This is a genomic window from Bradyrhizobium sp. MOS001, assembly GCF_004634465.1.
Taxonomy (GTDB): domain Bacteria; phylum Pseudomonadota; class Alphaproteobacteria; order Rhizobiales; family Xanthobacteraceae; genus Bradyrhizobium; species Bradyrhizobium barranii.
Genome location: NZ_SPVJ01000054.1, coordinates 1 through 45,881 on the forward strand (window position 1 = coordinate 1; position 45,881 = coordinate 45,881).

At 59.9% G+C, this 45,881-nt stretch carries 57 protein-coding genes and 7 pseudogenes; 33 read left to right on the forward strand and 31 right to left on the reverse strand.

The window, feature by feature from the left end:
• Positions 1–1,083: 1,083 nt before the first annotated feature.
• Positions 1,084–1,245, reverse strand: coding sequence for a hypothetical protein (locus CT676_RS44510; RefSeq protein WP_161495712.1), 162 nt, complete (start codon positions 1,243–1,245; stop codon positions 1,084–1,086).
• A gap of 984 nt (positions 1,246–2,229) precedes the next feature.
• On the opposite strand from CT676_RS44510, the gene CT676_RS37365 reads away from it, so the two are divergent.
• Together CT676_RS37365 and CT676_RS37370 are read left to right on the forward strand one after the other, a co-directional pair.
• Positions 2,230–2,664 carry a DUF4440 domain-containing protein gene (locus CT676_RS37365; protein WP_085398213.1) on the forward strand — a complete coding sequence of 145 codons (435 nt, stop codon included), beginning with the start codon at positions 2,230–2,232 and terminating at the stop codon, positions 2,662–2,664.
• A gap of 383 nt (positions 2,665–3,047) precedes the next feature.
• Positions 3,048–3,308: a hypothetical protein gene (locus tag CT676_RS37370; RefSeq protein ID WP_028154650.1), complete on the forward strand. Its 261-nt coding sequence runs from the start codon at positions 3,048–3,050 to the stop codon at positions 3,306–3,308.
• A 300-nt stretch (positions 3,309–3,608) separates the two neighbouring features.
• Here CT676_RS37370 and CT676_RS44795 read toward each other — a convergent pair whose 3' ends face one another.
• Entirely contained in the window at positions 3,609–3,824 is a 216-nt protein-coding gene (locus CT676_RS44795; protein ID WP_038945415.1) for a hypothetical protein, read from the reverse strand.
• Between the two features lie 122 nt (positions 3,825–3,946).
• On the opposite strand from CT676_RS44795, the gene CT676_RS37380 reads away from it, so the two are divergent.
• From CT676_RS37380 to CT676_RS37390, 3 genes are all read left to right on the forward strand, one after another.
• Entirely contained in the window at positions 3,947–4,273 is a 327-nt protein-coding gene (locus CT676_RS37380; RefSeq protein WP_028154397.1) for a hypothetical protein, read from the forward strand.
• 784 nt (positions 4,274–5,057) lie between these two features.
• Positions 5,058–5,327 carry a hypothetical protein gene (locus CT676_RS37385; protein WP_135216666.1) on the forward strand — a complete coding sequence of 90 codons (270 nt, stop codon included), beginning with the start codon at positions 5,058–5,060 and terminating at the stop codon, positions 5,325–5,327.
• Between the two features lie 243 nt (positions 5,328–5,570).
• Positions 5,571–7,016 carry a DUF1254 domain-containing protein gene (locus CT676_RS37390; protein WP_205124622.1) on the forward strand — a complete coding sequence of 482 codons (1,446 nt, stop codon included), beginning with the start codon at positions 5,571–5,573 and terminating at the stop codon, positions 7,014–7,016.
• Positions 7,017–7,060: 44 nt separating this feature from the next.
• Here CT676_RS37390 and CT676_RS45595 read toward each other — a convergent pair whose 3' ends face one another.
• Together CT676_RS45595 and CT676_RS37400 are read right to left on the reverse strand one after the other, a co-directional pair.
• A complete protein-coding gene (locus CT676_RS45595) occupies positions 7,061–8,077 on the reverse strand; it encodes an integrase core domain-containing protein (protein WP_135216667.1) in 1,017 nt (338 codons plus the stop codon).
• A gap of 113 nt (positions 8,078–8,190) precedes the next feature.
• Positions 8,191–8,412 carry a hypothetical protein gene (locus CT676_RS37400; RefSeq protein ID WP_244623404.1) on the reverse strand — a complete coding sequence of 74 codons (222 nt, stop codon included), beginning with the start codon at positions 8,410–8,412 and terminating at the stop codon, positions 8,191–8,193.
• Between the two features lie 290 nt (positions 8,413–8,702).
• On the opposite strand from CT676_RS37400, the gene CT676_RS37405 reads away from it, so the two are divergent.
• The 7 genes from CT676_RS37405 to CT676_RS37445 all read left to right on the forward strand — a co-directional run bounded on the left by CT676_RS37405 (position 8,703) and on the right by CT676_RS37445 (position 14,322).
• Positions 8,703–8,909 carry a hypothetical protein gene (locus tag CT676_RS37405; protein WP_135216668.1) on the forward strand — a complete coding sequence of 69 codons (207 nt, stop codon included), beginning with the start codon at positions 8,703–8,705 and terminating at the stop codon, positions 8,907–8,909.
• A gap of 39 nt (positions 8,910–8,948) precedes the next feature.
• Positions 8,949–9,311 (forward strand): hypothetical protein, encoded by a 363-nt coding sequence (locus CT676_RS37410; protein WP_135216669.1) that lies wholly within the window; start codon positions 8,949–8,951, stop codon positions 9,309–9,311.
• Between the two features lie 523 nt (positions 9,312–9,834).
• Positions 9,835–10,374, forward strand: a complete 540-nt coding sequence (locus CT676_RS37420) for a hypothetical protein (RefSeq protein ID WP_244623406.1) — start codon at positions 9,835–9,837, stop codon at positions 10,372–10,374.
• Between the two features lie 1,791 nt (positions 10,375–12,165).
• The gene (locus tag CT676_RS37430) at positions 12,166–12,711 is read left to right on the forward strand and encodes a sigma-70 family RNA polymerase sigma factor (RefSeq protein WP_135216704.1); all 546 of its coding nucleotides are present in this window, start codon (positions 12,166–12,168) and stop codon (positions 12,709–12,711) included.
• Entirely contained in the window at positions 12,708–13,355 is a 648-nt protein-coding gene (locus CT676_RS37435; protein ID WP_135216672.1) for a ChrR family anti-sigma-E factor, read from the forward strand. Before CT676_RS37430 ends, CT676_RS37435 begins: the two co-directional genes overlap by 4 nt.
• Before the next feature lie 78 nt (positions 13,356–13,433).
• Positions 13,434–14,006, forward strand: coding sequence for a sigma-70 family RNA polymerase sigma factor (locus tag CT676_RS37440; RefSeq protein WP_135216673.1), 573 nt, complete (start codon positions 13,434–13,436; stop codon positions 14,004–14,006).
• Positions 14,007–14,025: 19 nt separating this feature from the next.
• Positions 14,026–14,322 (forward strand): hypothetical protein, encoded by a 297-nt coding sequence (locus tag CT676_RS37445; RefSeq protein WP_135216674.1) that lies wholly within the window; start codon positions 14,026–14,028, stop codon positions 14,320–14,322.
• Positions 14,323–14,380: 58 nt separating this feature from the next.
• Here CT676_RS37445 and CT676_RS37450 read toward each other — a convergent pair whose 3' ends face one another.
• The 3 genes and pseudogenes from CT676_RS37450 to CT676_RS37460 form a co-directional block, all read right to left on the reverse strand.
• Positions 14,381–14,875, reverse strand: a complete 495-nt coding sequence (locus CT676_RS37450) for a TspO/MBR family protein (RefSeq protein WP_135216675.1) — start codon at positions 14,873–14,875, stop codon at positions 14,381–14,383.
• Positions 14,875–15,276: a DUF2177 family protein gene (locus tag CT676_RS37455; protein WP_135216676.1), complete on the reverse strand. Its 402-nt coding sequence runs from the start codon at positions 15,274–15,276 to the stop codon at positions 14,875–14,877. Before CT676_RS37455 ends, CT676_RS37450 begins: the two co-directional genes overlap by 1 nt.
• A gap of 157 nt (positions 15,277–15,433) precedes the next feature.
• A pseudogene (locus CT676_RS37460) lies at positions 15,434–16,239 on the reverse strand (DUF1295 domain-containing protein).
• A 236-nt stretch (positions 16,240–16,475) separates the two neighbouring features.
• On the opposite strand from CT676_RS37460, the gene CT676_RS37465 reads away from it, so the two are divergent.
• Positions 16,476–17,789, forward strand: coding sequence for an FAD-dependent oxidoreductase (locus CT676_RS37465; protein WP_135216677.1), 1,314 nt, complete (start codon positions 16,476–16,478; stop codon positions 17,787–17,789).
• A gap of 4 nt (positions 17,790–17,793) precedes the next feature.
• Positions 17,794–18,582 (forward strand): DUF1365 domain-containing protein, encoded by a 789-nt coding sequence (locus CT676_RS37470; protein ID WP_135216678.1) that lies wholly within the window; start codon positions 17,794–17,796, stop codon positions 18,580–18,582.
• A gap of 235 nt (positions 18,583–18,817) precedes the next feature.
• Here the strand turns inward: CT676_RS37470 and CT676_RS37475 are convergent, their stop codons facing one another.
• On the reverse strand, positions 18,818–19,057 hold the full coding sequence (locus CT676_RS37475; protein WP_135216679.1) for a hypothetical protein: 240 nt from the start codon (positions 19,055–19,057) through the stop codon (positions 18,818–18,820).
• Between the two features lie 92 nt (positions 19,058–19,149).
• Complete coding sequence (locus CT676_RS37480) at positions 19,150–19,500, reverse strand: hypothetical protein (RefSeq protein WP_135216680.1); 351 nt, start codon at positions 19,498–19,500, stop codon at positions 19,150–19,152.
• A gap of 277 nt (positions 19,501–19,777) precedes the next feature.
• On the opposite strand from CT676_RS37480, the pseudogene CT676_RS37485 reads away from it, so the two are divergent.
• Positions 19,778–20,092 (forward strand): annotated as a pseudogene (locus CT676_RS37485) (divalent metal cation transporter); the annotation flags it as partial.
• 57 nt (positions 20,093–20,149) lie between these two features.
• On the opposite strand, the gene CT676_RS46325 reads toward CT676_RS37485, so the two are convergent.
• From CT676_RS46325 to CT676_RS37505, 3 genes are all read right to left on the reverse strand, one after another.
• Positions 20,150–20,443, reverse strand: coding sequence for a hypothetical protein (locus CT676_RS46325; RefSeq protein ID WP_167768296.1), 294 nt, complete (start codon positions 20,441–20,443; stop codon positions 20,150–20,152).
• Between the two features lie 732 nt (positions 20,444–21,175).
• Positions 21,176–21,736: a DUF1003 domain-containing protein gene (locus CT676_RS37500; protein ID WP_167768297.1), complete on the reverse strand. Its 561-nt coding sequence runs from the start codon at positions 21,734–21,736 to the stop codon at positions 21,176–21,178.
• A 2-nt stretch (positions 21,737–21,738) separates the two neighbouring features.
• Positions 21,739–22,194: a low affinity iron permease family protein gene (locus CT676_RS37505; protein WP_135216705.1), complete on the reverse strand. Its 456-nt coding sequence runs from the start codon at positions 22,192–22,194 to the stop codon at positions 21,739–21,741.
• Positions 22,195–22,421: 227 nt separating this feature from the next.
• Between CT676_RS37505 and CT676_RS37510 the strand changes: the two genes are divergently transcribed.
• The 5 genes and pseudogenes from CT676_RS37510 to CT676_RS45610 all read left to right on the forward strand — a co-directional run.
• Positions 22,422–23,159 carry a hypothetical protein gene (locus CT676_RS37510; RefSeq protein ID WP_244623408.1) on the forward strand — a complete coding sequence of 246 codons (738 nt, stop codon included), beginning with the start codon at positions 22,422–22,424 and terminating at the stop codon, positions 23,157–23,159.
• A gap of 789 nt (positions 23,160–23,948) precedes the next feature.
• Positions 23,949–24,326: a cupin domain-containing protein gene (locus tag CT676_RS37515; RefSeq protein WP_135216683.1), complete on the forward strand. Its 378-nt coding sequence runs from the start codon at positions 23,949–23,951 to the stop codon at positions 24,324–24,326.
• A gap of 55 nt (positions 24,327–24,381) precedes the next feature.
• Positions 24,382–24,573 carry a hypothetical protein gene (locus tag CT676_RS46330; RefSeq protein ID WP_193560932.1) on the forward strand — a complete coding sequence of 64 codons (192 nt, stop codon included), beginning with the start codon at positions 24,382–24,384 and terminating at the stop codon, positions 24,571–24,573.
• Complete coding sequence (locus CT676_RS37520) at positions 24,570–24,941, forward strand: hypothetical protein (RefSeq protein ID WP_193560933.1); 372 nt, start codon at positions 24,570–24,572, stop codon at positions 24,939–24,941. Before CT676_RS46330 ends, CT676_RS37520 begins: the two co-directional genes overlap by 4 nt.
• 16 nt (positions 24,942–24,957) lie before the next feature.
• Positions 24,958–25,136: pseudogene (locus CT676_RS45610) on the forward strand (NUDIX domain-containing protein); the annotation flags it as partial.
• A 343-nt stretch (positions 25,137–25,479) separates the two neighbouring features.
• Here CT676_RS45610 and CT676_RS37530 read toward each other — a convergent pair.
• From CT676_RS37530 to CT676_RS37545, 3 genes are all read right to left on the reverse strand, one after another.
• Complete coding sequence (locus tag CT676_RS37530; protein ID WP_135216684.1) at positions 25,480–25,728, reverse strand: hypothetical protein; 249 nt, start codon at positions 25,726–25,728, stop codon at positions 25,480–25,482.
• A 1,277-nt stretch (positions 25,729–27,005) separates the two neighbouring features.
• Positions 27,006–27,296, reverse strand: a complete 291-nt coding sequence (locus CT676_RS37540; RefSeq protein ID WP_135216685.1) for a hypothetical protein — start codon at positions 27,294–27,296, stop codon at positions 27,006–27,008.
• 119 nt (positions 27,297–27,415) lie between these two features.
• Positions 27,416–27,607: a hypothetical protein gene (locus CT676_RS37545; protein ID WP_135216686.1), complete on the reverse strand. Its 192-nt coding sequence runs from the start codon at positions 27,605–27,607 to the stop codon at positions 27,416–27,418.
• Between the two features lie 171 nt (positions 27,608–27,778).
• Between CT676_RS37545 and CT676_RS37550 the strand changes: the two genes are divergently transcribed.
• The gene (locus CT676_RS37550) at positions 27,779–28,039 is read left to right on the forward strand and encodes a helix-turn-helix domain-containing protein (protein ID WP_135216687.1); all 261 of its coding nucleotides are present in this window, start codon (positions 27,779–27,781) and stop codon (positions 28,037–28,039) included.
• A gap of 507 nt (positions 28,040–28,546) precedes the next feature.
• On the opposite strand, the gene CT676_RS37555 is transcribed toward CT676_RS37550, so the two are convergent.
• A complete protein-coding gene (locus CT676_RS37555) occupies positions 28,547–28,735 on the reverse strand; it encodes a hypothetical protein (protein ID WP_244623410.1) in 189 nt (62 codons plus the stop codon).
• Between the two features lie 183 nt (positions 28,736–28,918).
• Here CT676_RS37555 and CT676_RS37560 point away from each other — a divergent pair, with 183 nt between their 5' ends.
• From CT676_RS37560 to CT676_RS37570, 3 genes are all read left to right on the forward strand, one after another.
• Positions 28,919–29,149 carry a hypothetical protein gene (locus CT676_RS37560; protein WP_135216688.1) on the forward strand — a complete coding sequence of 77 codons (231 nt, stop codon included), beginning with the start codon at positions 28,919–28,921 and terminating at the stop codon, positions 29,147–29,149.
• 40 nt (positions 29,150–29,189) lie between these two features.
• On the forward strand, positions 29,190–29,453 hold the full coding sequence (locus tag CT676_RS37565) for a hypothetical protein (protein ID WP_135216689.1): 264 nt from the start codon (positions 29,190–29,192) through the stop codon (positions 29,451–29,453).
• Positions 29,454–29,533: 80 nt separating this feature from the next.
• Positions 29,534–29,902, forward strand: a complete 369-nt coding sequence (locus CT676_RS37570) for a hypothetical protein (protein ID WP_135216690.1) — start codon at positions 29,534–29,536, stop codon at positions 29,900–29,902.
• A gap of 370 nt (positions 29,903–30,272) precedes the next feature.
• Here CT676_RS37570 and CT676_RS37575 read toward each other — a convergent pair whose 3' ends face one another.
• Positions 30,273–30,689 (reverse strand): hypothetical protein, encoded by a 417-nt coding sequence (locus tag CT676_RS37575; protein ID WP_167768295.1) that lies wholly within the window; start codon positions 30,687–30,689, stop codon positions 30,273–30,275.
• A 12-nt stretch (positions 30,690–30,701) separates the two neighbouring features.
• Between CT676_RS37575 and CT676_RS37580 the strand changes: the two genes are divergently transcribed.
• A complete protein-coding gene (locus tag CT676_RS37580; RefSeq protein WP_244623412.1) occupies positions 30,702–30,998 on the forward strand; it encodes an inorganic diphosphatase in 297 nt (98 codons plus the stop codon).
• 405 nt (positions 30,999–31,403) lie between these two features.
• Here the strand turns inward: CT676_RS37580 and CT676_RS37585 are convergent, their stop codons facing one another.
• Positions 31,404–31,721, reverse strand: a complete 318-nt coding sequence (locus CT676_RS37585) for a hypothetical protein (protein ID WP_135216692.1) — start codon at positions 31,719–31,721, stop codon at positions 31,404–31,406.
• A 24-nt stretch (positions 31,722–31,745) separates the two neighbouring features.
• Complete coding sequence (locus CT676_RS37590) at positions 31,746–32,849, reverse strand: DUF1236 domain-containing protein (RefSeq protein WP_135216693.1); 1,104 nt, start codon at positions 32,847–32,849, stop codon at positions 31,746–31,748.
• A gap of 230 nt (positions 32,850–33,079) precedes the next feature.
• On the opposite strand from CT676_RS37590, the gene CT676_RS37595 reads away from it, so the two are divergent.
• The gene (locus CT676_RS37595; protein WP_135216694.1) at positions 33,080–33,307 is read left to right on the forward strand and encodes a hypothetical protein; all 228 of its coding nucleotides are present in this window, start codon (positions 33,080–33,082) and stop codon (positions 33,305–33,307) included.
• 595 nt (positions 33,308–33,902) lie between these two features.
• Here the strand turns inward: CT676_RS37595 and CT676_RS37600 are convergent.
• From CT676_RS37600 to CT676_RS45615, 4 genes and pseudogenes are all read right to left on the reverse strand, one after another.
• Positions 33,903–34,886 (reverse strand): annotated as a pseudogene (locus tag CT676_RS37600) (glycosyltransferase family 4 protein).
• A 132-nt stretch (positions 34,887–35,018) separates the two neighbouring features.
• Positions 35,019–35,228: a hypothetical protein gene (locus CT676_RS37605; protein ID WP_135216695.1), complete on the reverse strand. Its 210-nt coding sequence runs from the start codon at positions 35,226–35,228 to the stop codon at positions 35,019–35,021.
• A 99-nt stretch (positions 35,229–35,327) separates the two neighbouring features.
• Positions 35,328–35,726, reverse strand: a pseudogene (locus CT676_RS37610) (hypothetical protein).
• Between the two features lie 15 nt (positions 35,727–35,741).
• Positions 35,742–35,940 (reverse strand): annotated as a pseudogene (locus tag CT676_RS45615) (hypothetical protein).
• Positions 35,941–36,223: 283 nt separating this feature from the next.
• Between CT676_RS45615 and CT676_RS37620 the strand changes: the two are divergent.
• Positions 36,224–36,649 (forward strand): hypothetical protein, encoded by a 426-nt coding sequence (locus CT676_RS37620; protein WP_343287563.1) that lies wholly within the window; start codon positions 36,224–36,226, stop codon positions 36,647–36,649.
• A 73-nt stretch (positions 36,650–36,722) separates the two neighbouring features.
• Here the strand turns inward: CT676_RS37620 and CT676_RS37625 are convergent, their stop codons facing one another.
• Positions 36,723–37,127 (reverse strand): hypothetical protein, encoded by a 405-nt coding sequence (locus CT676_RS37625; protein ID WP_135216696.1) that lies wholly within the window; start codon positions 37,125–37,127, stop codon positions 36,723–36,725.
• A gap of 93 nt (positions 37,128–37,220) precedes the next feature.
• Positions 37,221–37,562, reverse strand: coding sequence for a DUF1236 domain-containing protein (locus CT676_RS37630; protein ID WP_135216697.1), 342 nt, complete (start codon positions 37,560–37,562; stop codon positions 37,221–37,223).
• A 222-nt stretch (positions 37,563–37,784) separates the two neighbouring features.
• Here CT676_RS37630 and CT676_RS37640 point away from each other — a divergent pair, with 222 nt between their 5' ends.
• Together CT676_RS37640 and CT676_RS37645 are read left to right on the forward strand one after the other, a co-directional pair.
• Positions 37,785–39,188, forward strand: coding sequence for a TAXI family TRAP transporter solute-binding subunit (locus CT676_RS37640; RefSeq protein WP_135216699.1), 1,404 nt, complete (start codon positions 37,785–37,787; stop codon positions 39,186–39,188).
• Between the two features lie 72 nt (positions 39,189–39,260).
• Positions 39,261–39,776 carry a hypothetical protein gene (locus tag CT676_RS37645; protein ID WP_135216700.1) on the forward strand — a complete coding sequence of 172 codons (516 nt, stop codon included), beginning with the start codon at positions 39,261–39,263 and terminating at the stop codon, positions 39,774–39,776.
• A gap of 188 nt (positions 39,777–39,964) precedes the next feature.
• On the opposite strand, the gene CT676_RS37650 is transcribed toward CT676_RS37645, so the two are convergent.
• Together CT676_RS37650 and CT676_RS37655 are read right to left on the reverse strand one after the other, a co-directional pair.
• Positions 39,965–40,378 (reverse strand): response regulator, encoded by a 414-nt coding sequence (locus tag CT676_RS37650; RefSeq protein WP_343287565.1) that lies wholly within the window; start codon positions 40,376–40,378, stop codon positions 39,965–39,967.
• Between the two features lie 122 nt (positions 40,379–40,500).
• A pseudogene (locus CT676_RS37655) lies at positions 40,501–41,004 on the reverse strand (winged helix-turn-helix domain-containing protein); the annotation flags it as partial.
• 645 nt (positions 41,005–41,649) lie between these two features.
• Between CT676_RS37655 and CT676_RS37665 the strand changes: the two are divergent.
• Positions 41,650–41,844, forward strand: a complete 195-nt coding sequence (locus CT676_RS37665; RefSeq protein ID WP_085398240.1) for a hypothetical protein — start codon at positions 41,650–41,652, stop codon at positions 41,842–41,844.
• A 952-nt stretch (positions 41,845–42,796) separates the two neighbouring features.
• On the opposite strand, the gene CT676_RS44520 is transcribed toward CT676_RS37665, so the two are convergent.
• The 3 genes from CT676_RS44520 to CT676_RS37675 all read right to left on the reverse strand — a co-directional run bounded on the left by CT676_RS44520 (position 42,797) and on the right by CT676_RS37675 (position 43,441).
• Positions 42,797–42,955, reverse strand: coding sequence for a hypothetical protein (locus CT676_RS44520; protein ID WP_167768298.1), 159 nt, complete (start codon positions 42,953–42,955; stop codon positions 42,797–42,799).
• Positions 42,956–43,055: 100 nt separating this feature from the next.
• Positions 43,056–43,280: a hypothetical protein gene (locus CT676_RS37670; RefSeq protein ID WP_135216701.1), complete on the reverse strand. Its 225-nt coding sequence runs from the start codon at positions 43,278–43,280 to the stop codon at positions 43,056–43,058.
• Positions 43,259–43,441, reverse strand: coding sequence for a hypothetical protein (locus CT676_RS37675; RefSeq protein WP_085398237.1), 183 nt, complete (start codon positions 43,439–43,441; stop codon positions 43,259–43,261). The genes CT676_RS37670 and CT676_RS37675 overlap by 22 nt, the downstream gene beginning before the upstream one ends.
• 460 nt (positions 43,442–43,901) lie before the next feature.
• On the opposite strand from CT676_RS37675, the gene CT676_RS44900 reads away from it, so the two are divergent.
• Positions 43,902–44,048 carry a hypothetical protein gene (locus tag CT676_RS44900; RefSeq protein WP_161495715.1) on the forward strand — a complete coding sequence of 49 codons (147 nt, stop codon included), beginning with the start codon at positions 43,902–43,904 and terminating at the stop codon, positions 44,046–44,048.
• A gap of 210 nt (positions 44,049–44,258) precedes the next feature.
• Here CT676_RS44900 and CT676_RS37685 read toward each other — a convergent pair whose 3' ends face one another.
• Positions 44,259–44,420, reverse strand: coding sequence for a DUF2934 domain-containing protein (locus CT676_RS37685; protein WP_080586918.1), 162 nt, complete (start codon positions 44,418–44,420; stop codon positions 44,259–44,261).
• A gap of 320 nt (positions 44,421–44,740) precedes the next feature.
• On the opposite strand from CT676_RS37685, the gene CT676_RS37690 reads away from it, so the two are divergent.
• Together CT676_RS37690 and CT676_RS37695 are read left to right on the forward strand one after the other, a co-directional pair.
• Positions 44,741–44,968: a hypothetical protein gene (locus CT676_RS37690; RefSeq protein WP_244623413.1), complete on the forward strand. Its 228-nt coding sequence runs from the start codon at positions 44,741–44,743 to the stop codon at positions 44,966–44,968.
• A 2-nt stretch (positions 44,969–44,970) separates the two neighbouring features.
• Entirely contained in the window at positions 44,971–45,564 is a 594-nt protein-coding gene (locus tag CT676_RS37695; protein ID WP_343287564.1) for a DNA ligase, read from the forward strand.
• The last annotated feature ends 317 nt before the right edge of the window (positions 45,565–45,881 follow it).

The window sequence follows — 45,881 nt, forward strand, 5'->3', positions numbered from 1 at the left end:
GAGGCGGCTATGAACGTCGACCTCGTAGACAAGAGCGAGCCTCGCAGGCTGTCGGTAACGAGCTGAACCCTTGTGCCAGCAACCGCAATCAGACAAGAGGTTGCACATGCGGTTCGCGGGCTAACGCTTTTTAAAGTCCGTTAGCTTGCGCAGGTAGTAGCCTTGTCGCTGAACGGCGAGCTTAATGTTCTCACTGACGCTCGCTACTTTTTTCTTCTTATGCCATCTGCCTGACGCGTCGGGAAGCGGAATTGGCAAACCATTTCGCACAACCAACAGATCTCGCCTGGTGTTAAGATACACATCGAACATTCTAAGGCCCCCAGCCGATTGTCAGAGTATCGCGGGGAGCAGAAATAGCAAACAACTCCGCCCGGCCTACGATGGACAAGCACGCCGCTACAGATTGCGGTGGATGGCGTGCCGGCACGCCGGCACAACGGAGGCGACGTAGGACCTGTGTCGCGACTTGAGCGGCGGTCATCATGTGTCGTCATCCAGTGGCGGCTCACCTCACTTGTCGGCCATCTCCTGTTAGACCTTGGCAATCTCTGTGCGCACCTCGAACACACACGCTCGATGGCGCGCCGGGTCGCAAGATCGCTACGTCGCGCACCATGCAGGATAGATGCCATCAAAACGGTGCCAGCAATGCCGCTTTTGCCACACTTACCGGTGAGGACCTGATCTTGAAACGTAGGAGAGTACGTCATTCCGCTGACCGATCAGTCGCGAAATTATGTTGGCGAACTGAACGAGAGAAAAAATTGCGAGGAATTCCAAAATCATTTCGAAAAGCCTCCGGGTTCGAAAATTCGCTGTCGTAAAACACGCCCCAGCCCGGAGACCGCAAATCTAAAACTGTTTGTTGCGGCGTAAACGCAAAATGGAACAGTTCAACGAAGAAACAATAAATCAGTTGCCTTTCGGCAACAGCATGAGGAGATTGCAGCGTTCTCGAAAACACGCTGTCATTGCCGCGCCGTGCGCAGCATCGGCTTCACTGCGCGACGATTGCCGCCGCTCGCGCCGCAGGTATCGCAGATAAGCGACGCGGCTCTGATCGAGCGGGAAGCCGTCACCTTACCGCTGGATTACGCCTTCGGCTTCGAGCTTGCCGATGTAGGTCCGGCTGCAATCGAGGTGCTGCGCCAGCGCCGACGCGCTGACGGTCTCGGCGCTTCTGGATCGCGGTCGAGGAACAGGCTTGGCGACGGGCGCGACGGTTTCGGTCATCAGCGTCATTCCTGCTGCATCGCGGCGGGATAGCTCACTTTCGCTTCCGGCGGCAGAGCGGACCATATCCAGATTTGCTGCTGGTCGACCTTGGGCGCGATTGCGCCTAACCGGACCTTGCCATGCGGTCTTGAACTCATTCGTTGACGAGGGCGTGTATTGCCCCGTGACCCAAATCCCTTATGTTTATTCGTAGCAGTGATCGGAGCCGGCCCATGTTTCCGTTAATTGTTGCTGCAATCCTTTATCTCAGCCTCATCTCTGCGTGCGGGCACTATACTGCGAACTATGCCGAACAGAGGGGACGCTCTAGGGCCGCCTGGTTCATCTGGGGCGGATTGTTTTATCCACTCCCCTACATTGCGTTGGCACTCTTACCGCCAGTCCGCCGGGAGACGCCGGTCTAAGTCCGCCTCGCTTGGCGGCTTTTCTTGAGTGTCGCCTTTGGGCCCATCGCGTCATTTCGCTGCAAAGCGCTCGCTGCTCGCTATCGGCGCATAGCGAACGTTCCGGCGTCCCCTGCAACTGCAACCACGCATTTTCTCGCACCAGATATTCTCAATAGGTGCGGTGGCGCGGTCCCCGCGTTTCTTTTTGCCCTCTGAAGAACCCTGACGACCGATTGCGGAGGGACCGCCCATCCTTCGACGGTCGCCGCCAGCCATTGCGGACATCACGTCATCACCACGACACGGTGCGAGCCATCGACGATGCCGCGTTCGGGGCCGACATTCGCTGGCTTTCTGACCCAAAACAACCGTAGGCATGATTCCGAGAACCGTGTAACCTCCCCGCACCGTCACGCTCTTTGCTTGCCGGAAGCTGCTGCCCACAAAACGGAGAAACGCCGAACTCTCCGCTTCTCTTCAAATTGCAGCCTTGGTGCCATTGGCAGGCGCGATCTTCAGAACCAGCCATTCACAGATCACCAGCGTGCGCGTCGCATAGGCGCGCCCGACTGGCGGACACGATCAGATCAAAGAGGGCAAAGTCATGAGCAAAAGCTTATCGCTGCTGCTGGTGCTGTTGTTCGTCACTATCGGCCATGCGCGGGCGGACCCGCTCACTGAGGACATGACGAAACTCAATGCGCAATGGGATGCAGCGATCAACGATCCAAATTTCGATGCCTTGCTGCCAATGTATGCCACCGATGCCAGTCTAATCCCGCCCGGCGCACCGCCCGTTTCGGGTGCGACTGCGATACGCGACTTCTTTGCCAAAAGGGGAACGAGCGTCAGAAATCACAAGCTTGAACTTGTTGAGGTTTTGCCAATGGGGAACTACACATACGTGACCTCCCGCTTCAAAGCTTCCTTGGTCAAAGGCGAGGAAACGACCAAGCTGTCCGGAAGCACCGTTAAGCTTTACGAACACCAGTCCAACGGCGAATGGAAGGTTAAGTCCCACATTTTCGTTCGGGAATAGCCAGCCAAACATTACGAGCCGAATGAGCCGGGATGGGCTACACATACGCCATTTCCGAATTTCGGTAAAGGGGAATATTTGGCGCGATTGGGTTGACAGCAAAGCGAAACACCCGGGCATGCCACCGTCATTCCGGAGCGCGGCGAAGCGGCGAGCTATGATGCGCAATTGCGCATCTGAGATCCCATGTCGCCGCGCAACTGCGGCCCGATGGATTCCGGGCTCGATGCTGCGCATCGCCCCGGAATGACGAAGGGGAGAGTGTCACCCCTTCGGCCGCCCGGCAGGCCTTCGCCCTCAGCCGGCGCGCTGGCACTCTCCTTGCTGCTCGTCCGCCAATCCCTCAGACCCGCAGTGGGTCTGTTTCATAGTGAGGCGATCCTATGCAATCGACGTCCCGTTTCGAAGCGACCATCCCAACACAGCTCCACGTCCTGATCTCCGATCTGCGTTGGCGCACGCAGATGCTCGACGCCGACATTCTGGAGGAAGAGCGGAGGGCCGGGATCTCCGATCCAAACAATCTCGCCTACCCGATGCTCGCGCAGAACCTGAGAGCCCGGCGCGACAATCTCCAGGTGAGCATCGCGATCCTGGAAAGCCGCATTGAAAAGCGATCAACCGGGTGGCCGAGCGCCGCCTGACGCGGATCGTGCCGGGCCCGACTAGGCAACGCGACGGCATCTACAGAAGGGCGCGGGCGATGGGCGATAGCTCTGTCCGCGCCGGTCAACGCGCGGGAACCCGCGTTGCCCTTTTGCAACGGTTCCCCACCGTCTGAAGCCGGACAAAAGAAACTCCCATTCCAGCCACGAACCCCGCTCACAACGCCGTGAGACTAGCAGGGGAACTACGATGCGTGCACAGCGCGTTTGGAAAGTGAATGGGGCCGCCAGCATCGGGCAGCTCCAATCGAGACTGGATGACCTGAACAAACGTCTCGGTCAGCTCGAAAGCCAACATCCGGCGAGCTGGAGGCTCGAAGAACTGAGATCCAGCGCGCTCAGCCTGTCGCGCGAGATCGACGACATCCGCTGCGCCGAGGCGACGGCGGCCTTGAGCGAGCTCTTGCGGAAGTAGAGCGTCGGGCGATTCGAGCGACGCGCGAGGAACCAACCTTCCTCGCCGCTATTGCCATGCAGAGCATGGAGCAAGATCATGACCAGGCACCTGACGCGAGCCCATCTCGCGCGCGGCGTGGCCGGCGCGGTATCCACGCTGGTCCTGTGCGCGACGGCGGCATTCACCATCGCGCACCACTTCGCGCTGTGAGGGATTTTGCATGACATCCGATCCCGAGGAATCGGTGAGGCTGCAAGGTTTTGGTGAGATGACGTTGCGCACTGCTGTCGCGACGCTGATGGCGCTCGCGCCGCGCGAGCGATCCGACGCCGCCATCTTCCGCGTCCGCGACGGCGTGCGTTTGGCCTCGAGCGAGATCGCCGAACTTGCCTCGGACTGGGGCATGACACCGATGGCTGAAGTCAGGTCTCCAAGCCTCGTCCCGGACCAGCACTGGCCGGACATCGTCCGCGGCATGGTGCGCGAGGCGCCACTGCCGGCACTGATGGTGGCGTTCTTGGTGGGCGTGCTGGTGGCGCGGCGGTAGGCTACTGACCTACTGTCCAGCATTGGACCATCGGCCGGCGAATGTAGAGCCATGCCGCCGCGGCAGATGCCCCTGCCCGGCCAAATCGGCCGTGGACCCGCTCCGAAAATCGTTGCAAAAAGGCGCTCCCGAGGCGCTGGCGGCCGGTCCGCCAAGCCTCTGGAAAACGTCGACTTTTGGAAGAATGGTCGGAGTGGCAGGATTCGAACCTGCGACCCCTGCGTCCCGAACGTAAGTAGCAATCGAAAAATCCAGCAAAAACAATCAAGATCATTCCTGATTGACCACCTTTAAAGCCGTTTGTTCACGGCGTTTCGGTGGTCAATCGGTGGTCAGCCGCCAGCGCCATTCCAGTATTCGATGCGCCGTACGTGTAAAGCACTCCATTGGTAATGGAGAGGTCGACAGTTCAACTCTGTATGGCACGCTTTGGCAATCGGTCTACAAGCGGCTCTTTTATCTCGCGGCCGCTGTAGCAGCGTAGCTCTTGGAGCATGCGCCTAACTGCTTCGAAATTTGCCGCCCTGGTGCCGCTGGCAGATGCTGGCGCGACGCGGCCTCCCCACGACCGATTCAGCAAACGCCCAGGCAAATCTCCGCCCTGCGATGTCCCTTCTGCACTAGCGCCGCGGCAAAGTAGAGGAAGCAACTGGCGGTGTTTTTATGCAGGAAAGGTGGAACAGGTGGGCAAGCCTCAGCTCTGCCAATTCCGAATCCCTGTCCCGTGCTAACTGCCCGGAACTGGCGACGCGGCTAAACGATTCGTCCTGGCAGGAGGCGCTTCATGCTGATGACGAAAGAGAGACGCCCAGCGATTCGAACGCTGCGTGGTTGGGCATTCGCTGTGCTGCAGGCGGCCGGCGCCATCCACGAATGCGATGAGCACGGCTGGGCGAAGGACAGCGCCGATCCGCATGCTCGCGAGCGCGCGCTAGATAGCGCCAGACAGGAGCCGCCCGAGGGCATCTCTTCGGACGAAGCCGTCGCGGAGGTCCGTGCTGTGCTGCATTCGGTCGGCGACACCTGCCCGGAATGCCCGCCGGAAGGCGGTTGATGCAGGGGGCCCTTCGCAGAACGATGGCGCTGAGGTCCGCTCCGTCTCTGATAGCAGCCCTTTGGCGCACCTCACGCTAGGTCCGAGTCGGGCCAACAGCGGTCACAGCACGCTTGGTTTTAGAATGCAATTAATGGTATGCTTCAAAGATTAAGGTCAACTGGGCGTCGTGTCGAGCCGCTGAATTTTCCTTAGGCTCGACGAGCGCTTGTCTCCCCTTTGAACCAAAGTGAGGAGTTCGCCATGAGTTCGACCCGACGATCATTCGTAAACGGCGCGGCTGCGGCCAGCTTTGCATTCACAGTACTCAGCGGAATGCCCCCGCCTGCAAACGCACAAGCAGTCACTCCTGAGGAAGCGCGGCAAATTGCCGAGGGCGCATATATCTACGGCTATTCGCTCATCACGACCGATGTCACCCGGGTTCAGATGAGCAATGTGCCAAAGGTTGAAGGGCTTACGGCGCCGACCGGACAGTTCATCAACGTTCCGCGCTATCCGCCGGCCGATTATCGTGGCGTTTCGGCGCCAAATGCGGACACGCTTTATTCTCTGGGTTGGCTCGACCTCACTGAACCGCAGGTGTTCAGTCACCCAGATATGGGCAGTCGTTTCTATTTGTTCGAGCTGACCGACCTTTGGATGTCGGACTCCGAGTCATCGCCGAGCAGACGCACGGCTGACGGCAAGGCCGCCAACTACCTGTTCACCGGCCCTGGCTGGAAGGGCGAGGTACCGGCAGGCATGAAGCAGTTCCCCATGGCGACGCGCTACATGGTCATTCTGGGCCGAACTTATGCCGATGGCACCGAACAGGATTACAAGGCAGTTAACGAGTTGCAGGCACAGTACAAGATCACGCCGCTTTCCTCATGGGGCAAGTCGTATACACCTGTCGCGCCGCCGGTGAATCCGAATCCCGGCTTCAACATGACCGATAAGCCGCAACCGGTCATCATAGCTATGGGAACGGAGGGATATTTCAATCTCTTGGCGAAGCTAATGGGTGGGGATGCACCGCCAGCGGCGGGAGATGGCCCCATCCTCGCGAGCATGGCGAAGATCGGTATCGTACCCGGCAAGCCGTTTGAGATGAGCAAACTCGATCCCGCTGTGCAGGCTGCATTGAAGGACATTCCGCAATCAGCCCTGAAGAAGATTGAAGACAACAAGGCAGCCTTGGGCGGGATCATCGACGGCTGGGTGGTGACAAAGGGACTAGGTACCTACGGCCCCGACAGCTACATGATGCGCGCTGTGGTGGCGGCATTCGGTTGGCCCGCCAACCAGCAGCGGGATGCGGTCTATCCCTACACGGAGACCGATTCGACGGGACAGAAGCTGACGGGCGCAAACAAGTACACCTTGACCTTCGCCAAGGACGCGACGCCGCCGGTCAACGGCTTCTGGTCGATCACCATGTACATGATCGACCAGGGCTGGTGGTTCGTTCCCAATCCGCTGAACAAATTTACCGTCAGCCTGCGCGACAATCCAAAGTTCAATGCCGATGGTTCGCTGACGCTTTACCTCCAGAATGAATCGCCGGGTAAGGACAAGGAGGCGAACTGGCTTCCGGCTCCGAAGGGCGAGTTCATTCCGATGCTGAGGATGTACTGGCCGAAGGATGAGTCGCCTTCGATCCTGAACGGCTCGTGGAAGCCCCCGGCGGTGCAAAAAGCGAGCTAAACTTGTACCGCGCTGGGCGCCAACGCACCTGTGCCTGCCGTAAATCACATCCGGCCATATTGATGGTGCAGTCCGCCCAGGATCGGGCGGCAGACGACATTCCCGGCCCACTCAACGCCGCGAGGGACCGGGGCATCCTTGTTCAACGACAAATGAGTGCGCGTGGCGTTGTAGTAGTCTTGGTACGACAGCAGAACGTGGCGCAGATGGCGTTCGCCGAAGACTACGACATGATCAATGCATTCCCTCCGGATTGAACCGATCAACCGTTCTGCGTAGGCGTTTTGCCAAGGTGAGCAGAAAGACGTCGGGCGGTCTCGAATGCCGATCGACTGAACCCGGCGGACAAAGATCGCGCCATAGGCTTGATCGCGGTCCCTGACTAAGTAACGGGGGATTTGCTCCCAGCCGCAGGCTTGCGTGAGCTGATTGGCGATCCATTCGGCCGTCGGGTGCGCGGTCACCCCAAACCACAGGATCTGTCGCCGGCCATGGCCCATGATCAGCAAACCATAGAGCAGCCGGAACGAGATTGTTGGCACGACGAACAGGTCGATTGCGACAATGCCATCCGCATGGTTGCGAAGGAATGTCTTCCATCCCTGCGAGGGAGGGCCCCTCCTCCGCGCCATATATTTGGCGACACTGGTCTGGCCGATCTCGATGCCGAGCTTGAGAAGCTCTCCATGGATTCTCGGCGCTCCCCACAACGGGTTGGCGATGCTCATCTCGCGGATTAGCCGGCGAATTTCCAACGGTACAGTCGGTCGACCGCAGCGGTGCCGCGATTTCCGGCGCCAATACAATCTGAAACCAGCACGGTGCCAACGGATCACGGTGTCCGGCTTCACAATCGTCAGCGCCTTGATGGTATTCGGCACCAAACGATACAGCCCAACAAAGATCAGGCGATCCATGGCACTGAAGGCCACTCTCTTCGGCTGGTGCCGTCGCTGGATGTTAAGTTGATGACGAAGGATCAGGATCTCAGCTTCCAACGAGACCCGCGACCGGAACAATAAGACCAGCACCGACCAGACCAGGCTGTAAGCTTCTCTCATGACACAGAAGCATTGCGCGATTCGGCCTCACGTGCCAGCCGGATAAGGTTTCCGACAGGGACAGGGCGAGCAGGCGGGCGGTCACTGCGTCGGAATTAGCGCCGAAGGGCGCCTTATGGTTGCTGCACCGCCAAGAGCCGTAGTCGCTCCTGTTGAAGTAGGCGCTGGTCGGTGCGCATCCGTTCGAGTTCGTCCTCGGCCTTGCTCGTATCCTGCTTCTGCCGTTTCAAACCAACGACGAGAGCCTCTTGCTCTGCAAGTCGCCGCTCGCCTTCAACTACCTGACGCTCGACCTGCCTTAGCTCGTCTAGGATGGGCTCCCTGTACATGTACATGGTGACACGCGCTCCAACAGGTTCTCGCCATCTAACCCCGAGTTCAAAGCTGCGTTCCTAATTGCAGACTAAAGTGGAATTGGCGAAGGAAGGCGTTGCTGATGAGGTCGGCGCACTTGATGCCTTGGGTCTCGGCGTCAGCTTGACCGAGGCGGTCGCGATCAAGCTCGTTCAAGCGGCTCAGCCGCAAATAGGAACGCCGGCTCCCGGGTCAGGTTGCCGTTAAGTCGCGCCGCCAGAGGCATGCGATTGCCGGTCTACCGCACGAACGGTTATGCGCCGAGGCAACGATGAAGACCAAGGTACCCAGTAGTTTCTCACACTATGCCGAGATGATCTCCTCAGCTGAGCAATTTTTCAAGGAGGCGACGGCCTGCCGCGAGGAGGCGGCTCGGAGCCTCGACCAGGTCGATCGAGAAGGCTGGTTGAAGCTTGCGCGCGAATGGACAGAGCTCGCGCTCGCGGCCGAGCGGGGCCAGATTTTCCGCCGGGATTAGTGGGGCCGTCTCTCTACCGTTGTCACATCGGAGTAGCGTATGCGTTCCTCGCCCTCGATCGTGCCCGCCGATCGCCTCGACCGTGACATCTATCTGGTGCTTGAAGACTTCGGCGCTAGCGCCGGTTGCGCCTGGCGCGAGAAGGATGAGGCTGACACTGGCCTCGAGGGCGTTCTGCAAAATCTCCTGTCCGGCCAGTACGCCTACCCGGTCCGAATTGTATCCTTCAATCCCATCGAGGGGTGGTCGCGGGATGCGACTTCCGACGTCGCGGATGCGCTGGCCCAGCGCGTAGCCGAGACCGACGCCGAGATCTCATCTGCGCTGCAAGACTTCATCGCCGCCAACGCCACACGACGCCTTGACATGCAGTTGGCCCTGCCCTTGCGCGGTGTCGCCTGAAGGCGCAACGCAGGCGAAAACAATCGAGTCAATGGCCCGGCGCTGACTCGGCTGTTGAAGGTCGACGCTTTGGCGTGGCGTGGTATCGCAACGAGATACCGAGCTGATGCGCTTTGACAGCCACCGATGAGACGCCTCGATTCAATTCGGCGGCTATGTCTTCGCGGCGGTGATTCCCGGCCATCGCCTTGAGTTTCTCAAGGTCTTCTGACGTCCATGGGCGAGCAGAATTGGCCATTGCCGATCCTCCAAAACGAAACTCTGGCCGGTAGCTCAATCTCGGCTGGGACTAAAAGTTTCAATGGGATCCCGCAGACCGCGCACAAATGCTGCGCCAGCGCGAGCCGCCGAGATCGCGCGCCGTCGAGATCCTGTTGCCTAAGGCAGGCGAAAGCGCGCCGCCTGGTCGCCGAGCTCGAGGTCGACCAGGACTAGGGAACAACTGGCAACCGCACGCCGCAGCACCTACTACGCGGCATGCCCCACGCCTTTGAGTTTTGCGTTCCGAAGGTCGCCAAAGGCTGTGCCGGCCGGCCCCGGCTGGATCCACGAGATCAAATATGACGGTTATCGCGCGCGCCTGGTGCGCGACGGCGAGGCCGTGCGGCTCGAGTCCAAGGCCGGCCTCGACTGGACCTGGCGCTTCCCCTGGATTGTCCAGACCGCCCGCCAGCTGCGTCAGGCGCGCTTTGCAATCGACGGCGAGATCGTGGTGCTCGACGCGCGCGGGATCTCCGATTTCAACGCGCTGCATTCGGGCAAGCACAACGCCGAGGCCAGCTCTACGCCTTCGACCTGCTCGAGCTCGTCGGCGACGATTTGCGCCAGCTGCCGCTATTCGAGCGCAAGGCCGAGCTCGGCAAGCTGCTGCGCCGCCGGCCGGAAGGAATCTTCGTCGCGCCATTCGAGCCAGGCGCGCTCGGTCCGGATCTGTTCGCGGCTGCTTGCGAGATGGGCCTCGAGGGCTCGTTTCCAAGCATCGGGAACGGCGCTATCGACCGCACACATGCGACTGAATCAAGATCAAGAATCGCGCGCATCCGGCTATGTCGCGCCGGTTTGAATGAAGCAGGCCCGCGCCAGGATTCGCAGCGCGGCCCGTCCATGCGTTAAATCGACCGCGCCCGCTACTCGGTCGCCTCGAACACGAAAAAAACGCCACGGTTGCCCGTACTCGCGCCCCCTGAGGCGGCCTTAGTGTCTGCTGATCGGCTCAAATCTATCGAGCTTGGTTGCGCCTTCCCAAAGTTCGACCGCGTGCGCGTCTACAAGCAATTTGGCTCGCTCCCGAGCCTCCGCCTCGTCCTGCACCTCAATGTCAATTCGAAGCGCAATGTGCCCCTCGCCATCGATTACATATGCGCGAAACTCTCGCATGATCCCGCTCCAAAACACCGCCTCGCCCTCAAGCAGGAACGAGTTTAGAGCTGATCTAAAATCACGTCACTATTGAAATTCGGCCCGCCAGCGTGAACCGGCGGCCAGACTTGCTTTTCCACACCCACGACCAGTCGTAGCTCGCGCTCGTTCCGATTGCCTGCTTGGCTTGATGCCTTACCAGGGAAGGTTAGCGATCGCGTAGGCAACAAACCCGAGTAGTGCAATCCAAGCGAACGACACGCACCAAGACCCAACCGCACGATACGTGCTGAGGCCCCGCGCAGCACGGCTCACAGCGATAGAATCATCCATACCACCCCCAAAGCGCTGAAGATCGAACAGCACGACAAAACTGAACCGGTAAGTCCGTTCCGCCCAATCCATAAGCGTCCCCTGCTTATGCAACCTGTAGTGATTTCCATATCGTGCTTGGTTAGTTGGGAAAAGGAAGCAACGTTGACCTAACGTCGGGGGACCGTGGCCCGTCTATTTAAATTCGGCCCCGGCCGTGGGGGGCTTTTGAGGTGGAGGCCGGGGCCGGCGGAGGTACCTCGGCGGTAATGGGGTCGCCTCGGTGGTCATAAGTTATAGGAACCGGCAGCCAGGTTCTGTGCGCTTTCGCACCAAGCGGCTCGCCACTGTGTCCCAAAGCTTAACCCGAAAAGAGCCCATTGGGCCGTCGCAGATTGAAGATAGACCCCAATGCTCCCGGCTGCCGATGCAATTGCGGATTAGAGCGCCGGGAGTGCTAGGCCCGCCAGCGTGAAGTCCAGCGGGGCGGGTGTCACAAACCTGTGGCACGGCTATTGCTACGTTGCAGCCAACTGGGATTTCAGGGCTCAGTTTGAGAATGAGATGCTGCCGGGACGTGTATTTCGAGCCCGGCAGCGTTCTATTTTGAGAAAGATTTTGTGGCAAGCAGACACGACGAGCTACCGCACTGAGCGCAGATAACGGTCGGGCCGGTTGGCGCGGTTCACCGCCGCTCAGTCTGCTTTGCAGCGAAGACCGGCGCCATTGACCACGTCGCCTTATGACCCCTTGAGCCAACATGGCCCCAGCCCCGAAGCAGCCGATCATGCTTTCATGAGGCAGTCTTAGGTCCCGATGTTGGCTGTCGTTGGCAGAGCGGACGCGGTCCCGCACTCGCTTTGACCGCGAAATGTGACCCTAGCCGGGGGCGTCCATTGAATGGCAGATCAAATAGGCCCCCTCCTCCGGCATTGCCCACCAAAACTGGAGTAGTCGGCGGCTGCTGAGCTGATGCGGACGAGCCACAATCTCTCATGACCGTTTAGGCGACAAGTGATCCATTGCCTGCTGTCGTGCGTTCTAGACCTGAGAAGTCACTTGTCGAGCAACTATGGTCACTGCTATCCGAGCTTTGCATGTGCCAATCCGGGCCGAGGCTGGTGTGCCTCGCGGGTTTGTGGCGCGGTTGTCGACCAGTGTGAGCAAAGGGCCGAAGCCGAAGGTGGACTGGGCTGATTTAATCGGACGAGTCGCCTCTTCCCGTGACCGGGAGGCGTTCAAACGCCTATTCGAGCACTTCGCGCCTCGCATCAAAGGATTGATGTTGAAGGCCGGGTGCAGTTCCGACGAGGCGGAGGAGATCGCCCAGAACGCCCTGATCGCAGTATGGCGGAAGGCGAACCAGTTCGATCCGGCGACAGCCGGGGCCGCCGCGTGGATATACACGATCGCACGCAACTCGCGGATCGATTTGCTCCGCAGCAAGGCGCGGGCGGATCGCCTGCAAGGGGTCTCCGAGCTGCCGGATGCACCGGATCCCGCCGAACCGGCCGATATTGTCATTTCCCGCCTTCAAGATACCGCCCGGATCACCTCAGCCATTAAGCGGTTGTCGACTGAGCAATCCATGGTGGTGAAGCTATCGTTCATCGAGGAGAGACCGCATCCGGAAATCGCAAGCCTGCTTGGTATTCCGCTCGGAACGGTGAAGTCGCGGATCAGACTGGCGATGAACCGCTTGAGAGAGATATTGGACGAAGAAGCATGACTATCAGCCATCATCCGCCGGAAGATCTTCTGGCCGACTTTGCGGCCGGCAGGCTGGAAGAGGCTCATTACCTCGTGGTGGGATTGCATGTGGCCGAATGCGCAAGATGCGCGCGGTTCGTGCGCGCCATAGAGCAGCTTGCGGGCTTGGCGCTTGAGGATATCGATCCGGTCCCGATGGCATCAGATGCGTTCGAGCGCGTCTTGTCACGGATCGGCAATGCAGCTGAACGCCGAGCGATGCCGCCCCAGACGGACACATTCGGGATGGCGAGAGAGGCTCCGTCGGCGCTGCGAAACTACCGGATCGGCAAACCCAGGCGCGTAGCTCCTGGCGTGAGTATGCGGCCGATCGAGCTTTCCGGCTCGGGCAAGGCGCGGGCCTTCCTGCTTCGGTCTGCGCCGGGTACGCGCATGCTCGAGCACACTCACACCGGTACCGAATTGACCCTCGTGCTCGAAGGCAGCTTCAGCCACAAGGGCGGTCGCTTTGGTCCTGGTGATTTCGACTATGGTGATGGCGAGATCGACCATCGACCGATTGTCGGTAATGAAGGCCCATGTGTCTGCTTAGTTGCGATGACGGGCGACCTGCGACTGAACGGTCTGCTTGGCAGGCTGATCGGACCATTCGTTCGGCTCTGATCACCTTCGGTCCCCTCCCCCGTGATCCGATCGCGCGCCCGAAGCGTTTCAGGACAGCAAACGCAAGGGAGACCAGCCATGGCCTGCTCACGCCTGGAGAACGAGTCGTTACCCGAACTCCTGGCGCGAGTCTCAAGCGGCGATACACGAGCGTTCTCAGAGCTGCACATGCGAACACGAGGTAGGCTGCGCAGGACCGCCCTCGCGATCGGAGCTCCGCCTCACGATATCGAAGACATTCTGCAGGACACCTATCTGAAAATTTGGCGGAACGCCCCTCGCTTCGACGCCAGCCGCGCTCCAGCAATGGCTTGGATGTCCGCGATTGTCCGCAATACCGCGATCGACCATCTGCGGGTAAGAAGGTTGCCGACCTGCGAGTTCGACGAGGCGCTTATGATCACAACCAACGAAGATGCCTCGCCGATCGACGACCTGGACTTTGCCCGCGCCGAACCCATCGCTTTTGGAGTGCTGGCTCGTTTACCGGAAGATCGACGCAGGCTGGTGGCGCTCGCCTATCTCGAGGGCGAGAGCCGCGCGAGTCTGTCACGGCGCTTTGGCGTGCCGGTAGGTACCGTCAAGACCTGGCTGCACCGAACTCTTCTGGCGATGCGCAAGGATTGCCTTGCAGCATCTGGCACGGCGTAAAGGCGATGGAGACTCGGAGTTGACGGACGAGATTATTGAATTTCCCCTGCGCAAACACGAAGACCGCCTCGTGTCCGCGGTGATCAGGCTTGGAGAGCTCGTGCGAGAGGTCGAACGTCTTGCGGACGAACAGCCTGCGGATGACCTCCATCGCCTGCTCAACGTCATGGAGCGCTTCGTCAACAAGCTGGTCGAGTCCTCATCGCTGTTGCTTGACGAAGACGCGCAAGGGCGAGTCCAGACAGCATTCACGTCGTTGTCCGGGAAGATCACGGAAACCAGAGAAGCGATGGATGAGCTTCGGAGACATCCATGAATCCAGCAGCAACGACTCCCTTTCGTCGCCGACGGCACCTGCCGTCATGCTGGCAACGCTAGTTCAGGAGAAGCAGCGATAGATTCAGGTACATCGCAAAAGCGACCCAGCCTGCATAGAGCAGGAAGAGCGACGCTGCCAACCGGTCTGCGCTCCACTGGAGCCAGACGGATGCGACTATGACGACGAATAAGGCAACGATCACGACGAGTGCGATGTCCATGCGATGAAGCGAAAAGAAAATGGGCGGCCACGCGAAGTTCAGAACCATCTGAACGGTCCATAATTTCATTGCGATGCCGCGCGGCTCCGCCTCGAAGGTGCGATATCCCGCCACTGCAATGAGCATGAACAGGATAGTCCAAACGGGTGCAAAAACGGTATCCGGCGGATTAAAGGATGGCTTATTCAGCGCGGCGTACCACGCGCCGGGCCGGTTGAGCAATCCAATCAAAAGCCCCGTGGTAGGAACGATACAAAGGAACGCGGCGCGCCGGTGCCAATTCCAGCTCCTGCGACCTTGCCCGCTCGGCGCTTTGGCTGCGACGCGCATCAGTGCGCCATCCGTTGAGCGACAAGAAAGCCGCTCAAAGCGCTGACACCGGCGAGAAGCGATCCCCAGCAGACGTCAGCCACAGTCAACCCGGTCGACCAGTTTCTCAGCGTTGCCTGGTTGGTCAGATCGTAACTCGCGTAAGTGAAGCAACCCAGCAGCACACCGGAAGTAAACGCGCGCAGCACACCGCCGTCTTGCTGCGCGGGCAGCACCGCGAACCACATCAACCCGACGGGATATGCCAGATAAAACAGTGCAGCAGCAGCAAGATTTGGCTCGGACCGCAACATATCGCCCAGCACTGGCCGATAAAGCCTTTCGACCATGGTCTTCAGCCATATCATATCGAGCCCGACGAAGGTTACGGCGACAGAAAGATACGTGAAGACGAGGTTCATGTCCGCTTTCCCTTCCGAGTCCACCAGAGGTCGACCGACCCTACGAACTGGCCGAGAACTTAACGATCCAAGAGCTGCATCGGATCACTTCGCCTATTCGTTCGCTCGTGCAGCCTGCTTCGCCGACTGACCGCATCGCGCGGGATCGCGCGACCGATCATCGCGGCGGCTGTCGAGGTGGCCACGGGAAGAATGCGCTGGTTCTCGCCTGATATTCGCGATACCGTTCACCACGCGATCGGAGCATCTGCTCCTCCATCGGAGGTATGCCTGTCACCCTCATGAGGATCCAATACATGATCGCCGGTGCCGTGAGGCTGGCCCAGCCCCAAGGATATTGAGTCGACAACGCAATGACAGGGTAAGCCAACCATCCGAGCCATTCGAAGAAATAATTCGGGTGGCGTGACCATCGCCAAAGTCCGGTATTGCAAACGGGGCTGCAGTTGGATGGTGAGCGCTTGAAACGCCGCAATTGCTCATCAGCAGTCGCCTCGCCTGTGACCGCCGCCAGCATGATGGCTGCTCCGATGTAGTCCTGCAGTCTCAGGCCGGGGTACGGAGCGTGCGCGGCGAGAAAGATCGAAAACGGCAGCGGTATGGAAGCCAGCGCCTGCGACTGCAGGAAATTGAACATCCGGCGAGGAGCCTCAGGGCCCCATTCACGTGCATAGGTCGCATAACGCGGATCGTCGACGCCTGCGGCGGCGCGGTGCGCAATGTGCGTTCCAAGTCTTACCGACCAGCAGAGGACGAGCCCTGCCACGAGGGCCCGGCGAGTCGACGATCCGTCGACAAGAGGCCAGAGAGCAGCGACCGCGCCGACGAAACCGATCGAATAGGACCAGATTGCGTCCACCAGCCGGAATTGCCCGTGCGCTGCTGGACGACCCATGCAATGGCCATCAGCACGGAAAAAGCCAGTGCAATGGCGGCTATGGCCAGAAAATTCAGGAAAAGCATCCCTTCAGCGCAGCTGCATGTCCTTGATACGTAGGCTCTATGCACCGGTTTCAGATTGGGGTCCAAAGCTTGCGAATGCGCGAGGTGATCCAGGTCGCCTCGGCGAACGTTCCAATACACAGACCGCAAACGATAGGCGGACGGAGCCGTCGGAGCCGGGCGGATGGCTTTGACGTCGGAATCGAATGTTTCTCACGGCCTGTAGCCGGAAGTATTGCAATGGGGGCAGCTCAAAAATGCGCTTGGCGGTGATCGGGACTGGAATTGCAGGCAACGCCGCCGCCTGGCTCCTGTCGAAGCGCTACGCGGTGACGGTGTACGAGCGCGAGCTGCGACCTGGCGGGCACAGTCATACCGTTCGGGCCGACTACGATGGCGAAGCCGTTGACGTTGACGTCGGCTTCGTCGTGTTCAACGAATTGAACTACCCCGAGTTGACATCTTTGTTCGCGCAGCTGGGGGTGAAGACCGTCGAGACATGCATGAGCTTTGCTCTCTCCGTCGATCACGGCCGCTTTGAATGGCGCGGTGGCGGCGACGGCATTCTGCAATCTGCCTGCGGTCTGTTCGCTCAACCGCGCAATCTGGCGTCGCCATCATACTTTCGAATGCTGGCCGAAATCCTGCGATTCAACAAGCAAAGCGTGGCCGACTTGCGCGCTGGGCGGCTCGAGAAGCTGACGCTCGGCGACTATCTGCAAAGGGAATCATTTGGAGCCCGCCTGTTCTCCAACTATCTTGGGCCAATGGGAGCGGCCATCTGGTCATCATCGCCGACGGATATTCTGTCATTTCCCGCGGAGAACTTCGTCACCTTCTTCGACAATCATAGGCTCCTGCACTTGGACCGTCCGCGCTGGCGCACCGTCGAGGGTGGCAGCCGACGCTATGTCGATAAGCTCACCGCTATGTTCAAGGACAATATTAGGCTAGGCTGTGCGGCGACTTCCGTCACCCGAACGGAGCATAGCGTGATCATCCGCGACAGTCATGGAGGTGCGGACAGTTACGATGCCGTGGTGATGGCCTGCCATAGCGATCAGGCCCTGGCGGCGCTATCAGATGCCGACGCGCAAGAGCGTTCCATTCTCAGCGCGATAAAGTACATCCCGAACGCCGTCTATCTGCACCGCGATCACGGTCTGATGCCCAAGCGACGTCAAGCGTGGGCATCCTGGAATTTCCTGCAATGGCCACGGCAAACACCGGTCCAGAACGATGTCGCCGTGACGTATTGGATGAACCGGCTGCAAGACATCGATGACCGCAAGCCGCTGTTTGTCAGCCTCAACCCGCCGCGCGAGCCGGCGGCCGACCTGACGTTTGAAAAATTGTGCTTCGCTCACCCACTTTACGATATGGCTGCGTTTGCAGCCCAAAGACGGCTTCCTGCGATCCAAGGCCGTCGCCGAACATGGTTCTGTGGGGCTTGGACCGGCTACGGCTTCCACGAGGATGGTCTGCGGTCCGGAATCCGAGTGGCAGAGGTAATTGGCAGTGCGCCGACATGGCGTCAGCCCACCTCGTTGCCGGCGCAAGCTGCCGAGTAGTGCGATGTTCGGATCAGCGCCGCTCAAAGGGAGGGATGCAGCCGCGCCGGTCGTGCTTTACTGGGGGAAGGTAATGCACGCGCGATGGCGGCCAGTGCAGCACAGGTTCACCTACGACGTGATGAGCCTTCTCATCGACTTGGACCGGTTGGACGACGCCGATCGACAGTCGCGGTTGTTCGGTGTCAATCGAGCAGCAATCTTCAGCTTCCACGAGCGCGACCATGGGAATCGCACAGGCGCGAACCTGAGCCAGTACGTGCGGCTGCTGGCAGCCGAGCGCGGCATCGACCTGTCGGGAGGCCGTGTTCGTCTCCTGTGCTATCCGCGGTTCTTGGGCTACGTCTTCAACCCGCTTTCGATTTACTTCTGCTATGCGGCGTCGGGCGACCTCGCGCTGTTGATCTACGAGGTGCGCAACACCTTCGGAGAGATGCATTTGTACGTCCTGCCTGTGCAAGACATGCCCGGTAAACGGTCAATAAGGCAAAGCCAGGCCAAGGAGTTCTACGTCTCGCCCTTCATGGAGATGAGGATGCATTACCGCTTCAGCATTTCTCCGCCGGCACGTCATGTCAGGGTCAGAATCTTGCAGAAGAACGAGCAGGGTGCGATGTTTGCGGCCGCGTTTTTCGGAAGACGACGCCGGCTGACTGACGCCCGACTTTTAGCTGCATTTTTTGGTCTGCCCTTTCTCACCTTCAAGGTGATCGCCGCCATCCATTGGGAGGCGTTGCGGCTTTGGCTTAAAGGTGTTCCGTACGTGGCGCGGATGAAACAGCGCGGAATTTAAGATCATGGACCTCGCGGCAATCACTAGACTGCTCCTCCACCAGCATGTCGAAGGAGAGAACTGCACCTCCTCATTGTACCGGCCGGAACGCAGCGCCTCGAAATCGGAGATGCCGTGCAGGTTGAGGATCGTCGCATGTAGCGGACGAGGGGTGCCGTCTCGACCACGTCGTCGAACAGCACGATCCCGGCGGTGAAGTTCGGCGCTTTGATGTGGGCGAGCACCTCCGTGATCATCAGTGCCGCTTCTTTTGCATGTAGGCCTGGAAGTCCTCGACCATGCGCGGCGTGGTGACGAGCTTGGTGTCGTTCTCTTCAAGGGATGGCAGCGCGCATTCAAAGCACAGCTTGCGCGCGTCGGCAGGGGCACGCGGGCGATACTGAACGCCGCAGCCGCAATCGGCGCACCGCCCGGCGAGATTATCGAACAAATGGAGCGGTGTCAGGGCCGCGCAGACAAGCACCGTCTTGCTCATGCCTCCACCTATATTCCTGCCGGGCCGCGATCGGCCTCGCAGGATCGCCGGGGAAGAAAACGCTCGGCCTCACGCAGGCTGCGCAGCATGTATTACTTCTTGAGAATGCCGATGTCGGTGTTGCCCAGGTTCTTTATGGCGCGTTCGGCGGCGGGCGTGTCCACCGCGTTGTCGTGGGAAGTTGGAGCCGGACTAACCGAGGAAGCATCCACGTCGCCGGTCGCTGCGTGGCTGAGCGGGTTGCCCACGTTGGGACTGGAGTAGCCCGCAGTGCCGCTTATGGTATGCCCAGTCGATAGGGTGCCGCCCGCATAACCTTTCGAGCCGGTGGTCGCAGTTCCACTCGCCGCCGAGCCGCCACTGCTCGATCCACCTGTACTCTGGGCCAAGGCGAGCGAAGAGCCGCCGACGAGCAAGATCAAGATAACTGCGATGTGGTTCAAGAGCGGTCCTCTACTTGAATGTTCGCTCAATGGGTTGCACCTTCGAAAGTTCCTAGGGACCTCCCGCTCTCCAAGCCACCACGTTGATGGTGGATCGCTCCCCGAAATCTTGCTGCGCCGGAGCTCCAGGAGGTGGCCTCGCTTGTACGGATACAGCCCCAGCCGTCACGCAGGGCACCTCCTGCGCTCAACGACAATGCCGGGCCCTTCGGCGGGCGAAAACGTTGACGGTTCCGTGGACGGGAAACAAGCGAGAGGTCTGTGAGGTGGCGGCGAAATCGGCACCTACAAGCGAGGCGGACGCCCAGCTCGGATGCGGAATAGGCTGGACGATGCTGATCACCTATCCCTTGATGGCCGCGATCCAGGAGATCTCGGGACGTATTGGCCGGGTTACGGGCCACGGCAATCGCCGGAAACGTCTGCCGAAATTTTCCAGCACCGGTCATCTGGTATGATCGTGCTGCTCTTCGTGGCCAACACGATCAACGTCGCCGTCGACCTTGGGCCGATGGGCGATGCCCTCCAGCTTTTCATCGGGGGCCCAGGAACGCTTTACGTCGTGGTCTTCGGCGCGGTTTCGGTGATCGCGTAGATCTTCTTCAAGTATGAACGCCATAGACGACTACGTCGAAGAGATGACCGGCGATCACATTAGGATGCACGGCCAGAACCACAAGTGTGGGTGAAGCAGTTCGGCCTTCGGACGAAGAATCTGGTAGTCGATCTGCATGAAACTCACCGCACCGAACGCGCCCTTGCCGCTCCTGACGCCACTGCCCGCAAACTGGCCGAGCTCGCAAAGACCATTGAAGCTATCCAGGACGGTCGCATTCACATCGAAAAGCTCAATGCTCCGTTTCTCTATACGCTCAAGGCCGCCGGGTCGGAGTTCGGCGCCGGCATCAAGCATGCGGTTGAGAAGGGCTGGCTCGAGCTGCACGAGAGGGGGGACGTATGTCGGCTGATCGGCACCAGCGGAAAAACGGCCCCAGCAAAGACTGAGTTGCCGGGGCCGTTTGTTGGCGGTAATGGGGGGCTAAAGTCTAGGAAGATTCCGCGATCGGGTCTGTATGCCTTCCGACATAGGCGGCGCCACTGCTCGCGCTCTCTGAGTGATCGACGCTGCTTAGCTTTTCCACACCCACGACCCGCGGTGGCTCACGCTCGTCCGCCGATAGGACTCGATAATTTGCAAGGTGCATGCGATGCCGCTTTGATCGAGGCATGCCTCGCCCAGCCAGACGCCACACGTCTACGCAGGCCGACGGTCGACCGCGCAAGATCACCTTCGGCGAGATGCGGGAGAGGGCGTTCGCGGCGTGCTGATCTATTGCGCCATTGCGGCCATCACATTGCTCGACGCCGACCGCTGGCCTGACTGTGTAAGGCTCTCCGATCTCGAGCCGCGGTTCGTCTGCCGGGGTTGCGGTAATCGCGGCGCCGAGGTTCGGCTTGATTTTGAACGGGGCAACCAACGCCTTGCAATCGTAGGCGCGAAAGGGGCCGCCAACTGAGGTGGTCTCCTGCTTCTCACTCGTTACTTTCGCCTCTCGCTCGTTATTGTCCCCCTGATAACAAAGAGGGTTCGCTTGCCATCGGATATCACTGTGCTCAGGTATGTATTTCCCCGACCCGGGTGGCATGGCGGCGGCAGTCTTGCCACCGTTGAAATCTAGCGGAGTGTATTTGCGAAGCGATCGCCATCCGGTGACTCCGGCTTCTCCTTATCCTTCTCCCGCTCCCTCAGATCCTTGGCGATCTCATCGACCGACGTCTCGCGGGCAAGCTCGTCCGGCGCGCAATCGTCGTCATCGTCGCATTCGAGCCGTTTCGCGATTCGCTGCAATATGCGCAGCGATCTTGTCGCCTCGCGTTCCGCAAGGAGATTGATCTGAAGTTCGAGATGGTCGCGGCGCTCAAGGCTGCGGTCGATGGTGCCCTGCCGGATCAGCACGCAGGACGTAAGGAGGACCGCTTCGAGCGCGAGGATCAGTGCAAGAAGCGGAAATGGGTATTCGTCGATCGCGTGGTGCGGGAGCCAGACGTTGAATGCCATCCAGGCGGCCACAACTACGAACTGCAGCACGATGAACTGTGTCGTGCCGACAAACCAGCCGATCCAGTGAAAAAGCCGGTGGTGAACGGCGAGATCCTTCTCTTCCTCCTTTTCGAGGCGCAGTATGGCGTCGATATTTTCCGCCGGCGTTCCGCTCTTGTCTGTCCCGGCCGACATCATTACCCGGAGATCCGGTCTGCCGCGCGCCGCGCCGCTTTGCCCGCTTTGTCAACGGCTTCGTCACCGACCTTTTCCGCGGCCGCCCTCGCCTCGCATCTCGAGCGAATGTCTTCCAGCTCGTCATCCGTCAGGTGTTCGATGCCGACAAGAGAATTCCTGGCCTCGCTGACGCGGATCAGCTCATCAAGCTTGACCTGGATCGCGGCGCTGTCGCGGTTCTGAGAATTCTGAATGAGAAAGACCATCAGGAACGTGACGATGGTCGTCCCCGTGTTGATAACGAGCTGCCAAGTATCAGAGAAGCCAAAGATCGGGCCGCTGATGGCCCAGACAATCACAATCCCTGCGGCAAGGATGAAGGTCGACGCCCTCCCCGCCGCAAGCGATGTCTTGTTGGCGAGATCGCCGAAGAATTTCGATACGCCCGAAGGCTCGCCCTTGTCCTTGCCGGTCATACTCATCAGCCACCTTCTTAACCGGCGCCGGGCGTCAAGGTTCCATCACACAGGAACCTTGGCCTTATCTGCTCATTGCCCCGACAGATGGGGAAAAATTGCGCCATCCCATTCAAGGGGATAAAATGATCGATACAGTCGTAGTGGCGCCTGGCGACTCACGGGCATCGTCTCTGTCAGGCGTTTCCTGGCCTTCAATCGTTGCGGGCGCCGTCGTCGCCTGCGCGATGACGCTCGTCCTCATCGCGTTCGGGACGGGGCTTGGCCTTAGCGTCGTCTCGACGTGGGCGGAGTCCGGCATATCGGCAACGACCTTCAAGATCACGACCGGGCTTTATCTAATCGTCATCGCCATGATTTCCTCGTCGCTCGGGGGTTATATCGCGGGCCGGCTGAGGTCGGGCTGGGACGGCGTCGAGCGTGACGAAGTCTACTTTCGGGATACGGCCCATGGTTTTGTCGCCTGGGCGCTTGCGTCCGTCCTTGGCGCTGCGCTTTTGGCCACCCCGGCGACGAGCTTTGTCAGCAGCGCTGTGACAGGCGCCAGCCAAGGCGTAGCATCAGGCGCCGCCCAGTCCGCGCGTCCGATGGACGGGTATGTCGACACGCTTTTGCGCGGCGACCCCGCGGCACAGGGCCAGAACGCAAATCCCGCCGACACGCGCAGTGAGGTGACGCGCCTGTTCACCCGCAGCTTCCGCAACGGCGGCGACCTCAAAGGTCCGGATCGTGAGTACCCGGCAAAGGTCGTGGCCGCGCGAACCGGCCTCAGACAGGCGGACGCGGAGAAGCGGGTCAATGATGTGGTTACTCAGGTGAAGGCGGACGCGGACGCCGCGCGCAAGGCTACGGGTGCCCTCGCCTTCTGGATTACGGCCTCGCTATTGCTCGGCGCATTCTGCGCAAGTCTTGCAGCCACCGAAGGCGGCGGCCTTCGCGACGGCACCTGGAAACTTCGTCGCTAGCTGAAAGGAAAGACCATGCCCATTCTTTTGTGGCTACTTGGAATCCCGATCCCGCTCATCATCCTGATCCTCCTGTTGAGGTAAAAGGTAAACTCCGCGGCGAGCTTCCCGTGCGGCGCCAACAAGAGCATGCTTCCGGCCTGCAAACCCTGTAAACTTTTGTTTGGCGATGAATGCACTCAGACCGCCGGCGGCTTGCTTCGAAATCGAGCTCAGCGTGGCCGGGATTTCCGGCCGCCAAGCGGCTGAGGCAACGCTCAGCGCGGCCTTAGCTCTGGCTTTGCTGTCGCAAGACGGATGTTGTACAGATTGTAATGAGCAATCGTCAGTTCGTGCGTGTCTTCCGCAAGATCCGGCAGTCCCCGCGGGAGTGCTTGTACTTGTTCGGGAAGTAAAATTGCAGAGTCGTTTCAACGGAGTACGACCTCTGTGTCTGCGGTGTCAATCTTTTGTCAAACGGCCTGCCTTTTCTCTTGTGCATCATGGGTTGTTGGAACGCCCAACGTTCTCCGAGTCTCTGGTGCGTTTCGGGTTGGCTCCAGTGTCTCGGACCCCGCAGCTAACTCGAACGCATCGTCGGGGCTCGTCTTGGGCTGCTGGGTAGCTGTAGCGTTTTGGAGTGCTGGTAGCGACCGAAGTTTCACCGGGGAAATTGATGCGCTGCAAGATTGTAGACGCCAAGGGACGACCTTGTTGGCGTCTTCAAACTGAACGATGCTGCCGCTTTGCAAGCGAATCTATTTCCAAGCGAATCTATTTCAAAGATCGATTAACGCAGGGAGGATTGCAATGAAGGTGGTGCTCGGAATCGCTTTGACTGCGATGCTGGCTACAGCAGCTAAGGACTCGACGTTTCGCAAAGAGCTGAAGCGAGGCGACCTGACTGGGACGAACATGGAGATCATCACGAGCATTAGCGAGCTAAAGCCGGGCGATGTCTCGATGCGCCACATTCATCATGGCGACGAGTCGTATTACTTCCTGGAAGGTGGCACTATTGAGTTGCCTGATGGAAAGCAGATGCCGATCCCGACTGGCACTGTTGGTTTGAACGTCCGAGACACGCCACACGGGGCTTACAAAGTCGTTGGCGACAAGGCGATCAAGCTGCCGACAGTCCACATCGTCGACAAGGGCAAGCCGCTCTACGACACACCGTCGAAGTAAGGCTGAGCCGCCATCAACTGAGGGTAATTCCGATGGTCCGTACGATCGTACTTGCTTGCTCAAACGCTACCAGTCACTGCGGGATGTTCTCGCGGACGGCTCGCTCGATTATTCGCATTCGGTTCTTGAAGATTTCGATTTCGTCGTCGCAAGCGTTCACAGCTGCTTCAAGCGGCCAAAAAGGGAACAGACGGAGCGCATTCTTGCCGCGATCAGGAACCCGCACACAACAATCATCGGCATATGACCGGCCGCCAGTTGCAGCGCCGGCCGGACATGAGATCGACATCGACAGGGATTCTCAAGGCCTGCGCAAAATACGGCATCGCCGTTGAGATCAACGCGCATCCCTGGCGGCTCGATCTCGACTGGCGCTGGCATCAGAAGGCGCTCGATTACGGCTGCATCTTCAGCATTAATCCGGATGCGCACTCTATCCGCGAACTTGACCATATGCAGTGGGGCATCGAAATGGCCCGCAAGGGCGGCGTGCCCGCAGATCGTGTATTAAAGGCAATGCCTTTGCCCAAGCTGATTGCGCATCTCGCGAAACGTAAGCGGGCCACAGCGAAAGGCAAAGCCGGCGCGCGCCCGCGGGAAGCGTTCGTGCGATAGATGAGCACCACGCAGTATCCTTGCCGGAATCCTGCTCTTCCGGCGCAGAGGGGGCATCATCGAAGTGCTTCTTGGGCACACGGGCGGGCCTGTCTGGAAGAAAAATGGATCTCGGCGCCTGGAGTATCCCGAAGGGCCTGATCGCATTCGGGGAAGAGCCATTAGAAGCGGCAGCAACGGGAGTTCGGGGAGGAAACGAGTCACGGGCCGCGGGGAGACGGCAAAACCGTGCATGTCTGGGCAACCGAGGATGACTGTAAGCGTCGTTCCGCTCCCACCTTTTCGGGGCAGATGGGATGGGCGAGTTTCACGATCTCGTTGAAGGGATCGGTTTGTGTCTATGTTTGACCATACGCTTAAGTCGGATGTAACGGCGCGCCGGCTGGAAGTGATCACGGAGACGGGACGACGTCGTTGGTTCTCCCAGGACGACAAGGCCCGGATTGTCGAGGAGACGCTGGTACCAGGCGCGGTCGTTTCCGAGATTGTTCGAAGAACTCAACCTAGAGCCCGGCGATGTCCGCAGGTTGGACAGAGCCTACATAGGCTGACGTCGCTCGCTTTCAGCCCTGTTGACCGCCCTCAGAAGCTCTTCGATATAGGCGGCGATGTCGCCAATCGCGGCCCGCAGGTCGGCCTCTGAAATGCCCTGCCCCTTGGCAACCTCGATGAGACGCCGCGTGAGTTCCGCCACATCCTGCGACGCGCCCGCAGTCTGGTACTGCTCGACAGCGTGGATGCTGTTCTCAACCCAGAAATCGATAAACTCGCGGGCCTTGTCTGACATGTGACGCCCCCCTGTTGGGACACGCTTAGCGCGCCCTACTCAAAAGGGACAATCGAAATCACGGTTCCGTGTGACTAAGTGAGAGGCTGCCTGGGAAAGCAGCAGCCCGCCCCGTGATGAGGCGAGCCACCCCTGCGCTCCACGATCAGCACGGGAGGCACATGGCCAAGCGAACAATGCACCGAAGCCCGCCAGCGGCCGACGAACCAATCACCGTTGCGAGGTTGGAATGGTGCCTCGTCGGCTTGCCATTGCCATGCGGCGTGCGCCACAAGGCGGCGAAGTCTACCTTCCGATCTTTGAGCGGTTTGAGGCTGATCTAGCCGCCGCGAAAGCGTGGGAGGCCATGTTGGAGCGCTCGGGCGGCTCGCGTTATACAAGAGCACTCGATTAAAGAAGAATCTAGCGGACGATGACTACAGACGATAAGAAGCCGCGTAAGCCCGGCATCAATGAAATGCCGCTCTATCCCACCGAGATCAGACTGAAGACCAAGAAATAGATGCCAGCCCGCGCCAGCCACCTGCCGACCAGCTCGGAGCGAGATGCATTGCAGAAACTGCGGACGGGTCGCGAGCTAACACTGAGAGCTCTTGAGCCCACCGGTCAGCGCACCATCGTAAACATGCTGTCGAAGAGCTGGATTGAGCGTGGGAGCACGGCAGGGACGTACCGGATCACGCCTGCGGGCCTCGCGGCCTTGCGTATCAAGATACCCTAACGCCGAGCGCGGATTCCCATTTCGCCGTCGATGGCAAGGAACCATCCTGCGGGCCCGAGATTTCTCTCTTGCTTCAGGTTTCCCCGGCCTGAGGTGCCTCAACAGCGGCCTCCGTGTTGCCCCCGCGGGGGCCGTCCTGTATGCGAGGTACCATGGACGAAAGCTTGAGGGTGATGCTTGCGATCGGTGCGACAGTTGCCGTCGCCGCTAGCGCGTTCTTTGCTGTCCGTTTTCTGGCAGGATTTTACGGCTAGACCTTAGCCCTCTTCGAGAACTGCTTGCGCAAGGCGTCCAGCTTAGACCTATCCCAGCCCCGTCATCGACCACCCACGATGCCCCCGAGCGGCATGGCCAACGAAACGGCTGGATGGAGACCTCAAAAGACTAGTTGCCCTCCCCGATTGGCTCGCCTTATGGTGGCGGCGGGTTTGGGGGCTCGTCCGACGGCAGAAGACTACGGCGACGTTCGGGTCACTCGGTAGGAAAGTCGTAAGGGCACATCGTCCGCCCCGCCGTTTTGTCCGCGATCTGTACAGGCCCGCTCGCATTGTTGCCCCTACATCAAGCCAGGTAGTTCCGGCGATGATATCTGATCCACTTTGCCTTGAGACATCTGCAAGTAAGGTCGGTAGACGAATGGCACCCAGTAGGTGATGTCTCCGCTCGACGCGGTTCGCTCCTCAAAGAATCCAATATCGCGCAGCTTCCGAGCGACCGTCAGCGCCTCCGCTTCACTCAATTTCCATTTCAACGCGAGCGAATCCAAGTTCTGCTCGGTTTTATCTTCGCGAAGCGCCTCGATGTACGGACGAAGTTCAGCATACTCCGCAAACAAAACCCGGGACACCCGGTACTCAGACAAAGCCGGAAGTGCCTCTTTGAATGATGCCCGATCAAATAGCAGATCTCCCGCAGGCTCATCTCCACCCTGCTCTAGGCGCTAGTTCTGAACTTCGCAGACCTTGTTCAAAATAGAATGACGTCGCGTGGTTGGCTTTCCTTTGACCCGTCGGCAGTACGCTTCAATAGCCAATCCAAGGTGGTGGACTGCTTTTCCCCAAGCTCCACCTGCTCGGGCAGCAGTCGAGCGAAAAGCTCTTCCTGCTTGCTCGATGACGAAAGCACCTCGCCCTTATGGATCTTGAAGAGATTGATCAACGCGATGTTACTTAGCAGTGCCAAAAATCGCTTCTCTGCCGAAGCCGTTGCAGAGACAAGGATCCGTTTCCTGAAGCAGCGCAACCTTCTTGATGCATTCGAAAATCAAGAAGGCGGAAAACTGCCTTGCTCCGCCTACTTACAAAACGGCTTGAACACGCTGAGAACCACATGCTTCTCTTGGGTCGCAAGACCGCGCTCGAGAAAGTAGCGGCTTTCGTGCTTGAAATGGATGAGCGACAGGCGCATCCGCATGTTTTGGTTTTGCTGATGGGCCGCCGCGATATCGCAGACTATCTTGGATTGAAACTTGAGACGGTATCACGGGCCTTTTCAAGTCTTCAAGACGAGAGGGTGCTGCGGTTCATCGGACCAAACAACAAACGACTTATAATTCAACGTCGCGCTGAACTCGCGCAGCAAGGCGTATAGGACCACCGCTTCCAGTTGTTGCCGATTTCTTCAGCGAATTCGGCTTTCGGCCCTCTTCGGAGCTGACGGACTTGGCGGAAAACGTCCGCTCACGCGGTTCAAGCGGGCATCAAGCATTCGCAGTTTGATGTCTGCTTCTGCCCCTTGGAAACGCCGCATTTGTGTACCGGATGGCACATAATTTAGAGCGGTATGATGATTTGTAAATGTATTCATACGACGCGGTTCGGCGGTCCCCGCACAAACTCGCGCCCTCCACAGTACCTTGCGACCGATGAGGGGTACCCATCGCGCCATCACCATCACCAGCGTTGGACGCGCATCGCCAGCCTGACGAGTTTTTGGCTAGCATCACGCGACACGCCATCCTACTTCACGACGGCCGCTGACAAACTGGCTCCTTCGCTGAAGCGTCGGGAGGACGGCAGCGACAAACCGCCGCGACAAACCGCCGCCCTGATCTTCGGCCATATCAAACGATCAATCGCGCTGGCCGCCGCCGATCTATCAGCTGTGCCTCTTCACGATTTCAAATCCCTTTGCCTGCAATTCCAGCAGTATGCCCTGTGCCAAGTGCGCGCACTCTTCGGGCTTGATCCAATGCGGACTTCTCCAATCCGGGTCGTCTTCCTTTGGGTAACTGGTGAAGGCGGAGCGAATGGCGGCTTCGATCACGTCCATGGGATTGTCTGACATCTGCACCTCACGCATTTGGCGAAATAGATCAAAATCCCGGAATTAAGAACAAGCCTAGCCGGACATTCACCCGGCAGCCCTCTCCGTTCAGAAGAACGTCACCACCATCAATGTTTTGATCTAGGTCAGCGTTGTGCCCTCGGGCTCAGGCACGTGAACAGGTTTGTAGAAGGAGAGTTAGAGATGAACCGGCTCAGCCTCTTGTTCGGCATTGCAATCGCGTTGTCTGGTCAAGATGCACTCGCCAAGAACCGTTTGACCGACCCCGTTAAGATTGCACGAGAGTGCAAAAGCGACTTGGAACTACTGTGCAAAGGGCTTCGTCCCGGTCGCCAGCGCGTCGTAAGCTGCCTCAAGGAGAAGATGACCGAATTGTCGCCCGCGTGCTCGGCCGCAATCAAGTCAACGGAATAACCGAGGCCGTTGCTGTGGGCATTACTAAGGGAGCTTACCGATGTGGATTTTGATGTACGTCTTCTCCTACTCAGTTAGTCCGGCGGCTACAAACGACAGGGCGGAATGGAGGCTCGGCCCAACCGCGGTGTTTCAGGAGTTCTCGAATGAAGAGCGATGTAACGTGGCCAAGTCAAAACTCGAGGGCAGCTTAAAGGGGGCGGGAGCCAAGGTAAGAAGCGATTTAGAAGACTTGAAGAGCATCGGTAAGGCTGACCCAGCGCAGATCATCATTGCCTTTAATGTGGAATGCCTTCCGAAATAGGGTCGGCGACCACGACCGCGTCACCATCGCCAGCGCTCGCGGATCACGTCAGCATCGCGGCCCAACGACGACGGCATACAGTGCGCACCATCGTCACGGCGCGGACACGCGACAGGGAGCTCAGCTTCACAGGCGACAGGGAGCTCCCATCGTCACAGGCAGGGAGTTACCATCATCACGGCGCGGACAGGCGCGGCATCACGCCATCGGCGCAGCCCACCTTTTTTGAAGGAAAGGGTTTCGTCGCGCATCACGTCATCACCGCGAACGAAGCAGACATGCTCGCCTTAGTGTCGTTGTACTGGTTGAGGCTTGGGCGCGGCAAGCGGTGGCGTAGTTTCCTTGGTGTTGATACCGCATTTTGTTTCTTGGAACGTAGGCCAAGTGCCAACGTGCGTGTTGGTTGCGATGGCGGCTTTGTACTTGTCTCTGCACTCCTGCATGGTTAATGCACTGACAGACGTGCCGCACAAACCCAGCGCGGTGACGATAATGAGACTGCGGATCATTATCATGGGAGGTCTCCTGCGGCTGGAAGCTAGCGCAGCCGGGGCGGCAATTAAAGGACGGCAGGCAGGCGCACCCCAACGACGGACACGCCAGCGTCGAGGCACGTCACACGACGAGACAGGCGAAGAGCAGACGCCAGCGGCAAGGCCATTAGGACGCGCGCCGCCAGCGCAGGGCTACAGGACGCCGGGCAAGCCGCGCCAGCGCATAGGCGATGCTAACGCACTACATCAACTTGACCTCGACCTACGACAGCGACTGCGCCAAGGCTCGTAAGCGATGGGGACCAATCCCCAGTTGAGAGAGCAATTACATCGAGCAACGGTTAAAGGTAAGCTCCATTCCTGCAAAAGCCGGATCCGGGAAAATGCGGGATACGCTGTCGGGATCGAGGATTGTCAGACGCAGATTAACGCTTGTCGCCATGATTTCCGAGGCACACGCGGCGCGAAAATCGATAGTGTTGCCTGTCTCTTTCCTCGACATGATGGTGCATCGGACGGTTTTGCTTCTGACGTCATTTCCATCTGCGATAAAGCCGCCGCCGAATTCTTCGGAAAATTGAGCAAAGCTGATTTTATCGCCCTTCTTGACAAAGACTTGTTTGCACTGGTCGGTGCCCGTCGCCCAAGCTCCGTTCAAATCGAAAGCTTCTGCTTGCGAAGTTAGGAGGCCGCTGCAAAACAAAAGAGCGCATAGTCCGGTTGATCGGTTCACGTTAAACACTGGGGGTACTCGATGCGGCGACGCGCAGACCTATCCGGGCGTCGTGCTGCGCTGTCGTCCGGTCGGCATTCTCGAAGTCGAACAAAGGAGCAAGGGCAAGAAGGAACGAAACACCGGGTTTTTGCGGTACCAGACCGGTCACCGCTCGAAACGGATCTCAAGGATATCCGTAATCTCCCCTCCCATGCGCGCGACGACCTTGAGCAGTTCTTTCGGGCGACGAATGCGCTGGAAAACAAGGAACTGAAATTTCTCGGGTGGCACGGTCCGAACCGTGCGGCGAAGACCATCAAGCGTCTGGCCCGCTAGTCGGCCCGGTCTTACTGCACACGGCATCCCTACCCAAGGCGAGAGAACGCTAGGGGAAGTCCTCGATCCCTGTTCGATCAAAACGCTGGAAACTACGCAGGAAAGCGAATTGACCGGCCGTTAGGGTACTCAACTTCCGGCAGTGATGTTGTGGGGGTGCGTCATGGAGCAGGAGTTCTACCGAGGTCTTGCTCAGCGGGTCCGCGTCATCGCCGAGAAGGCCGATCCGTTCACCCGCCGTCGGTTGCCTCGCCAAGGATTTCGGCACGCTCGTTCGGGCCGGGTCCGGCTTCAAGCCGAGCCAGCAGTTGCTCTTTCTGTCCTAGCAATCTGGCAAGAGCGGACATCCGATCACCGCGACGTCGATATCAAAAGGGCCGCTCGGAGAGCGGCCCTTTCATTGGGTCACCAGCGCCCGGTGCCGAAGCTGAAGCCGATGCTCGGGCCGCCGCCGTAGTAGCCGTAGCCGCGATCGTCGTATCCTGGTCCGCCGTAGTAGCCGTAGCTCCGGCGCACGACGTAGCCGTCGTCGTCACCGTAATAGCGCTGGACGTAGCGGGGACCGCGGGTCCGGAAGCAGCGGCCGTACTCGTTGCAAACGAGCCGGACCTGATCGATGCCCGATAACTCGGGTGAACCGACCGCGGTCGGATTGAGCGGAGCGGCGGAGGCAGCCGACGCCAATAAGGCCGCCGCGAAAGCTCCAAGTGCAATTGTCTTCATGAGCGTTCTCCTTCCTTGGCGAGATCAGTCGATCTCTTCGATGACACGACGTTCCTGCGGTTCGACGATGTAGGTCCGGCTATCCCGGTGAATGTATCGGTACTCCCGCAGACTCGGCGCCTCGCGATAGACCTCGTCCGGGAAAGCATCGATCTCCACGCCGTCCGGCACTCGCTCGCCTCGGCGGATCTCTGTTCGCACCGTACTGCCGGTCGTTTGCCGTTCGCGTTCGACGGGACGGGCCTTGGCGTGCTTGCGGATCACCTCGCGGTCACGATCGCTGAAGGTGACCTTGCGCTGCTCGGAGCGCACCGGCGCTGCCGCCGTTGAGCGGCCCGAGTACGGCATCACGGCGACGATCTTGTAGCTGGAAGGCTCCACGATGACGATCTCGTCTTTCACCAGAACGAAGTTGTAGCCTTGATACTGGGGCACGATCTCGACCACCTCCGCCGGCAGCGGCTGCAGGCGGACGTCCCGCGGCACCACCGTACCAACCGAGAGCGAGAAGTTCACGTTGTTGAGAGGCTGCACGTTCACGTGCGAAATCGACGTGCTGATCCGCGTCCGCTGCTGATCGTTGATGTTCACCGACGCGTTCACGTTGGTGTTCGACGAGCGATCGGCCGTGTTCTGCTGGTTGTTCGGCTGCTGGGCCGTGTTGGTCGAGTTGCTGCCGGTCGGAGACTGCGCCTGATTGCCGGTCGAGGCCGGCGGATTCGCGCTCTGGGTCTGGCCCGTCGAGGGCGAATTGGTCTGCGCCTGGTTCGAGGGAGCGGTCTGGTTGGAAGGCTGGCTGGTCTGGGCCTGATTGGTCGAGTTGCCGGAGGTCGGCGCCTGCGTGGTGTTGGGCCCGGTCCCGGAATTGGACGGCTGGTTCGCAGTGTTCTGACCGGTCGAGGAAGGCTGCTGCGTCTGGGCGGAGTTCGTCGAAGGATTGCTGGCCTGCCCGGACGAGTTGGACGACGGTGTAGTGGGCGAGGACGACGGCGTCGTCGTGGAATTGGAATCCTTCGGTCGTTGCGCGGTCGGCGAATTCGAGCTCGAAGTGTTGGGAGACGACTGCGCAAATGCCGAAGTCGCAATGGCGACTGCAGCGGTCGTAGCCAAAAATAAACGCTTGTTCATCTGAGACCTCCTTAATGCGGTCGCCGTTAACACGCGATGGTGGACTGAGTTCCTGATCGGGAAAACTCGGCAATCAGAATTGCACGTGCGCGGACGATATGTTCCGGCGACAGGAAGGTTGCTGCGACACCGCAGCAGCGCGCTACGGCAGGCCTTCGGGAATAAGTGGAACTTACAACTGAATCCGTCGTTGGCAGTGACTACTTACGATCCATTGGAGGAAGCACATCATGAAGAAGCTGATCGTGTGCGGCGCCCTCGCCGCTTTCGCCCTCGGCACGCAGGCCGCCAGCGCCGCCGAATTCTACGTCGTCCGCGACGCGACGACCAAGAAGTGCACCGTTGTCGACACCAAGCCGACGACGACCACCACCACCGTGGTGGGCGACGGCGTCTACAAGACCAAGACTGAAGCTGAGTCCGCCGTGAAGACCACCAAGGTCTGCACCGAAAAGTAAGGCCCGGGCCCTGTGGGCCTGTCGGAAACGTTCGAAAAGAGTTTGGAGGAGAAAATGCCCGTATTGATTTTGTGGGCCGTTCCCGCCTTTCTCGTTGTCGGCGGCGTCGGCTATTTCTTGGCTCAGATGCACTAAGCGAATAGACGTTCACGCGAACGGCTCGTCCAGCAACCGGACGGGCCGTTTTCGTTTCTCTTTTTGTCGGTGCCGCCACGCAAAAAAGGGGCCCCGAGGGGCCCTTCTCTCCGCGAGCAATCACTTCTGTCTGTTTCGAAAGGCTCCATCGCACGGAGATCAAGGATTTGGAATCGCCACCGACGTTCGGTCGTCACCAGGCGAACGGCAGCGACCGCCTTGCCTTCGGAGCGGAGGCAAGCCTGCGTGAAATGTGGCCAAACTGTTTCGAACAGTCCTCAGCTTGCTTCATGAATCGCCCGCCTGCGGGATTTTCGGCAGCGGGACAGGCGCTTCTTCTGCCAACGCCGTCGTCGCAAGAAGAACAAAAGCCGCCGTCGTTGAGAAGATGGATTTCATGCGCGCCTCGTCATTCGGCGTCTCAACGACCAGGCTCCGAAGCCGTTCCACGTCGGCGGCCTCAGGACGGGCCTCTCACGCGAGCGACCAGCTCGCGATACCGGGCTTCATAATCCTTCGCCATCCGGCTTGATGTAAAGCGCTCCTCGAACCGGGTGCGGATGACTCTTCTGTCCAGCCGGCCCAGTGCGTTCACCGCCCTGATCGCCTGCTCCTCGTTGTCGACGATGAAGCCGGTAACGCCGTCTTCAATCACTTCGGGCACCGAGCCCGAGCGGTAGGCGATCACGGGCGTCCCGCACGCCATCGCTTCGATCATGACGAGCCCGAAAGGCTCCGGCCAATTGATCGGAAACAGCAACGCGGCGGCCCCGGCGAGGAACGGCTGCTTCCTGACTTCGTCCACCTAGCCGACAAGTTGGACCGCTTCGCCATCGATGTTCGGTTCGAGCTTCTTCTTGAAGTAGGCTGTCTCCGCGCGAGGTATCTTGGCGGCGATCCGCAGCGGCATCCCGGCAGCACGCGCGATGCGCATGACCTTCGTAAGAGGGCCGAAACAGGTCCTTGGGCAAACCGTGCTGGATGTTCACGATCCAGTTCGCATCCGGAAGCGGCCGACGCTGGTTGTCCGAGATCGAGACGAAGGCCGCGTTCGGGAAAGCCCCGATCACGTCGGACAGACCGGGAAGGTCCAGCCGGCCGTGCATCGTCGTAAGGAAAGGAACGCCGGTCCGGCTCAGCACCGGAAGGGGCAACCTGTCGACATGGGAGTGGATCCAGTCGAAGTCGGCCGCGCGCTCGGCGATGGCTTCGATCAGCAGCGCGCAGGCGGCGTTCGGATCCGCTCCTCTCCGCCCAGCCGTAGCGCGCGCGGCCAGACAGGGTGGAGCTTTCCCTTCGTCTTCGAATCGCCGCTCGCGAACAGGGTGACGTCGTGTCCGAGCTCGACCAGTTCGTCGACGAGCCAGGCGATCACGCGCTCCGTACCGCCATAAAGTTTCGGAGGGACGCTCTCGGCTAACGGAGCAAGTTGGGCGATCCGCATCGGTCTAGGCCCCGAAAGCGCAGCGCAGGACCATCACGATGGCGGCGGAAGCGAGCGAAGATATCGCAAGCAGTGTCCAACTGGGCCTGGTGCTTCCCCGGGCCATCCGCGCGACGAGCATCTTCATGACCCTCAGCATTCGTCGCGGGAAAGCCGGTCCAGGTAGGCTATCCCGAAGCTGGCGAGTTCTTCGGAATCGCTCCGTCGCTCTTCCCATCTCCTTTGCAGGTGGCGCTCCAGCAGGCAGCGCCGGTCATCCTGTGAATCGACGTCGGGGTGCCTTGAGCGGTACATCGTCCATGCGGTCTCCGCGGCTATCTTCAACACGACTTCGTCGACCATCTTCGCGCTCCGGCCACCGCATTCATTCGCTGCCAACTCGACGCGCTTCGGAAAGTTTCCGGTTTTTCCCGATCCTGGACGAAGAGAGGAGGAGTCAGGTCAAGACGCCTTCGCCCGCGCCCGCGCCGCCCAACGGCGCTGCAGGCGTTGGCTTCGGCCAGCCCTTGTGGAGGCGAGAGTTCTGAGCGCGCGCTCTGCGGCCGACAGGTGCTCGACGGGAACATCCCGCTCCGTTTGCGGACCGGAAGACCTGTTCTCCATGAAGCCGAGCACGGTTCGGCCTTTCTCGGTGATCCGCCATCCGCCGTTCAGACGCTCGACTAGCGCCTGCTAGAAGAGGTCGAGATCTGGCGCGCGTGCGGCCAGGCGCCTGGTCCGCTCGGCCCAGTCGCGGCCGCTGGTGGCCAGGATTGCCATGTCGCGGTTGAGGTCCGCCATGGCGGCGAATCCATCGGGATAACTCACCAGGATCTTGAGTACCGTGACCTGGAAGTTCACGCCCCCGTCCCCCGTTTATCGATACATCGTCGGCGCGTCGTGAAGCGCCTCGCGACCGACCTGCTTCAAGCTTTCCGGCGCCATGTTGCCGTTGGCGGCAGCTTCCAAAATCCTTGAAGCGACGTGAGTGCGAGCGCCGGTTTCGAAATGCGAGGTCTTCGCAGACCTCGTCAAGTACTGCGCGCAGGAGCGCAGTCGTGGCCGGATCGAACATGGAACCCCCAAAGGCGAGAGGCGGAGCCTAACGCAAAAAATTCAGTTGGCGAATTTAACATTGTTAACGCCGCCACTTCACATGCCTCTTTGCGCAACTCTTCTCGCGCCGCAGCAGTCCGGACCGAACTCCTCTGCGCGGGGAAGGGTTGTGTCTCAAGCTCGAAGCTTCGAGCGACGCTGCCCCGGCGCCGAGCTCCGCCCCTCGCCGCCGGGGGTCAGCAGCAACCATTGCCTATTTGTCCCGTTATCGGCGGGGCATGCGCAATGTGAAAGGAGCCCCGATGAAGAAGATTGCAATGTCGGCGCTGATGGTCGGCGCCCTTGGTCTGGCCTCGGTGGCCACGACGTCTCCTGCCGAAGCTCACTGGCGAGGTGGCTGGGGCGGCTGGGGACCGGGTATTGCCGGCGGCCTGGTTGCGGGCGCCGTGATCGGCGGGCTTGCCTCCTCGGCGTACGGCTGGGGACCCGGCTACGGCTACTACGGCGGCCCCGGCTACTATGGAGCCGGCTATTATGGCGGTCCTTACGCCTACGACTATGGCTACGACGAACCCTATCGCTGGGGCGGCGGCTACACCACGACCTACTACACGGCGCCCGTATCCTACGGCTACCGTTATCGCCGCGCTGTGCGTCCCGCCTACGCCTTTTACCGCGGATCCTATCCGGTCGTGCGGCGCCGCTGGCATCGCCACCACCACTGGTGAGATCAGTCCATCCGAACGCAACCAAGGCCGCGCACCCGAAGGCGCGGCCTTTTCATTGGGGCCGGCCTTCGGCTCACCAGTCGCCGAAGAACGGGTCGTGCCGTTCGAAGGCCAGCCGACGTTCGGGAGTTCTTCTCGTCAGTCGCTTGACATGCGGGCGCGGCTCCGCCCGGGACTGGGTCTGCTTCTTGATCTCGGAAGGAGGCGCCGCAGGGAGGGCGGCCATCGCCTCCCGCAGCGGCTGCTGCGGTTCGTCGGGCATCTGCTCGGCCTGCACGACCTTCGGGGCGTCGGCGCGCGGACGCGTGTCGAAGACGATCTTCTCCGGAAGACTTCTCGCCGAGCTGATCCGGATGGTCGTCCTGTCGGGATCGGTCGCGCCTTCGCGCTCGGTCGGGGCCGGCAGGTACCGTTCCGCGGCAAAGAGCAGCGTCAGCAGAAGCCCGCCTACGAATACGAAATATCGGATGATCGGCATGGACCGTCGTTCTCGGAATGAAGGATCGCTTTTGCGGCTGGTGCCGGACGTTGAGCGGGGCGGGCCGCTTTCAGGCGACGCGCCCCGATTCGCTTAATCCACTTCCTGGACCACGGTGCGCGTCGACGGGTCGACCAGCATCACGCGTTCGCCCGAGTAGACGTAGCGGTACTTGGTGAGCGAGGGGCCCCATTCCGCGGGCACTGCCTCGAGCTCGACATCGCGCGGCACCGGTGAACCGACGACGATCTTCTCGCGGCTCTGTATCGGACGGATGTTGTGTTCGGTGACGTAGGTACGGATCTTGGTGCGGTATTCGGGCTCGATCTGAACGGCAGCGGCATGGCCGGTGCCTGTGGTGGTGACCACCGTGGACTGCGCCATCGCGCCGGTCGAGATCATCGCCGCCATCGCGGTCAGTAGAAGCTTGTTCATGTTTTTCTCCTCGCCGCCATATGCGGCAGCGTCGAGAACCTTCGAATGATGGCAAGGTTCCCCCATCGGCGCCCGAAGAAGTATTCTTTCGCAGTCGAATCCGGGTCCTTCGCGAACTCGTTCTCGCGCGACGGAACATTCCGGCCAGACACTGGTTCGCCCAAGTTATCGGCGGCGCACTTGTAGCTCCCAAGCAGGCGTTCGTTCACGTAGGGTCTGCTGATGTCACCTTCGGATCCAGTCAGGAGTGCTCACGATCGACGCCAACGACGGCTATTGATCGTGCTGGCTTTGGGATTTGTTGTTTTCGGCGCCGCTGCGGCCGCGCTCTTCTACGTCTTGCAGCCCGAGACCCTCCGGATCGCCGTCGGACCCGCAGGCAGCGACGATCATCAGGTGGTCCAAGCGATGGCCGAGGCTTTCGGAGAAGAAAGCAGGATGGTCAGGCTCTCCCCGATCACGACGGAAGGAGCGGCCGAATCCATGGCTCTGCTGGGCGCTGGCAAAGCCGACCTGGCAATCGGTCGCGGCGACCTTGGCATGCCTGCCGACGCGCAGACACTGGCCGTCCTGCGCAAGAACTACGTCGTCCTGTGGTCGCCCTCCGGGCGACCGGGCAAAGACTCCAAGAAGAAGGCCACCGGCAGGATCGGAGAGATCGCCGATCTGGCGGGTCGCAAGGTTGGCATCATAGGACGGACCGGAGCCAACCTCGCGCTGCTACGGACCATTCTGGTGGGCTCCGGAGTGGAGCCGGACAAGGTAGCGACGGTCCAATTCGGGACCGAAGAAATCGAAAAACTTGCGCAAGACGCCACCCTCGATGCCTATCTCGCCGTCGGTCCGCTCGACAGCAAGATCACTGCCGCCGCGATCGCCGCGACTTCGCGATCGCGCGGAGCTCCGAAGTTTCTTCCGCTCGAAGCATCCGAGGCGATCGCTCTGAAGAACGCCCGCTACGAAGCCGAGGAAATTCCGGGCAGTGTCTTCAACGCGAAACCGGCCTGGCCGGAGGACAAGGTCGACACCATCAGCGTCAACCATCTCATCCTGGCCAGAAAAAAACTTTCAGAAGCCAAGGCGGCGGCCTTCTACCGGCAGCTTTTCGCTGTCCGCGACACGATCACGCAACGTGTCGCCGGCGCTGCGCACATCACGAAGCCCGAGACGGAGAAGGAGGCCGAGCCCTCCGTGCACCGGGGCGCCGCAGCGGTCATCAACGGGACCGAGCGGACCTTTCTGGACAAGTACGACGACTACTTCTGGTTCGCCTTGCTTCTTCTTTCCGGGATCGGTTCGGCCGCCGCCTGGCTGCGTCGCTATCTGAACCGGGACGAGCGGGACGACACCACCAGCCATCGCAACCGGATTCTCGCCGTGGTCTCGGAGCTTCGCGATGCCGGGTCCGAACAGGACCTTCTGACATCGCAACAGGAAGTCGACGCGATCATCGGCGAAACCCTGAAGTGCTACGATGATGGAGCGATCGAACAAGATGACCTGGCCGCGTTCGGACTGGTCCTTGAACTGTTCGATCATGCCGTCGCCGAACGGCGAGCGGCGCTGCAGAGCGGCCCCGCCGATCAAGCAAAATCTCCGGGTCCAACCCTTGCCTCTCGCCGGTAGGCGCCCCCCGCGGGACTGCCTCGTGGAACGTCTTGGCTTCGTGAGCCTTGCCTTCTCAGGTCGGAGGATCAAATGGCGCGCGTCTGGAATACACCGATCTTCGCTATCGCTACCGTCTATTTTACCGTCGATGCGCTGTTCTCGGCGGTCACGGAACCGATCACCGCATGGCTCAGCAAAAAGAGGCTGCTGGAACGGGTTCGGCGTTGGGTAACGTCGTTGGGGCCCTATCAGTCCTTCGCCCTATTTGCGGTGCCCGTCGTCATATTGGAGCCAGCCAAGCCCCTCAGTGCCTATCTGCTCGGTACCGGCCATTTTCTCCCGGGAGCGATCGTCTTCATTGCCGCGGAAGTCCTGAAGCTGACCGTCGTCGAAAGACTTTTTCAGCTGAACAAGAAGAAACTGCTGTCGATCCCTCTCTTCGCCTGGGGTTACGGATACTGGCGACGAATGATGGATTATCTGGAGTCCACCGCGGCATGGCGGACGTCTCGCCGGATGCTCTCTGAAGCTCTGGAGCGGATTGGGAATCTGAAGTCGAGACTGCAATCCCAATTCCGTTCTGCCGGCGCGAGCCGGTTCAAGTAGGCGGCGCCTCACCGTTGTCCTCCGGTGCCGAGGCACGCGAAGGGCCCCGCAAGCGCGTGGGGTCAAGTCGCCGCAAACAGATAAGAACAGACGTGAAATCTTCGGCTCGCTCGAGGTCATTCTGGGCCGCCTCGAAATCGGCCGAGATTGAAGGCCCGGCAGGACGAATCGGTGGTACACGGCGGTGGTCACAAAATCCGGCGTGGCCTTTTGGGAATCTTTGTTTTTCTGCGATTTTCGCACAATCGCGGCATCGGGGGAGGGGGTCCCACTCTCTCCGCCGACTGCGCTCCGTTCCCCACCCCGTTCAGCAGCTGGGTAACGGCGGTCACCAGCTGCGTCGGCGCGAAGGGTTTTTGCAGGAGGATGCTGTTGGGGACGACGTGAGAGGTCGACTGGTCGGCGGCCGCTCCGGTCATGTAGACCACGGGAAAGTCCGCGGCGATTTCCCTGATCTGCTTCGCGACTTCCCACCCATTTATCCTGCCCTTCAGACTCACGTCGGTGACGAGCGCCCTATATTCCGCGACCCTGCAACGGAATAGCGTGAGCGCCTCCTCGCCGGCGCAGGAAATCCTCGATCGCGCCTTGCAATGGATAATCGTCCTCGACGACGAGGATCAGTGGCGCCTCGGGCACGCTTAACTCTCGTTAGTTTGAGCCCGGCACTGTCACAGTATGTCCAAAAGTGAACCTACGGCAAAGTTCCGGAATCTTGTTTAGGAGCATTCCGTGCGATTACAAATGAACCACTGATGCGCGACAAGTCCGTGGTCAAGCTCTCGGTTACACCATCCACGAAATAGTCCTGCTCACGATCACCGCTCAGGTTCGCGAAGGGTAGCACGACGATGGATAGGCGCGGCGGCGTGTCGCCGGTTCGCTCGACTGGGCCAACCGTCTCATTTGCGGGCCTCCGGGCTTCCTGCACTGCACCAACGAAGCGGAAACCTTTGCGCGGCAATGTTTTGATTAACTGCTGTTTATCGCCCGTGTCCCCGATTGCGCTCCGGGCGGCATTGAGGCGAGTCGTCAGCGCAGCATCCGAGACGATGCGACCTTTCCAGATGGCGTTGATGAGGTCGTCCTTGCTGACGACGCGCTCTCTGTTTCGGATCAGGTATTCGAGTAGATCGAACACTTGGGGTGCGACAACAACCACGTCTGTTGCGCGCTGCAGTTCGCGCCTGTCGGTATCCAATGCGTAATCCTCAAAAAGAAACCGCAAGCTGCATTCCCTCTCCGGGGCCACCCTCGGAAACCATAACAATAAGCTGCCGGTGAGGAAAATGTAAGCGAGCTGTTAGTGCGCCACTAAACCAACGCCTTCGTCCTTAAATCCGCGGCCGGACTGGCGTTCCTTATTCCCTCTCCTCCCGCTTGTGGCCCTTAGCGGTCGACCCAGCATGTCCGCTAGATGTCCGCTCCTGCACACCGAAGAACGACCCTATGCAGACCCGGAAGCGGCCGCGCGCAAGCTCGTCGAGCTCGCAGCCAACGTCGAGGCCGTTGGGCTGCGCCGCGTTCGACATGGAAGGCGACAAGATCGTAAAGATGGCACTGAGGAGATGTTTTTTCGGCGCAGGAGACGTGCCACCGGAGCAGTTCGCAAAATCTGTGATGAGGGCCTACGGCATAAACGCTTCTTGCAAGATGCGACTCATGCCGGACAGGTCGGTCGAGCCATATTGTTCTGGGACCACTGACAAAGGCGAAGTTGTTGAAATCAACTCCGCTGAGATATCAGTTGAGCGGATGCGCCAGAAGCCAAGGTTCAATTGATGGCGCCGGGCGAAGGGATTGAACCTTCGACACGCGGATTTCTACACTGCGCCGTGGTAAGATGGCCTCGGCTTTACCGAGGGGCATCCCAATGAGCGACAGCGCTACCGCTTCCGAATTGGCCAGGCTGATGAAGGTGACCGAGGCGATCGTCGCCGAGCTGGAGCGCCAGCGCGTGGCCGACGCCGTTGCCGATCTGGGGTTCGACCCGATGGAGATGGCCAGGGCCGTGATCCGCGCAGCGGACGGCGACGTGGTCCCCTTCCCTGGTCCACGCGGCCATTGATGAGTACTTCCGATTAGCGCGTAGCGCTCGCCGGCCATGCTCGGAACGGGACCGCGGCGCGGGCATTGGCCCAGATGGATGACAGGAAGTGGATCGCCATCATGGTCTCGTCGATGCTGCTGCTGATCGGCATCGCCGCCGTGCTCGTGCAGCGGCCGGAGCTGGTCCACGCGGTGATGACTCGGTAGCGCGAAGCGCTCGCTACCCACGGCGGCCGGCGGCGCGGGGTAGGACTCTCTCCAGGGCGAAGCCCTGAAAGGATCCCCGCACCATGAACGACCGCCCGATCGCGAACGTTTGCGGATGACCGCAAAGCAATTCCCGCCCAAAGTGGGCACGGGCAACTGACGACGAGGAAGGCCGCCAACGAAGGCGGCCTCTTGCTGGTGGTCGGCCTCAAATCACTTGGTGTGGCCTTACTTGGTATAACCCTGGCTCGTACACCACCACATGGCGTCAGCCCCGCTCGAGCCATGCTCGATGACGTATTTTCGGCACGCTTCGTAGTTGACGGCGTAACGCTTGGCACACGGGACCGGGGAAATGGTGCCGCTACTCCAGGAGCATTTGTATTGGGCGTTGGCTGTCGGCATTGAAAGGGTTGCGAATGATAGCACACTTTCGACTGCGCCAGGACACCCTAGTTCCGAAAAAATTCCCGAACCGAGCTGCCGGCAGACGCTAAGCCTTTGGATTAAGCGAACCGCGAAATATTGTTAGTACACGCTTCGCTTAGAAAGGATGCCGGACAAAGCCGACCGTTGTCGCCGAATGTCGGGCAAAATTACCGAACTAATTCCCGAACTGATTTCCCACAGCGAAACGCCGCTAGCGCTGGCATTCCAGCGGCAGAGCGCCGTGAAGAGTCCGGGAAGATCTGCTGACTAGCAAATAGGAAGACACTGGGCTGCGAGATTGGCCGCCAACTGCGGCCTTACTCCGCGCGACAGGCTCAGCGGCCGCGCGTCAGAGCCTCTGCGGCCATCGCCCGATTCAGCCACTCGTCGGCAAACAAGAGCCATTGAGCTTTAGACGACAAGACGTCAGTCTTGTCTGCCTGTTCGAGGCACTCCACATACTCACGACGAAACTTCGCTGCATCTTCGAACATGACACCCAGCCGAATAAAAGCGGCCTATTCAGATCTCAATGCTAGCGAGAGCAGGCTTAAAGGCCAGTCGAAAATCAAAGTCCTGCCGCGACAATTTTACTTAGGCCACTGAGGCCAGCAGAAAGAAGCTCAACGCAAACCCGAAACTCGCTCGCCCCCGTGCCACCAGCAAAACCAGCCCCAGCGCCGGCAGCACGTCGACACACGCCCTCACCAGCAGATGCGGCTCGAATCTGATGAACGGCAGATAGCTGTAATAGCGCTGGACCAGTGACAGCGAGACGCACTGAGCCGCCACGAACGTCAGCAGCAGCGCCGGCAGCACCAGGCGCTGCTTCGGGGGGCGACGAAGGCCTCGAAATCAGTGAAGCGGACGACGCGGCCATCGACAACCGAATAGATCGCGCCATCGCCGTCGAAGCGATATGGGCGGCCGTCGAAGTAGCCTTGAGGCTGAAAATCCCCGGCGATCAAATCCGGCTTCATGGATCAATTGTTTCCCAACATGTCGCGGAAGTTGCCACAAGTTGTAGGGCGGCATCAAGGCAATCCCCAGTCTAATCCACCTCTGCGCGCAACAAAAAAGCCCGCCGCGCTCTGGATCAGCGCGCCGGGCCAACCGGCGGGCCATGGGAGACACCAGAACGCGGACAGATTTAGTCGGCAGCAGCCAGAGTGAAGTGGAGATAGAACTTCCGGATCACGTCCATCAGCGTGATAGTTCCTCTTAAAGAGCGCTCTCAGCTGCTCCCACTTGGCCTCGATCCACCTCAAAGCCATGAGAAGAGGCTTCTGCAGAATAGGGATGTCCTGTGCGATAAGAAGGAGGCCGAGAGGCAGCATCTAGAGGCCGAAGATAGGCAAAAAGCTGAAGACGCCTCCCAGGATGAGCAACCCGGCGACAACGACACGGACCCAAAACGAGGATGGTTCTCGTAGCCTCAGAATGAAGCTCGACACCTTCGTAGGCACCCGTCGCCGGAACGATTCAAAGTATCTATCCAATTCCGCTTTGACAGAAGCCATTAACTCGACCTTCTCTGATACCAAGGTGCCGCAACCCTCCGAACAAGCGCTTGAAATCCGCGACTAGATCAAAAGATCTGTACGCGAAGCGTCTCAAACCCTTTGGCTTCTCGATGGAGATGACAGACGATCCGTATGCGGACAGCCAGGGCCGAGACGTTGCCACCACTGGACCGGTTCTCCCATGGTGTCTTCTAAAGACCGCCCGCCAAATTTCCTCAGGGTTGCGCAGGGCAGATGATAGCCGGCAAGCGCGGGTATGACAGATAGCCCTCGCCTAAAGCGTATCCGGTGTGCGTCGAGGTGAGCTTTGATCCTCGTTGAGCAATTCCTGCTCGGCCAAGCGCCAAAAGTCTTCGTCTCGGCCCTCTGGCTTACCAGCCTGCTCCCACAACTCGTAGGCCCGGGCCGCAACGGCTTCATCAATTCGCCTATTCATCGGCCTTCTCCAGACCCTCAACTAGGGGCAATCGGGGGCGTTCCTAATCCGGTCATCCTCCAAATACATGCCTGTGAACTAAGAAGCCTCTTATTCAGACCGTCGCGTTGGTGTGCCGACACTGATCCAACTGCGTACGCACTGCGACAGGAACGAATTGGACGTCGACAAATTGAATCCCGGTTCCGTTGCGTGAGTGCTTATGCGTCAGTTCCGATGGCTTTTGTCGATCGCCCCGAACAGCGACGAGACTGTCTACTTGGTTGCGGACAACTCCGGCCGCAATGGCAGCGCTTGGCGAAGCAGACTTGGAGAGCGCGGTGGAGATCGTCATCCAGGATCTGCTGGCCGGAGAATATCGCAAGCCGATCCGCGTAGTCGCCTTCAACACAGCCGAACGCTGCTCGGAAGATGTTTCCGAGCACATTGCCCGCGAAATCCAGCGTCGCGGCAATCTGCAACTGAACGACGTGCCGTCGTACCTGCGGGAGTTTGTGGATCGCTACCCACCACAAGACCTGCAGCAATTCAGTCTTCGCCTGGTGTAGCCATGGCCTTCCAGCGGAAAAAGCCGGAAGCGCTCGGTGTCAAGGCGACCGCGTGCCATCCGGCGAGCTATGGATTCACGAAATCAAGTTCGACGGCTACCGCGTGCAAGTCCACCTCCAACGAAGCCGTCAAGGTCTTCACACGGCGCGGCCACGACTGGACCAAGCGATACCCCTGGATCGTTGAGGCCGCGCTGAAGAACCGTGAGCAGCAATTCGTCATCGACGGCGAGGCCGTGGTCCTCGGCGTCGACGGCCCATCGGACTTCAACGCCCTGCACTCGCGCCGGCACGATCACGAGGTGCAGCTCTACGCCTTCGACATCCTTGCGGTCGGCAGCGAGGACCTGCGGCAGCTGCCACTGACGATGCGTAAGACCAATTTGGTGCGGCTGCTGCGCGGCCGGCCGGACGGCATATTCGTCGCGCCGTTCGAAGCGGGCGCTATCGGCCCTGACCTGTTCGGCGCCGCCTGCCGCATGGGCCTCGAGGGTCTGGTCTCGAAACGCCGCGATCGGCGCTATGGCGCCGGCCGCTCGAAAGACTGGATCAAGGTGAAGAACCGGACGCACCCGGCGATGACGCGAGAATTCTAGGCGTTCGTCAGCGACTTGCCGGTCGAAACACTCGCTGAACCAGCAGGCCCGCAAATGGGAAAAGCCGCAGCGTGGTTCCAGCCCCACTGCGGCCATCCCGGATAACTTGAAATCGGTTGGTACTTAAATCGCGCCGGTGTTCCTTTAGTAGAACACCCCGTTCCAAAAATGGAGTCCGGACAACTACCGGAATCCGGTTTTGTACGCATTGTCACTACATGCCGTAATGGGCCCTGCTCCGTGCAAGGGGGCATGATGGTGGCTGTCCCCCGATAGATGATGAAACGGGGTCACGACTTGAGTCGGCCCCAAGCATC

Excerpts from the sequence above, each read along its gene's own strand:
- CT676_RS44520 (WP_167768298.1), bottom strand. The coding sequence starts at position 42,955 with ATGTTCGAAGATGCAGCGAAGTTTCGTCGTGAGTATGTGGAGTGCCTC.
- CT676_RS37675 (WP_085398237.1), bottom strand. The coding sequence starts at position 43,441 with ATGAAGCCGGATTTGATCGCCGGGGATTTTCAGCCTCAAGGCTACTTC.
- CT676_RS37585 (WP_135216692.1), bottom strand. The coding sequence starts at position 31,721 with ATGAAGACAATTGCACTTGGAGCTTTCGCGGCGGCCTTATTGGCGTCG.
- CT676_RS37475 (WP_135216679.1), bottom strand. The coding sequence starts at position 19,057 with ATGAGCAAGACGGTGCTTGTCTGCGCGGCCCTGACACCGCTCCATTTG.
- CT676_RS37605 (WP_135216695.1), bottom strand. The coding sequence starts at position 35,228 with ATGGTCGACGAAGTCGTGTTGAAGATAGCCGCGGAGACCGCATGGACG.
- CT676_RS37515 (WP_135216683.1), top strand. The coding sequence starts at position 23,949 with ATGAAGGTGGTGCTCGGAATCGCTTTGACTGCGATGCTGGCTACAGCA.
- CT676_RS37665 (WP_085398240.1), top strand. The coding sequence starts at position 41,650 with ATGAGCGACAGCGCTACCGCTTCCGAATTGGCCAGGCTGATGAAGGTG.
- CT676_RS37630 (WP_135216697.1), bottom strand. The coding sequence starts at position 37,562 with ATGAACAAGCTTCTACTGACCGCGATGGCGGCGATGATCTCGACCGGC.
- CT676_RS37455 (WP_135216676.1), bottom strand. The coding sequence starts at position 15,276 with ATGAACCTCGTCTTCACGTATCTTTCTGTCGCCGTAACCTTCGTCGGG.
- CT676_RS37625 (WP_135216696.1), bottom strand. The coding sequence starts at position 37,127 with ATGCCGATCATCCGATATTTCGTATTCGTAGGCGGGCTTCTGCTGACG.
- CT676_RS37560 (WP_135216688.1), top strand. The coding sequence starts at position 28,919 with ATGAACCGGCTCAGCCTCTTGTTCGGCATTGCAATCGCGTTGTCTGGT.
- CT676_RS37595 (WP_135216694.1), top strand. The coding sequence starts at position 33,080 with ATGAAGAAGCTGATCGTGTGCGGCGCCCTCGCCGCTTTCGCCCTCGGC.
- CT676_RS45595 (WP_135216667.1), bottom strand. The coding sequence starts at position 8,077 with ATGAGAGAAGCTTACAGCCTGGTCTGGTCGGTGCTGGTCTTATTGTTC.
- CT676_RS37465 (WP_135216677.1), top strand. The coding sequence starts at position 16,476 with ATGCGCTTGGCGGTGATCGGGACTGGAATTGCAGGCAACGCCGCCGCC.
- CT676_RS44900 (WP_161495715.1), top strand. The coding sequence starts at position 43,902 with ATGAAGCTCGACACCTTCGTAGGCACCCGTCGCCGGAACGATTCAAAG.
- CT676_RS37640 (WP_135216699.1), top strand. The coding sequence starts at position 37,785 with ATGTCACCTTCGGATCCAGTCAGGAGTGCTCACGATCGACGCCAACGA.
- CT676_RS37390 (WP_205124622.1), top strand. The coding sequence starts at position 5,571 with ATGAGTTCGACCCGACGATCATTCGTAAACGGCGCGGCTGCGGCCAGC.
- CT676_RS37365 (WP_085398213.1), top strand. The coding sequence starts at position 2,230 with ATGAGCAAAAGCTTATCGCTGCTGCTGGTGCTGTTGTTCGTCACTATC.
- CT676_RS37370 (WP_028154650.1), top strand. The coding sequence starts at position 3,048 with ATGCAATCGACGTCCCGTTTCGAAGCGACCATCCCAACACAGCTCCAC.
- CT676_RS37580 (WP_244623412.1), top strand. The coding sequence starts at position 30,702 with ATGCGGCGACGCGCAGACCTATCCGGGCGTCGTGCTGCGCTGTCGTCC.
- CT676_RS37410 (WP_135216669.1), top strand. The coding sequence starts at position 8,949 with ATGCGTTCCTCGCCCTCGATCGTGCCCGCCGATCGCCTCGACCGTGAC.
- CT676_RS37470 (WP_135216678.1), top strand. The coding sequence starts at position 17,794 with ATGTTCGGATCAGCGCCGCTCAAAGGGAGGGATGCAGCCGCGCCGGTC.
- CT676_RS44510 (WP_161495712.1), bottom strand. The coding sequence starts at position 1,245 with ATGACGCTGATGACCGAAACCGTCGCGCCCGTCGCCAAGCCTGTTCCT.
- CT676_RS37685 (WP_080586918.1), bottom strand. The coding sequence starts at position 44,420 with ATGAATAGGCGAATTGATGAAGCCGTTGCGGCCCGGGCCTACGAGTTG.
- CT676_RS37565 (WP_135216689.1), top strand. The coding sequence starts at position 29,190 with ATGTGGATTTTGATGTACGTCTTCTCCTACTCAGTTAGTCCGGCGGCT.
- CT676_RS37520 (WP_193560933.1), top strand. The coding sequence starts at position 24,570 with ATGACCGGCCGCCAGTTGCAGCGCCGGCCGGACATGAGATCGACATCG.
- CT676_RS37385 (WP_135216666.1), top strand. The coding sequence starts at position 5,058 with ATGCTGATGACGAAAGAGAGACGCCCAGCGATTCGAACGCTGCGTGGT.
- CT676_RS37590 (WP_135216693.1), bottom strand. The coding sequence starts at position 32,849 with ATGAACAAGCGTTTATTTTTGGCTACGACCGCTGCAGTCGCCATTGCG.
- CT676_RS37550 (WP_135216687.1), top strand. The coding sequence starts at position 27,779 with ATGCTTCTCTTGGGTCGCAAGACCGCGCTCGAGAAAGTAGCGGCTTTC.
- CT676_RS37505 (WP_135216705.1), bottom strand. The coding sequence starts at position 22,194 with ATGACCGGCAAGGACAAGGGCGAGCCTTCGGGCGTATCGAAATTCTTC.
- CT676_RS37450 (WP_135216675.1), bottom strand. The coding sequence starts at position 14,875 with ATGCGCGTCGCAGCCAAAGCGCCGAGCGGGCAAGGTCGCAGGAGCTGG.
- CT676_RS37645 (WP_135216700.1), top strand. The coding sequence starts at position 39,261 with ATGGCGCGCGTCTGGAATACACCGATCTTCGCTATCGCTACCGTCTAT.
- CT676_RS37435 (WP_135216672.1), top strand. The coding sequence starts at position 12,708 with ATGACTATCAGCCATCATCCGCCGGAAGATCTTCTGGCCGACTTTGCG.
- CT676_RS37555 (WP_244623410.1), bottom strand. The coding sequence starts at position 28,735 with ATGTCAGACAATCCCATGGACGTGATCGAAGCCGCCATTCGCTCCGCC.
- CT676_RS37500 (WP_167768297.1), bottom strand. The coding sequence starts at position 21,736 with ATGTCGGCCGGGACAGACAAGAGCGGAACGCCGGCGGAAAATATCGAC.
- CT676_RS37440 (WP_135216673.1), top strand. The coding sequence starts at position 13,434 with ATGGCCTGCTCACGCCTGGAGAACGAGTCGTTACCCGAACTCCTGGCG.
- CT676_RS37695 (WP_343287564.1), top strand. The coding sequence starts at position 44,971 with ATGGCCTTCCAGCGGAAAAAGCCGGAAGCGCTCGGTGTCAAGGCGACC.
- CT676_RS37400 (WP_244623404.1), bottom strand. The coding sequence starts at position 8,412 with ATGTACATGTACAGGGAGCCCATCCTAGACGAGCTAAGGCAGGTCGAG.
- CT676_RS37530 (WP_135216684.1), bottom strand. The coding sequence starts at position 25,728 with ATGTCAGACAAGGCCCGCGAGTTTATCGATTTCTGGGTTGAGAACAGC.
- CT676_RS37620 (WP_343287563.1), top strand. The coding sequence starts at position 36,224 with ATGAAGAAGATTGCAATGTCGGCGCTGATGGTCGGCGCCCTTGGTCTG.
- CT676_RS37510 (WP_244623408.1), top strand. The coding sequence starts at position 22,422 with ATGACGCTCGTCCTCATCGCGTTCGGGACGGGGCTTGGCCTTAGCGTC.
- CT676_RS37405 (WP_135216668.1), top strand. The coding sequence starts at position 8,703 with ATGAAGACCAAGGTACCCAGTAGTTTCTCACACTATGCCGAGATGATC.
- CT676_RS44795 (WP_038945415.1), bottom strand. The coding sequence starts at position 3,824 with ATGATCTTGCTCCATGCTCTGCATGGCAATAGCGGCGAGGAAGGTTGG.
- CT676_RS37380 (WP_028154397.1), top strand. The coding sequence starts at position 3,947 with ATGACATCCGATCCCGAGGAATCGGTGAGGCTGCAAGGTTTTGGTGAG.